Below are 57,082 nucleotides of genomic sequence, written 5' to 3' on the forward strand. Positions count from 1 at the left end.
CGGACGCGAGTCCCTCGGCATCCGGGGCGGGCGGGGCGAGGTCGACGGCGGCGGCCCGCGAGGCGCGCATCCACGCGCCGAACCAGTCCCGGTCCGCCTCGCCGGCGGCCGCCCGGACGGCATCGACCGCGATCGTCGCGCCGTTGAGGTTCAGGGGCTCTCCCGGTCCGCGCACCGCGAAGACCTCCACCTCGGGGCGCGACAGCACGACGACCGCCTCACGGCTGAGCGTCGGGTGCCCGAACACGACCGCGCGTTCGATGCGTCCGCCGAGTTGCGGGTCGCCGAGCAGACGGCGGTACCCGTGGACGAGGTTGCGCCCGAACCGGGAGCCGCTGACGATCTCGGCGATCAGCGGCCAGCCGCCGGCGTGGGCGAGCTCCTCGGCGGCGGCGCCGGCATCCGCCCCCGCGATGACGACCGTGCGCGGTCCGCGCTCGAGCACGTGCGGATCGACGTCGGAATCGGTGGGCAGATTCGACTCGCCGATGCCGCCGCCGCCCTGGTACAGCGCGCCGGAGGGCTCGATCTCCGGCACTGGCTCGCCGCCCGCCTCGTCGGGACCGGCGACCGGCGCGGGCAGCTCGACGGCGGGCATGCCGAGCCAGTCCGGCAGCGCGCCGGCGAGAGGATCGCGGTACGGCAGGTTGAGGTGCACCGGTCCGGCCTGACGGGTGCCGGCGCCGAGCGCCGCGGCGACGGCTTCCTCGGCGACCCGGCGGAGCATGGCGGACTGCTCGCCGGTGCCGTCGGGGTCGATCTCCTCGGGGACGGGCAGGTCCTCCTCCAGACGGATGCTGGGAGCGAACATTCCGGGCTGGCGGGTCGTCTGGTTCGCTCCGACGCCGCGCAGCTCCGGTGGCCGGTCGGCGGTCAGCAGCAGCAGGGGCACCCCGGCGTGGTGCGCCTCGAGCGCCGCCGGCAGCAGGTTCGCCGCCGCGGTCCCCGACGTGCAGATGACGGCCGCGGGCAGGCGCGACTCCCGGCCGAGGCCGAGCGCCGTGAAGCCGGCGACCCGCTCGTCGATGCGCACGTGCAGCGAGATCGCCCCGCGCGCCTCGAGCTGTGCCGCGACCAGCGCGAGCGCCTGCGAGCGCGACCCGGGGCTCACGACGACGTGCCGCACGCCCAGTTCGACGAGCCGGCCGAGGAGCGCCGCGGCGGCATCCGTCGCCGGCACGCGACCGGCGTGGTGGCCGGTCATCTCAGCCGACGCTGCCGCGGGGACCGGCGTCGCCGCGGGAGTCCTCGTCGCGGGGGCCGTCGGGCGAGGGGTCTTCGGCGTCGAGGGCGGCCAGCTCCGCCTCCAGCCGGCGGATGCGCTCATCCTGGTCGCTGATCGAGCCGATGCTCCCCAGGAAGTCGGGGTTGTCATCGGGCGCGCGGAACTGCGGCTGCTGGCGCGGGCGCCCACGGCCCACGACGAACCAGAGGATTCCGCCGAGCACGGGGATCAGCACCACGATCAGCAGCCACACCGGCTTGCTCACCCCGCGGTGGCGGGTGGGCGGCTGCAGGGCGCAGTCGACGATGCTGTACACCCAGAAGGCGATCAGCAACAGCGCCAGAGGCAGCAGTACGCGCACCACCCCTCCATCCTAAGCGGGCGCGCCGGTCACGGCCGCGGGGGTGGCCGGCGCGCGCGACGCGCGTAGGCTGGGACCATGCGTGTCCGCTCGGCCCTCCTCTACACCGTGCTGCGCCTGGCGGCGTTCCTGGTGCCGTTCGGGCTCATGATGCTGATCCCGATCCTGCGGGAGTACTACTGGCTGTCGGCGATCTTCGCCGCCCTCATCGGGCTCAGCCTGTCGCTGCTGTTCCTGCGGCGCCCGCTGGAGGACGCCACCGCCGGGCTCGCCGAGCGCCGCACACCTCGGCTCAGCGACGAGCAGGTCGAGGATGCTGCCATCGACGAGCCTCCGGCTCCCACCGCCTGATCCGGTCTGAGCCGGTTCAGCCGACGAACGCCCAGAACAGGAACCCGGCGAGCGCGAGCGAGGTCAGCGACGTCAGCCCGAGCGCGACCACGAGCTCGCGCGGCGCGCGGTAGGTCCACACGATGAGGATCGCGCACGCCGCGGGGATGAGGGCGAGCAGCGCCATCCACGCGAGCGGGTAGAACAGCGCCAGCACGGCGACGATCCCGAACGGCGCCAGCACGAACAGGGTGAACAGCACCTGGGTGGCGCGCTTTCCGATCCGGACGGTGAGCGTCCGCTTGCCGGCCAGGCGATCCTGGTCGATGTCGCGCAGGTTGTTCGCCAGCAGCACGGCGCAGGCCAGCAGCCCCGCGGCGACGCCGGCCAGCCACGCCTCGTCGGGGACGACGCCGGACTGCACGAACGCCGTGCCGAGCGTCGCGACGAGCCCGAAGAAGACGAAGACGAAGACCTCCCCGAGACCCGCGTAGCCGTACGGGCGCTTGCCGCCGGTGTAGAACCAGGCCGCGACGAGGCACGCGGCGCCGACCAGCAGCATCCACCAGTGCCCCGTGCGCACCACGATCGCCAGACCCGCCGCCGCGGCGATGCCGAAGAACACCAGCGCGACGATGAGCACGGTGCGCGGCTTCACCTTGCGGCTCGCGGTCAGGCGCGCGGGGCCGACGCGGTGGTCGTCGGTGCCGCGGATGCCGTCGCTGTAGTCGTTCGCGAAGTTCACGCCGATCTGGATCGCGACGGCGACGATCAGACAGCACAGCGCGACGACCCAGTGGAACGCGTGGTCGACGACGAGCGCCGCGCCGGTGCCGAGCACGACGGGCGAGACCGCGAGAGGCAGCGTGCGCAGCCGCGCGGCGCCGATCCAGTCCCCGAGGGTGGGCGGGGTCACGTGCGCGGGATCGCGCGAGACGTGCGCCTTCTGCGGGTTGCCGTGGGGGCGCTTGGTGACGGGAGACTTCTTCTTGCGGGTGCGGGCTGCCACGACCGGAATCCTCTCACGTGTCGCGCGACGTGTCCGATTCGGCACCGGCGAGCGCGCGGAGAGCGGCCCGGTCGGGCTTGCCGCTGGGAAGGAGGGGGATCTCCGGCACGTGCAGGATGCCGCGGGGCCGCGCGGGCGTGCCGGCCTCCGCCGCCACGGCGTCGCGGATCACGGGGAGGAGGGCGTCCCCGGCATCCGTCGCCACGACCACCACCGAAGCCTGGCCCCACCGGTCGTCCGGCACCGGCACGACGACGGCGGACTCCAGACCCGGGAGGGCGCGGACGATGCGCTCGACGCGGTCGAGGGAGACGTTGACGCCGCCCGAGACGATGACGTTGTCGATGCGGCCGCTGATGCGCAGCGCACCGTCGACGACGGCGCCGGTGTCGCCGGTGCGATACCAGCGGGTGCCGCCCGCGTCTCGGACGAACGCGGCAGCGGTGCGCTCCGGCTCACCGAGGTAGCCGTCGGCGAGCGTGGGGCCGGACAGCTGCACCTCCCCGTCGACGGTGCGGATGCCGACGCCGCGCAGCGGCACCCCGTCGTAGACGCAGCCGCCGGCTGTCTCGCTCGACCCGTAGGTGCGGACGATCCGCGCGCCCGCGGCGGCGGCGCGCTCCGCGAGTGCGGGCGGCAGCGCCTGACCGCCGACGAGGATCGCCGCGAAGCGCGCGAGGGCGCGCGCCGTCGCGGGGTCGGGATCGTCGAGCAGCGTCTGCAGCTGCGCCGGCACGAGCGAGGTGTAGATCGGCAGGCGGCGGCCGCCGTCGCTCGAGGCCATCGCCGAGGCCGCCGCGGTGAAGGCGTGCGCGGAGAACGATCCGGAGAGGATGGCGGGCTCATGTCCTGCGACCAGTGAGCGCACGAGCACCTGCACCCCGGCGATGTACCCGGCGGGCAGGGCGAGCAGCCAGGCGCCCTCGCCGATGCGCTCCGCGGTGGCCAGGGCGCTGGAGATGAGGGCGGACCGGCTGAGCGCGACGGACTTCGGAAACCCCGTCGAGCCCGACGTCGTGACGACGACCCCCGTACCCGCGGGCACCTCGGCCGGCACGTCCGCGCGCCCGCCGAGGGCGATCGCCGGCCCCGCGCCCAGGACCGCGGCGCGGAGACCCCGCAACACCGCGCGAGCGTCGGCCCCGTCGACGGGCTCGAGCCGCATCAGAAGTGGTAGGGGTAGGGCGACCAGTCCGGGTCGCGCTTCTGCAGGAACGCGTCGCGACCCTCGACGGCCTCGTCGGTGCCGTACGCCAGCCGCGTCGCCTCCCCGGCGAACACCTGCTGGCCGACCATCCCATCGTCGACCGCGTTGAAGGCGAACTTCAGCATCCGGATCGCCGTCGGCGACTTGCCGAGGATCGTCCTCGCCACAGCCACCGCCTCGCGCTCGAGCTCGGCGTGCGGCACGACCCGGTTCACCGCGCCCATCTCGTACGCGCGCTGTGCGGAGTACTCCTCCGCGAGGAAGAACACCTCGCGGGCGACCTTCTGCCCGACCTGGCGAGCCATGTACGCGGAGCCGTAACCGGCGTCGAAGCTGCCCACGTCGGCATCCGTCTGCTTGAAACGGCCGTGCTCGGCGGAGGCGATCGACAGGTCGCAGACGATGTGCAGCGAGTGCCCGCCGCCCGCCGCCCAGCCCGGGATGACGGCGATGACAACCTTCGGCATGAAGCGGATGAGCCGTTGCACCTCGAGGATGTGCAGACGCCCGGCGCGGGCGCTGTCGGGGGCGGTGGCGTCGTCGGCGGCGTACGTGTACCCGTCGCGCCCGCGGATGCGCTGGTCGCCGCCGGAGCAGAACGCCCAGCCGCCGTCCTTCGGGCTCGGACCGTTGCCGGTCAGGAGCACCACCCCGATCTTCGGGTCCTGCCGCGCGATGTCGAGGGCGCGGTAGAGCTCGTCGACGGTGTGCGGGCGGAAGGCGTTGCGCACCTCGGGCCGGTCGAATGCGATGCGGGCGATGCGCCCGTCGAGCGACACATGGGCCGTGATGTCGGTGTAGGCATTCGCACCGGGAGCGAGCGTCCACACGGACGGGTCGAACAACTCGGAGACGGTCTCGGGCGCGATGTCGGTCACGCCCCCAGCCTACGCGCGGGCGTCACACGGCTCCGGGCGGGAGGTGCCGCGCCCTACGCTGGACCGGTGACGTCGACTCCCCGCATTCTGACCCTACTCGCCGCCGGCGCCCTCGCGCTCGGGCTCGCCGCCTGCACCACGACGATCGCCGACCCGCCCGCCACGGGCCCGACCGGCGGCGCGAACGCGGCCCTCGTCACCAGTGGCGCCTGCACCGGTGACGACGGCGTGACGATCATCGTCGACGCGTCAGCCCTCGATGACGCCGAGCCGCAGGCGCAGTGTTACTTGACCGATGAGTCCGTGCCGGCCGCCGATGCCTTGACCGTCGCGCAGGTCGACGTCGAAGGCACCGACCAGTATGGGGATCAGGTCGTGTGCCGGGTGAACGGGCTGCCGTCGGCATCCAAGCCCGTCGGGTCGACCGAGGACCCGACCTACGTCGAGGAGTGCAAGACCATGCCCGCCGGCTTCGCCTACTGGTCGCTGTGGCTGAAGCCCGCGGGTGGGACCTGGGATTACGCGCAGGAGGGGCTGTCGACGCTGCAGGTCGAGCCGGGCGACAGCATCGAGCTGCTGTTCACCCTCGACGGCGCGCCGGCCGCACCCGCCGCCTGAGCAGGCGCCGGGGTGAGGTTCTGGGGGTGAGATTCCGGGCGTGAGATTCCGGACCGGACCCCTGCGCGCGGCCGCCGTGCTCGCGGCCGCCTTCATCGCGGTGCGCGTGCTGTACCGGGTGCTGTTCCACGGTGCCGACGGGACGGGGCCGGTGGTGCTGCCGCTGCCGGCGTGGCGACTGCCGCCGCCGTTCGCGCACGTCGTGATGTTCGGACCCGCGACGGTGGACGGACTGTGGGACGCCGTGATCAGCGCGCTGCCGATCGCGCTGACGATCCTCGCGTTCGGCGCGCTCAGTGCGCTGCTGGACATGCCGCGGCTCATCGCGCGCGGCGCACGGCGGGGACCGGTGCAGGGGCTCGCGCGTGCGGTCGCGATCGCGTGGGCGACGCTGCCGTCCCTGGCCGACGCGGTCCGTGCGGTGCGGTTCGCGCAGCGGCTGCGCGGTGAGCGGGGCGGCGTGCGGCTGCTCGCACCGGTGCTCGAGCACACCCTGGAACGGGCGACCGCGGTCGCGGCGGCGCTCGAGCTGCGCGGCTATGCCGGACGGGGCCTCGCGGGCGAGTGCCGGCATCCGGTCGCCCTGCGGGAGGCGACGATGGGGTTCGGGGCGACAGCCGCGACTGCGGTGGTGGCGGTGCCGCACCTCCACCTCAGCCCCGGGACCCTCACCCTGCTGACCGGCGCCACGGGGTCGGGGAAGACGACCCTGCTGCGCGCGCTCAGCGGACTGCACGCGCACGTCGACGGCGGGTGGACCGCCGGGTCGCTGCGCGTCGCGGGACACGAGCGCGGCGACGTGCCCCCGCGCGACCTGGCGCGATGCGTGGGCGTCGTGCTGCAGCATCCGCGTGCCGCGTTCGCGACCGGCCGCGTCGCGGACGAGATCGGCCTCGCGCTCGAACTCCGCGGCGTCGCGCGGGTGCTGATCGACGCGCGCGTGCGCGAGGTCGCCGACCGCGTCGGGATCACTCCGCTGCTCGAACGCGAGCTGCGGGGATTGTCGGCCGGCGAGGCGACCCTCGTCGCGATCGCGGCGGCGATCGCCGAGCAGCCGATCCTGCTGCTCGTGGATGAGCCGCTCGCCGACCTCGACGATGACGCGCGGGCGCGCATCGTCGCGCTGCTCGGCGCGCTCGCCCACCAGGCCGGCATCTGCGTCGTGGCCGCCGAGCATCGCGCCGACGAGTTCTCCGGCGTGGCCGACCGGTGGCTGACGGTGGCGGGCGGCGCTGTTGTCGAGACGGCGGCGGCGTCGCCAACTCCTTCGATCCGTTCGGCATTCGCCCAGATCGGGCCGGACGGGCACCGACGCAGCCCGGGCCGAAGGAGTTCGCCACAAGGCGCCCGGCCCCCCGCCCTCACCGTGACCGACCTCACGGTGCGCCACGGCGATCGGGTCGTGGTCGCTGGCGCCTCTCTCACCCTGCACCCGGGTGGGATCGTCGCGCTGCGGGGGCCTAACGGCGCGGGCAAGTCGAGTCTGCTGGTCGCGCTGGCGACCGACGCCGGAGGCGTCGCGCTCGTCCCCGACGACAGCGACGCGCTGTTCACGCGCGACAGCGTGCAGGCCGAGTGCCGCCGCGTGGACCGGCGTCACAAGCTCGCTCCCGGCACGACGGCGGCGCGCTTCGGCGCCCTGCTGAGCCTCGACGCCGCCGATCCCGCGCTCACGCGGCGGCTGCGCGCGCATCCGCGCGACCTGTCCGCCGGCGAGCGCCGCTGTCTCGCGATCGTCGTGCAGACCGCGGGCGCGCCGCGCGCACTGCTGCTCGATGAGCCGACGCGGGGTCTCGACCCGGACGCCTCGCGCCTCGTCGCGGACGCCATCGTGGCGCAGGCCGCCGGTGGCACCGCGGTGCTCTTCGCGACCCACGACGCCGCGTTCGCCGCCCTGGGCGACCGCACCCTGCGGATGCATGCCGGCGTGCTCGACCCCGCGGCTGCGCCTGCCCCCGCGCCTGCCCCCATAGCTTCGGAGATCTGCAGTTCTGCGGACCAATCCGCGGCGATCGTTCCGAAGAAGCGCCGATCTCCGCAGGAGGACGAGCCCGAGTCTGAACGCGAGCGCCATCCCGAGCTCGCGCCGAATCCTGCGCCGCGCGCGAGGGGTGTCCGCGGCTGGCGCACGCCGGCGCTCGTCGCGGCGAACCTCGCGGCGGCGGCCGCCTTCCTCTGGCCGCTGGTCGCCAGCGCCGTCCCGGCGCAGGCGCAGGCCGCGGTTCCGTACATCGCTCTGGCGCTCGCGCCCCTCGCGGTCGTGCTCGTGCTCGCTGCCCTCGATGCGAGCGTGCGCTCGGCGCACACTCTCGCGTTGCTCGCCGTCCTCGCGGCGATCGGTGCCGCCATCCGCATCGCGAGCACGGGGGTGGGGGGCGTCGAGGCGCTGTTCGTGCTGCTGATCCTGGCGGGGCGCGCGTTCGGACCTCGGTTCGGGCTGCTGTTGGGCGCGACATCCCTCGCCCTGTCGGCGCTGATGTGGGGCGGGGTCGGGCCGTGGCTGCCGTTCCAGATGTTCGCCTGCGGCTGGGTGGGCGCGGGGGCGGGCCTGCTCCCCCGGCGCGTCCGCGGCATCCCCGAGATCGTCATGCTCGCCGCCTACGGCATCGTCGCGTCGTACGCGTTCGGCCTCATCATGAACATGTGGTTCTGGCCGTTCGCGGTCGGCGCGGACACCGGCATCTCGTACGTGCCCGGCGGCTCTCTCGGCGAGAACCTGGGCAACTTCCTCGTGTACTCGCTGCTGACCTCCACGCTCAGCTGGGACACCCTCCGCGCCATCACGACGGTCGTCGGTCTCGCGCTCGTCGGGCGAGCGCTGCTGCGGTCGCTGCGCCGCGCGAAGCCCGTGGCGGCCCCGACCCCGTCACCCGCACCGCGGGCTGTGGCCGTCCCACATCACTGACGATCCCGATCGTGGGACAATGGAGTACGGCGACGTCCCACCCGAACGGATGCCGCCGGGAAGGCATACCGTGCAGATCAGGAATTCCTCGGACTGGCGCGACGCCCTCCCCTTCGAGCTGCCGATCCCCGCCGCGGAGGCCGTGCCCGGAGAGCCCACCCGGTGCGCCGGCTGCGGCCCCGACAGCGAACCCTGGCCGCGTGAGGCGCTCTGGGTCGTGAAGCACCGGCATCCGAACAACCCGGCGGGATTCGTGCGCTACTACTGCGCCGACCACAAGCCGACACCCAAGCTCGCGCCGCCCGTCTCGGCGCCCGAGCGCGCGCGCCGCGCCCGCGCTGCCGCACCAGCCCCACGGAAGGCCGCCGCCCCGTCGATCCCGGAGCGCGCAGCGGTCCTCTGCCCCGACTGCTTCGTCGAGGTCCCCGCAACGGGAGTCTGCGGGATGTGCGGGCAGCAGGTCGCCTGACCCGTCGCGCTGTCCCGGTACTCTGCCCGGATGACCGCACCGCGCCGGCTCAATGCCGCCGTGTGGTTCGCGATCGGCGCCGCGGGCGCCATCGTGGGCCTCCTCCCCTGGCTCGTGACCGGCGCCCGCCTGCCGCTGCAGAACCTCGGCGCGGGATCCGCCGGCGACATGGGTGGTGATGGGCGTCCGCAGCCCGAGAGCAGCGCGGCAGGGCCCGCTCAGACCGAGAAGTACTTCGCCTCGGGGTGGTGGAAGACGAACGCGTCCGTCGACTGCTCCGGGTGCAGCTGCAGCTCATCGCTGAGCTCGACACCCATTCGCTCGGGACGCAGCAGCTCGACGACCTTGCGGCGATCCTCCATGTCGGGGCACGCGGGGTAGCCGAGCGAGAACCGCGCCCCGCGGTACTCGAGCTTGAACAGACCGGCCGTGTCGGAGGGGTCCTCACCGGCGAAGCCGAGCTCGGACCGGATGCGGGCGTGCCAGAACTCGGCGAGCGCCTCGGTCAGCTGCATCACGAGCCCGTTGAGCTCGTAGTAGTCGCGGTAGCGGTTCTCGGCGAAGAGCGTCGCCGTCACGGCGTCGATCGCCGCGCCCGCGGTGACGAGCTGCACGGGCATCACGTCGACCTGGCCGGAATCCCGCGAGCGCACGAAATCGGCGAGATTCAGGTGCCGGTCGCGGCGCTGCCGCGGGAAGTGGAAGCGCAGGCGGTCGGCGCCGATCGCGCCGCCTGACCCCCCGTCCGGCGCGAGCAGCCCGGGCACGCCGAGCACACCGGTCGGGTCGTCGCCGTGATGGAGCACGACGATGTCGTCGCCCTCCGAGACCACCGGGAAGTACCCATACGCCACCGAAGCGTCCAGCATCCCCTCGGCGAGGATGCGGTCGAGCCAGTACCGCAGCCGCGGCCGGCCCTCCGTCTCGACGAGTTGCTCGTAACTCAGCCCGTCCTCGCCGCGGCCGGGCTTCAGCCCCCACTGCCCCATGAAGGTCGCGCGCTCATCGAGGAACGCGGCGTAGTCGGCGAGCGCGATCCCGCGGACGATCCTCGTCCCCCAGAACGGCGGCGCCGGAACGGGATTGTCGGATGCCACGTCGCTGCGCGCCGGCATCGCCTCGGGCTCTGTGAGCGTCAGGCGAGAGCCCGCCGCGTGGATGCGCTTCTTCAGCGGCGGCAGGCCCACGGCATTCCGCGCCTCGCCGCGCGCGATGCGGACGAGCGGCTCCATCAGGGCGAGACCCTCGAAGGCATCCTTCGCGTACCGTACCTCGCCGTCGAAGAGCTCCGCGAGGTCCTGCTCGACGTACGCGCGCGTCAGCGCCGCCCCGCCGAGGATCACGGGCCACCGGCCCGCCAGACCCCGTGCCTGCAGCTCCTGCAGGTTCTCCTTCATGACGACCGTCGACTTCACGAGCAGGCCACTCATGCCGATGACGTCGGCGCCATGCTCCTCGGCGGCCGCGATGATGTCGGCGATCGGCTGCTTGATGCCCAGGTTGATCACGGTGTAGCCGTTGTTCGTCAGGATGATGTCGACGAGGTTCTTGCCGATGTCGTGCACGTCGCCGCGGACCGTCGCGAGCACGATCGTGCCCTTGCCGGCCTCGTCGGTGCGCTCCATATGCGGCTCGAGGAGGGCGACGGCGGTCTTCATGACCTCGGCGGACTGCAGCACGAACGGCAGCTGCATCTGCCCCGACCCGAACCGCTCGCCGACGACCTTCATACCTTCGAGCAGGTGGTCGTTGATGATGGCGAGCGGGCTCGTGCCCCCGGCCCGCGCCAGGTCGAGGTCGGCCTCCAGACCCTTCAGCTCGCCGTCGATGATGCGGCGCTCGAGGCGCTCGCCCACCGGCAGTGCGGCCAGCTCGGCGGCGCGCTGATCCCGCAGCGCCGCCGTGTCGACGCCCGCGAACAGGTCGAGCATCGTCGCGAGCGGGTCGTAGGTGAGGTTGCCCTCGGCATCCCATTCGCGCCGGTCCCACACGAGGTCGAGCGCGACCTTCCGCTGGGCCTCGTCGAGGGATGCCAGGGGCACGATCTTCGCGGCGTCGATGATGCCGCTCGTGAGCCCCGCCTGCGTCGCCTCGTGCAGGAACACCGAGTTCAGCACCGACCGCGCCGCGGGGTTGAGCCCGAACGACACGTTCGACACGCCGAGGGTCGTGTTGATGCCGGGGTACTTCGCCGTCAGCTCCCGGATCGCCTCGATCGTCTCGATGCCGTCGCGCCGGGTCTCTTCCTGTCCCGTCGCGATCGGGAACGTGAGGCAGTCGACGATGATGTCCTCGACGCGCAGGCCCCAGTCGCCGACGAGCTCGTCGACGAGCCGCGACGCGATCCGCACCTTGTCGGCGGTCGTACGCGCCTGACCCTGCTCGTCGATCGTCAGGGCGATGACGGCGGTGCCGTGCTCCTTGACGAGCGGCATGATGCGACCGAAGCGGGATGCCGGGCCGTCGCCGTCCTCGTAGTTGACGGAGTTCACGACGGGCCGGCCGCCGATGAGCTCGAGGCCCGCCTGGATCACCGCGGGCTCGGTCGAGTCGATCACGAGCGGGAGCGTGGATGCCGAGGCGAAGCGGGAGACGACCTCGCGGATGTCGGCGACGCCGTCGCGACCCACGTAGTCGACGCACACGTCGAGCAGGTGCGCCCCGACGCGGATCTGGTTCCGCGCGATCTCGACGCAGTCGTCCCAGCGCCCCTCGAGCATCGCCTCGCGGAACGCCTTGGAGCCGTTCGCGTTCGTCCGCTCGCCGATCGCGAGGTAGCTCGCGTCCTGACGGAACGGGACGTGCTGGTAGAGGGATGCCACGCCGGGCTCATCGGTCGCCCCGCGAGCGAAGCGAGACGAAACGTCGTGAGCCGACCCGGAGTCGTCACCACGTTTCGTCTCGTCGCTGCGCTCCTCGCTCAACGACCGGTAGGCACCCAGCCGCTCGACCACGGCGGCGAGGTGCTCGGGGGTCGTACCGCAGCAGCCGCCGATGAGGCCCAGCCCGAACTCGCGGACGAACTGCTCGTGCGCGGTGGCGAGCTCGGCGGGCGTCAGCGGGTAGTGCGCACCGTCGGCGCCCAGCACCGGCAGGCCCGCGTTGGGCATGCACGCGATCGTGACGCTCGAGTGCTTCGACAGGTGCCGCAGGTGCTCGCTCATCTCGGCGGGGCCGGTCGCGCAGTTGAGTCCGATGGCATCCACGCCGAGGGGCTCGAGCGCCGTCAGCGCCGCGCCGATCTCCGAGCCCATGAGCATCGTGCCGGTCGTCTCGACGGTGACCTCGACGAAGATCGGCAGGCGGATGCCGCGGGCCACGATCGCCTGCTTGCAGCCGTTGATCGCGGCCTTCGTCTGCAGCAGGTCCTGGCTGGTCTCGACGAGGAAAGCGTCCGCTCCCCCGTCGATGAGGCCCTCGGCCTGCAGCGCGAACGTCTCCTTGAGGTGCGCGTACGTTGTGTGACCGAGCGAGGGGAGTTTGGTGCCCGGCCCCATCGAGCCGAGCACCCAGCGCATCCGGCCGTCTGCGGCTTCTGCCGCTTCGGCGCGCTCCCGCGCAATCCGGGCCCCCGACTCGGCGAGCTCGTGGATGCGGTCGTCGATGCCGTAGTCCGACAGGTTCGACCAGTTCGCCCCAAACGTGTTGGTCTCGACGGCATCCACCCCGACCGCGAAGTAGGCGTCGTGGATCGCCGCGACGACGTCGGGGCGCGTGACGTTGAGGATCTCGTTGCAGCCCTCGAGCCCGGCGAAGTCGGTCTCGATCTGCAGGTCGTGCCGCTGCAGCATCGTACCCATGGCCCCGTCGGCGATGACGACGCGGGATGCCAGGGCATCCAGCAGCGCCTGCGCCCGCTCGGTCCGCGGCACGCCGTCGATGTCGAGCGCGAAGCGGGGCGAGGTCACGGGCGCGGTCACCGGGTGATTCTCCCACGGGCGGCCCGGCGGGCCTTGAGGAACGCGTCGACGATGTCCCATACCGCAATCCCCGCGATCGCGAACCCGGTGAGGACCGAGATGATCCCGAACACCTTGTCGCCTTCGCCGTTCGGGATGACGAGGGTCCAGAACTCCGGGTTGAGCAGTCGCCCCTGCGACAGCAGCCACACCGCCGGCACCGCGATGACGATGTTCAGCACCGTGTTGAACGCGGCGAGCGCGAAGGTCCAGCGCCCCCGAAGGAACACGATGATCTGCAGCACGGCGTCGACGCCCATCGCGACGAGCAGCCCGCCCACCCACCAGGGCCACAGGGACGGCGACAGCAGCGACATCCACTGGCCGTTGAGGTACACCGCCCCGACGAGCTGGTCCCACAGCAGCGCGGCCGCCGCGATCGCGAGGAACACGACGCTCGCGATCATGTCGCTGAACCGCGCCCCGGTGTAGGGCGTGTCCGCGGGAAGGCGGTCGACAGTCCACGGCGCGAGGGGCGTGCGCGCCTCGTCGGAGCGTTCGACGAGAGCGAAGACGAGCGTCGTCCAGAAGGCGAGGTGCACCCCGACGGAGATAGCGCCGCCGATGGTGCCGCCGATGATCGCTCCGAAGGGCGCGCCCGACAGGGTCTGGCCGAGGGCGAGGCCGAACGCCGCGAGCGGCACGACGATCCACAGCAGCAGCACGAGCAGGCGCTTCCACTCCAGGAAGTAGCGCGGGCCGATGAGCGAGAGCGGGCGGTCGGCGTAGCCGGCGGCGAGCCGGTCCGGGTCGCCGAGCTCGGTGAGGACGGCGCGCTCGGCGGCATCCGCCGGTTCGCCGGCCTCGATCCTCGCGTCGAGCTGGTCGGCGATCGACGCGCGCAGCTCGTCGGCGACGTCGGCGCGCTGCTGCTCGGGGATGCTGCGGGTGACCGCGAGGACGTAGCGGTCGGTCAGGGTGGCGGTCATGTCAGTTCTCCTCGGACGGAACGGGAAGGGCGGCGATCGCGGCGGCGAGCGCGTCGAAATCGGTGGTGAGCGCCTCTGCCAGGCGGTGGCCGGCGGGCGACGTGCGGTAGAACTTGCGGGGCCGCGCCTCGTCGGTGTTCCACTCGCTGGTGAGGTGTCCCTGCTTCTCCAGTCGGCGCAGCAGGGGGTAGAGCGTGTTGGCATCGGTGTCGAATCCGCGCTGCTGCAGGTCCTCCAGCAGCCCGTACCCATAACCCGGCTCGGCGAGCAGCCGCAGGCAGGCCAATACGACGGTTCCGCGCCGCAGCTCCTGCAGGTGGGTCTCCCGCGCCTCATTCTCGGTCATGCTTCACACGATACTGTGCGTCACACACTATCGTCAAGGACACACCCACCATTCCGCCGGTGACAGCGGGCAGGATGGATGCCGTGAGCTTCCCCGCGCTGTCCGACCTGCGCGCCACGGCGCGTGTCGTCTCCCTCCCGCTCGTCACGCGCTTCCGCGGCATCGACGCCCGCGAGGCGCTTCTGCTGGAGGGACCGCAGGGCTGGACGGAGTTCTCCCCCTTCGTCGAGTACGACGACGCCGAGGCCGCGGCGTGGCTGACCGCCGCGATCGACTTCGGGTGGCATCCACAGCCCGCGCCGGTGCGGGACGCCGTCGCCGTCAACGCCACCGTGCCTGCGGTGGCGCCGGCATCCGTCCCCGCAGTCCTCGCCCGTTTCGACGGCTGCCGCACCGCGAAGGTCAAGGTCGCCGAGCGCGGCCAGACCCTCGCCGACGACGTCGCCCGCGTGCGCGCGGTCCGCGCCGCGATGGGGCCGGAGGGCCGCATCCGCCTGGACGCGAACGGCGGCTGGAACGTCGACGAGGCCGAGCACGCGGTGCACGCCCTCGCCGAGTTCGACCTGGAGTACCTCGAGCAGCCGTGCGCGAGCGTGCCGGAGCTCGCCGACCTGCGCGAGCGGATCGCGGATTGGGACATCCCGATCGCCGCGGATGAGAGCGTCCGCAAGGCATCCGACCCGCTGGCCGTCGCGCGCGCCGGCGCGGCCGATCTCATCGTCGTGAAGGCGCAGCCCCTCGGCGGCGTGCGACGCGCGCTCGAGATCGTCGCGGACGCGGGACTTCCGGCGGTCGTCTCCAGCGCGCTCGACACGAGCGTCGGGATCGCAATGGGCGTCGCCCTGGCCGCCGCGCTGCCGGACCTCGACTACGACTGTGGCCTCGGCACGGCGTCGCTCCTCGCCGCCGACGTCACGACGACACCGCTGCGCCCTGAGAACGGCGCGCTGCCGGTGCGCCGCGTCGAGCCGGATGCCACCCTGCTCGAGGCCCACGCGGCCTCACCCGAGCGCCGCGACTGGTGGCTCGCCCGCCTCGAGCGGTGTTACGCGCTGCTGTGATCAGGGCGCGTCGACCAGCACGCCGACGAGGCGCTCGATCCGCTCGTTCAGCAGCGCGGTGACCTCGCCCACGGGACGGCCCTCGAGGGTCGCGCGGGTGCAGGTGTCGTCCGAGACGTCGAGCAGCAGCTGCGCCGCCTCCTCGATCGGCAGCCGCAGCCGCAGCCCATAGGTGTCCACGACGTGCCGAATGATCTCCTCCACACGGGAGCGCATGACCTCCTGCCACGCGAGGTAGGCCGCGGCCAGGCGCGGATCGCGCAGCGCCTGCGTGCGGATCTCGCTGACCAGCTGCGGCTCCAGCCGCTCGCCGAGCGACACGCCCACGACCTGGCGCACGAGCGCCGACGGATCGGCGAGCGTGCCGGGCTCGAGCCCGCGCACGCGCCCGGCGACCTCCTCGAGCTTGGCGTCGGCGAGCTGTGTGATGAGGGCGAGGAACAGCTCGTCCTTCGACTCGAAGTTGGAGTAGAACGCCCCGCGCGTGAAGCCTGCGCGTTCACAGATCATCTCGACGGATGCCGCGTCCATCCCGACCTCGGCGAACACCTCGTGCGCGGCGTCGAGCAGGCGCGCGCGCGTCCGCGCCCGGCGTTCGCTGGCCGGAGGGGAACCGCCCGCGGGACGGGTCGACACATCGGTCACGACACCCCTCCCTTCCCGGTCAGTTTCACACCCACTCCCCAGGCTTGCGAGGAGCACGACTCCTAGGATACATCTATGTATCGGATACAGCGCTGTATCGAACACTCCCCGTCCTTCTGAACCGGAGCGCCTGTGTCCACTCTCCTGTACTCGCTCGGCCGATGGTCATACCGTCACTCGTGGCGCGTGCTCGTGTCGTGGCTGCTGCTGCTCGCGCTGGCCGGCGGGGGCGCCGCGCTCTTCATGAAGGGCACCGACAACTCCTTCTCCATCCCCGGCACCGAGGCGCAGGAGGGCATCGCGCTGCTCGACCGCACGTTCCCCCAGGCGAGCGGTACGAGCGCACAGCTGGTCGTCGTAGCTCCCGAGGGCGAGAGGGTGGATGCCGAGCCGGTCGCCTCGGTCATCGGCGACGCCGTGAGCGAACTCGGCGGACTCGAAGGCGTCATCGCCGTCACGAACCCCTTCGACGAGATGGTCTCGGGCATGGTCTCCGACGACGACCGCGCCGCCATCATCCGGCTCCAGTTCGACGGTCAGGCCACCGACGTCCCCGCCGACACCAAGACGGCCCTCGAGGGCATCGCGGCCGACGTCCGCGAAGCCATGCCCGCCGGATCGCAGGTCGCGATCGGCGGCGACCTGTTCTCCACGTCCGTGCCCGCACTGTCGATCACCGAAGCCGTCGGCATCCTCATCGCGCTGTTCGTGCTCATCGTGACGTTCCGCTCGATCGCCGTCGCGTGGTTCCCGCTGGCCACTGCCCTCATCGGCGTGGGTCTCGCGATCGCGCTCATCTACGTCTCCACCGCGTTCGCGTCGATCTCCTCCACGACGCCCATGCTCGCGATCATGCTGGGCCTGGCCGTCGGCATCGACTACGCCCTGTTCATCGTAGCCCGACATCAGGACCAGGTGCGTGCCGGGGTCGAACCAGAGGAGTCGGCCGCGCGCGCGACCGGAACGGCGGGGTCGGCGGTCGTGTTCGCGGGCATCACCGTGCTCATCGCGCTCATCGGTCTGGGTTTCGCCGGCATCCCCTTCCTCACCACGATGGGCATCGCGGCCGCCGTCGCCGTCGCCATCGCCGTCCTGGTCGCCGTGACGCTCACCCCCGCGCTGCTGGGCTTCGCGAAGGGGCGCGTCGCCGGCTGGCCGCGTCGTGCGCGACGCACCTCGGCGCGTCCGGCCCGCACCCGCCGCCCACGCCGCGGTTTCGCGGAGCGCTGGGTGACGGGCGTGACCCGGCATCCCGTCGTCACGACGCTGGCCGTCGTCGTGGGACTCGGGGTCGTCGCGATCCCCGCCGCGAGCCTGCATCTGGCCCTCCCCAACGCCGGAGTGCAGCCGCCCTCCAGCGAGGCGCGGCAGGCGTACGATCTCACCGCCGAGCACTTCGGACCCGGCGCCAACGGCCCGCTCATCGTCACCGGGACGATCGTCACCTCGACCGATCCTCTCGGCCTCATGGCCGACCTCAAGGACGAGATCGAGCAGATCCCCGGCGTGAAGGAGGTCGCCCTCGCCACTCCGAACGAGACCGCCGACACCGGGCTCATCCAGGTCGTGCCCGAGACCGCGCCGGACGACCCGGCGACCGCCGAGCTCGTCCGCGAGATCCGTGCGCACCACGACGAGTGGCAGGAGAAGTACGGCGTCGACCTCAAGGTCACCGGCTTCACCGCCGTCGGCATCGACATCTCCGATCGCCTGGGTGCCGCGCTGCTCCCCTTCGGCGTCTTCGTGGTCGGGCTGTCGCTGATCCTCCTGATGATCGTCTTCCGCTCGATCTGGGTGCCGATCAAGGCGGCCGTCGGCTACCTGCTGTCGATCCTCGCCTCCTTCGGCGTCGTGGCGGCCGTGTTCGAGTGGGGCTGGTTCGCCGACCTGCTGCACGTCACCCGCACCGGCCCCGTCATCAGCTTCATGCCGATCATCCTCATGGGCGTGCTGTTCGGGCTGGCGATGGACTACGAGGTGTTCCTGGTGTCGCGCATGCGCGAGGACTACGTCCACACCCGCCGTGCCCGCGGCGGCCGCGCAGACCGCCACACCGCGGTCGGTGCGGTGCGCAGCGGGTTCACGGCCTCGGCGCGGGTCGTCACCGCCGCCGCCGTCATCATGTTCGCCGTCTTCGCGGCCTTCGTCCCCGAAGGCGACAGCTCGATCAAGCCGATCGCGCTGGGGCTCGCCGTCGGCATCGCCGTGGACGCATTCCTCGTGCGCATGACGCTCGTGCCCGCCGTCATGGCTCTTCTCGGCGAGAAGGCGTGGTGGATGCCGCGGTGGCTCGACCGGATGCTGCCGCACTTCGACATCGAGGGCGAGGCCGTCGAGCGCGAACTGGCCCTCGCCGCATGGCCCGAGCCCGGATACGCCGGCCCGCTCGCCGCCGACGGCCTCGCCGTCACGGCCGACGGCGGCCGCGGCGTCGGCGACGTGGAGCTGTTCCGCGGCGCGTCGGTGCGCCTCGGCCACGGCGACACGCTGCTCGTCACGGCCGCCGACCCGCGGGCGGGGCGCGCGTTCGTGCTCACCGTCGCCGGCCGCATCGCCCCCAGTTCGGGCCGGTTGCGCGTCGCCGGACACCTCCTGCCGGGCCGCGCGGCCTGGGTGCGCGCGCACGTCGGCGTCGCCCTGCTCGACGGCGCCGCCGATCCGCTGCGGGAACTGCGCCGGGCGCTCGCCGGCGGCACGACGCTCGTCGCGATCGACGGGCTCGACACCCTCGCCGGCGCCGACCGCGACCAGGCGGCCGCGCTGTTGCGCGATGCTGCCGACGCCGCATCCGCCCGCGACGACCGCCCCACCCTCACGATCGTCGCGTCGGCACGGCGCGAGGGCGCTGCCCTCGAGCTGCTGAGCGACGCCCACCGCCCGAGCGTTGCTGCGCTCTCCCTCACGACCGGCGCCGCCGGAACCCAGACGCAGGTGATCTCCGCATGACTCTTCCCCTCGAACGCGCCCGCTCCCGCAAGCCGGTGACCTGGCTGACCCTGATCGGTGTGCTGCTGCTGCCCGTCGTGATCGGCGGCATCCTCATCGCGGCGCTGTACAACCCCGTCGAACGCCTCGACGGCATGACCGCCGCGATCGTCAACGACGATGAGCCGGTCACCGTGGGCGACCAGTACGTGCCGCTCGGGCGGCAGCTGACCGCCGGTCTCGTCGAGGGGTCGGACGACGTGGCGAGCAACCTCACCTGGACGATCTCGAACACGGCGGATGCCGCGGCCGGCCTCGCCGATGGCACGTACGACGCGGTCGTCACGATCCCGGCGAACTTCTCCGCCGCCGCGACCTCGACCGCCGGCGCCTCCGACGGCTCGGGCGGAACCCCCGAGAAGGCGACGATCGAGGTGTCGACCCCGCCCGACAGCCTCATCGTGGACGACGCCATCACCTCGCAGATCACGCAGGCCGCCGCCTCCCTCATGGGTCAGCAGCTGTCGAGCGTGTACCTGGAGAACGTCTTCCTCGGCTTCACGACGCTCGGCGACCAGCTCGGCACCGCCGCCGACGGCGCGCATCAGCTTGCTGACGGCGCGGCGACCGCCGGCACCGGCGCGACCTCGCTCGCCGACGGGGTGCGTCAGCTCGCCGACGGTGCCGGGCAGCTGTCGGGCGGACTGGGTCAGCTTTCGTCGGGAGCGTCGCAGTACGCCGCGGGTGTGCAGTCCTACGCCGCCGGGGCACACCGATCCGCCGACGGGTTGAACACGCTGTCGACGAACCTGAACCTCCTGGTCGAACCGAGCGCGCAGCTCGCTACGGGCCTGCAGGAGCTCGCGGCGCAGGCGCAGGGGATCAGCGTGTCGCAGGAGGTGATCGACGCCGCCAAGAACGTGTCTACCAACAGCGCGGCCCTGCAGGAGAGCGCCGAGGCGTCCGTGGCGCAGCTGCAGCGGCTCGCGGCGGACTGCGCGACGAACGGGTACCCGGCGGAGTTCTGCGCCGCCCTCACCGACGCGGCCCAGCGCGCCGAGGCCTCACTGCCGCAGGTGAAGGACCTGATCGGAAACTCCGGGAAGATCGCCGGGGGCCTGGAGCAGATCAACCAGCTCCCCGCCGCCACCGAGCAGCTCGCCGCCGGCGCGACGGGCATCTCGCAGGGCATCGCGGGGCTCGCCGGCGGACTGTCACAGGCCGCCGCGGGGTCGGCTTCGCTCGCGACGGGCGCCGATGGTCTCGCCGCCGGCGCGCAGCAGCTCGCCTCCGGCGCCGCGCAGTCGGCCTCGGGCGCATCGCAGCTGGCGACCGGGGCCTCGGGCGCGGCCGACGGCGCCGACCAGCTCGCGGGAGGGGTCGGTCAGCTGGCGAGCGGCACCGCCTCGCTTGCCGACGGGCTCAGCACCGCGGCATCCGCCCTGCCCTCGTACACCGACCAGCAGGCCACCGACCTGGCGTCGGTGGTGACGGATCCGGTGACGACCGACGGGACCGGGATCAACCTGTTCGGCGCGTCGGCGATCCCGCTGCTGGCGATGCTCGCGCTCTGGTTCGGTGGTCTCGCGTCGTTCATCGCGCTGCAGGCCGTGCCTCGCGATGCGCTCAGTTCGCGGCGCCCCTCGGTGCTGCTGGCGCTGCGCAACCTCGCGCCGGCGGCCGGAATCGGCGCCGCGCAGGGACTGCTCGTCGCCGTCGTGGTGCAGCTCGCCGCCGGATACGACGCGTCGGCATGGTGGAGCTTCGCCGGACTCGCTGTCGTCGCGGGCATCGCGTTCGCCGCCGTCAACCAGGCGCTCGTGGCGGTGTTCGGCGGCGCCGGGCGCTGGGTCGCGGCGCTGGTGGGCGTGCTCGCGGTGGCGACGGGAATCGTCTCCACCGTGCCGGGCGTGCTGACTGCGATCGCGACGCTCATGCCGACAACCCCCGCCTACACGGCGATGCTCGCGGCGCTGACCCCGGCATCCGGGATCGGAGCGGGCCTCGTCGGGATGCTGGTGTGGGCGGCCCTCGGCTTCATCGCAACCGTCGTCGTGGTGGCGCGCCGCCGCTCCGCCGGCGCGAAGGTGCTGCTCGCGGCATCCCCCGCCCTGGCCTGATCGCGCGAGCGCCGGGATCAGTTCAGGCCGCTGTAGACGTGCAGACCCTTGAAGAACATGTTGACGATCGTGAAGTTGAACATGACCGCGGCGAAGCCGACGATCGAAAGCCACGCCGAACGGGTGCCGCGCCAGCCGCGCGTCGCGCGCGCGTGGATGTATCCGGCGTAGAGCACCCAGATGACGAAGGTCCACACTTCCTTGGTGTCGAAGCCCCAGTAGCGACCCCACGCGTCGTTGGCCCAGATCGAGCCGGCGATGAGGGTGAAGGTCCAGAAGATGAACCCGATGATGGTGAACCGGTAGGCCAGCGACTCCAGCACGTCCGCCGACGGCAGCGTCCGCAGGAAGCGCAGGCCGCGACGCGTCGGAGCGGATGCCGACCCTGACCCCTCGGCGGCCGCCTTCGCGTCGATCGCCGCGATCGCGAGTCGTTCGCGGCGCGCCTGCATGAGCTGCAGCACCGAGAGGGCGAACGCGAGCGCGAACAGCGCCGTCGACAGCGACGCGACGAACACGTGGATGACGAGCCACACGCTCTTCAGCGGGTCGGACAGCGGCACCACTGCGGTGTAGAACCAGATGACCGTCCCGCCGAGCAGCACGACCACGAGACCCGTGATGAACGTGCCGAGGAAGCGCAGGTCGTACTTGAACAGCACGCCGAGGTAGACCGCGACGATGAGCATCGTGCCGGTGAGGGCGAACTCGTACATGTTCGACCACGGCACCCGCTCGGCGGCGATGCCGCGCAGGACGTCGCCGCCGACGTGGAAGAGGAATCCGAGCACGGTCAGCGACGTCCCGATCCGCGCCCACAGGTAGCGCGGTCGCGCGCTCAGCGGCGCCTCGAGCTCGGCCTTGGCGGCGGCTTCCTGCGCGCGCAGCTCATCGATCGAGCCGGGATCCGCCACTGCCGCGCCGGATGATGCGCCGGCGGCAGCCGTCGCTCCGACGAGGACACGCTGCCCGACCGCACCCCGGGCATCCTTCTGCTTGATCGCGAGGTCGGACCGGCGCCCGAGATCGATCGCGTACGCGACGAATGCGAGCGCGTAGATGGCGACCGCCGTCCAGACCAGCAGCCGGGAGAGTTCGTCGAGCGAGAGTCCGTCGGGCATGGTCCTCAGTCTACGCGGGCGCCTTCGGCGCGGTCGGGGGCGGATGCCGGGCCGTCGCCGCTCTCGGCGCCACGCGCCGCCCCGATGCCCTCGGCATCCAGCGCCGCCGTGTGCTCACGCACGAGGTCGGCGACGGCGACGGCGATCGCGGGATCCTCACCGCGGGCGAGGCCGGCGTACTCCAGCCGGAGGGTGCCGTCGGCGGACGTCGCCTTGACCCACATGCGGCGACGCGGCACGAACAGGGCAGCGAGCAGGCCGGCCAGGGCGATGATCGCGAAGGCGAGCACCCACGGGGCGCCGACGTCGCGGTGGATCGACAGCGACACGTAGCGCTTCACCGGCTCCGACGCGCCCGTGGTGCGCTCGTCCTCGAACGTGATCGTGCCGAGGCCGCCCGGCAGATCGACCGTCTCGCCGGGCTCGAGCTCGAGGGCGGGGGTGCCGCTGTCGGCACCGGCGAGCTGGGTCATGTCGGTGGGGTCGAGCGTGAACACCGAGCGCGGCGTGCCGTCGTCGATGCCGAGATCGCCGGCGTACACCCACAGCGTGAGCACCGGGTTCGCGAGGGACGGATAGGCCGACGTCAGGATGCCGGAGTGCGCGTCGACCGCGGTCGGGTAGAAGTAGCCGACCATCCCGACCTGGTCACTTAGTCCGTCGGGCACCTTGATGACGCCCTGCGAGGTCATGTTGGCGTCCTGCGGCAGGAACTCGACCGTGTCGCGGAAGGCGATGTCGCCGTCGGGGTTTCGCACCGTGATCGTCGGTGCGTAGCCGTTGCCCATCAGGTAGACGCGGTCACCGGCCATGTCGATCGGGTGGTTGACGCGGACGGTCTGCTGCTTCGGATCCTGCCCGGGCTCGCGGGTCGTGAGGTTCGCCGCGAAGTCGCCCGCCTGCCCCTGTCCCGCCTCGCCGACCGGCACGTACGAGACGTCGAAGCTGTCGAGGGTCAGCGAGTACGGCGGCATCGCGTCGGTGTCGACGAACCGGCCCGGATTGAAGGAGGTGTAGCCGAGGCCGAGCGAGTTGACGAAGCTGTCGCCCTGCACGAGGACGGTCTGCCCCGTGTAGGTGAGACCTCCGCCGACACCGACCGACAGAAGCACGCCCACGAGCGCCGCGTGGAACACGAGGTTCCCCGTCTCGCGCGCGTAGCCGCGCTCGGCCGACACCGACGTCACCGCGCCACGGCGGCCGGATGCCGGGGTGTCGTAGCGCTCGACGCGGTAGCCCGCCTTGCGCAGCTGCGCCTGGGCGAGCTCGACGGCGCGGACGGCGGCAGCGTCGGCATCCGTCCCCTCCGGGAGCGTGCGGACCGTCTCGGCGTGGTCGTCCAGGCGCGACAGCCGCACCGGGGTGCGCGGCGGCCGCGCGCGCAGCGCCTTGTAATGGTGCTTCGTCCGCGGGATGACGCAGCCGATGAGCGAGATGAACAGCAGGATGTAGATCGCGGAGAACCACACCGACGAGTACACGTCGAACAGCTGCAGCTTGTCGTAGATCTCGTACAGGTCGGGGTTCTTCGACTGGAACTCGATGACGCCGTTGGGGTCGGCGGTGCGCTGCGGCACGATCGAGCCGGGGATCGCGGCGATCGCGAGCAGCAGCAGCAGCACGAGCGCCGTGCGCATGCTGGTCAGCTGTCGCCAGCCCCACCGCAGCCAGCCGACGACGCCGAGCTTCGGCTGGGCGATGTCGTCGGCGCGCTCCGGCGCGTCGGCGTGATCAGCGGGCCGGAGCGGCTCCGTCAGGTCAGAGCGGGAGTTGGACACTGCCGATCACCCCCGTCAGCTGCGACATGAGCGTGCTCCATACCCCGGTGACCATCAGGACGCCGAGCGCGACGAGCAGCACGCCGCCGATGATGTTCACGACGCGGATATGCCGTCGCAGGAATGCGACCGAGCGCGTCGCCCAGCCGAATCCGACGGCGAGCAGCACGAAGGGGAAGCCGAGGCCCAGCGAGTAGGCGACGGCGAGCAGCACGGCCCGCACCGGATCGGCCTGCGTCGCCGAGATGGAGAGGATCGCGGCGTACGTCGGGCCGATGCACGGCGCCCATCCGATGCCCATCGCGATGCCGAGGAGCGGCGCCCCCACGAGTCCCAGCCCGGTGCGCACCTGCGGCTTCATCGTGCGCTGGGCGAACCCGAACATCCCGAGGAAGACGAGGCCCATGACGATGACGACAACACCGAGCACCCGGGTGAGCAGATCGCCGTACTGGATGAAGAAGCGACCGAGGGTGCCCGCCAGCACCCCCATCGCCACGAACACGACGGTGAACCCGGCGATGAACAGCAGCACGCCCGCGAGCAGCCGGCCGCGGGCGCCCGTGGCGCGTGAACGCGACCCCGTCGGGACCGCACCGCCGAGGAAGCCGAGATAGCCCGGGACGAGCGGCAGCACGCACGGCGACAGGAAGGAGACGAGCCCGGCGAGCATCGCGATGGGGATAGCGAGCCACAGCGCGCCGTCGAAGACGACGGATCCGGGGTTCACGCGGGCACCGCCGCGCTCACGTCGTCTCCGCCAGCACGTCGTTCACGATCGTCTTGAGGATCGAGCCGCTCTCGACCTGGCCGATGAAGCGCGCGGCGACCCGGCCCTGCGCATCGAGCACGAGAGTGATCGGCACCGACTGCAGCGGTGTCCACGACGCGAAGGCGAGCTTGAGGTCGGCATCCTCCTTCGCGAGCAGCGAGGGATAGCTGATGCCGTACTTCTCCTCGAACGCGGTCGCCGTCTCGGGGCCGTCATAGATGTTGACGCCGAGGAACTGCGCCCCCGCGGGCTCGACCTCCTGGAACGTCGACTCCAGCGTCGGCGCCTCGGCACGGCAGGGACCGCACCCGGCGTACCAGAAGTTCAGCACGAGCACGTCGCCGGCGTAGTCGGTGCTCGTCACGGTCGACCCGTCGACGGCCGTCCCGGTGAACGCGACGGCGTCGCCGCGGTCGGCGGGGGCGATCTCCTGCACGGTGCCGTCACCGGAGATGTAGCCCTTGTCGCCGCCCTGCTGGTACTGCTCGACCAGTCCGTCGTTGCCGCCGGTGCACGCCGTCAGAAGCAGTGCGGCGAGCGCGACGGCGGAGGCCGCGGTTCTGCGCCCGGTCATACCGCCCCCACATCCACGGCGCCGGCGAGGGATGCCGGCTCGGCGTACGACACCTCGCGCCAGCGGTCGCCTTCGCGCTCGAAGCTCGTCACGCTCGACAGCGCGCAGCGCCGGCGGCGCGGGTCGTGCCGCAGCGGCTCGCCCTGGACGGCGAGGTGGGTGATCCAGATGGGCAGCTGGTGCGAGACGATGACGACATCGCCGGATGCCGCGGCATCCCATGCCTCGCGCATCGCGGCGTCCATGCGGTCGACGATCTGCGTGTACGGCTCGCCCCAGCTCGGCAGGGCGGGCGTGCGCAGATAGTGCCAGTTGCCCGGGTTCATCAGGGCGCGGCGCATGCGCTTGCCCTCGAACACGTTCGTCGGCTCGATGACGCGCTCGTCGAGCGTCGGCTCGAGGCCGAAGGCGGCCGTGAACGGTTCCGCCGACTCGCGCGTTCGCTGCAGCGGCGAGGCGTACAGCGCCGTCACAGGGCGACCGAGGCGCTTCACGTGATCGGCCGCCTGCTGCGCCATCGCGCGGCCGTCGTCGCTGAGCCGAAAGTTCGGCAGCCGCCCGTAGAGCACGCGCTGGGGGTTGTAGACCTCCCCGTGGCGCACGAGGTGGAGGCGTTCGACGGGCACCCGCCAAGTCTACGGGGGCCGCGTCTGTGGCTGGGCTGGGAGCGGGCGGAGGCCTACTCCGCCGGTACCTTCGCGGCTCGGCGCTGCGCCCAGAGCCCCCGCACGCGGGCGAGGACGAACCACACGACGGCGGCGATCGCCGCGGCGATGACGACGTACTGCAGGATGTCGGTGTACTGCTCGATGACCGGCCACGCCTCGCCGAGGAAGAACCCGCAGAGCACGAACACGGTGTTCCACACGAGCGAGCCCGCCGCGGAGAGCAGCCCGAATCGCCAGAGGGGCATCCGGGTGACGCCGGCGGGGATGGAGATGAGCGAGCGGAAGATCGGGATCATCCGGCCGAGGAAGACGGCCTTGCCCCCGTGGCGGGAGAACCAGGCGACCGTCTTGTCGATGTCCTCGGGGTGCAACAGGGGGACGCGCGCCGCGATCGACCGGAGCCGATCGAGCCCCAGCCACGCGCCGAGTCCGTACAGCAGGAAGGCACCCACGACGGCACCGGCGGTCGTCCAGGCGATCGCCTCCGCGATCGTGAAGGCGCCGCGCGAGGCCGCGAGACCCGCCGTCGGCAGGATGACCTCGCTCGGCAGCGGGGGGAAGAGGTTCTCGAGCGCGATCGCGATGCCCGCGCCCGCCGGGCCGATGAGCTCCATGAGACCCACCGTCCAGTCGGCGAGGGCGCTCAGCCACGATTCGTCGTGGGAGCCGTCGGCGGCCTGGGCGAAGGGGCTCGGGGCGGGAGTGGCGAGGGCGAACGCGATCGTCATGACACCGACGGTAGGCCGCCGAGGTTGCCGGTTCCTGTGGATCCGCCCGGGTCGCCGCGCCGTCGCCCGCACGTAGACTGGACCCTCGTGAGTGAACGCACCCTCGTCAGCCAGCTGCAGTCCCGCGAAGACGGCCCCGTCTCGGTCTCCGGATGGGTCGAAACCGTCCGCGATCAGAAGAAGGTGCAGTTCGTCATCCTGCGCGATGAGACCGGCGCGGTACAGCTCGTGAACCCGGCCACCCGCCCTGACCCCGAGGCCAGCGGCCAGGACGCCGATGCGCTCGCGCTGACCGCGCTCATCTCGGAGCTGTCGACCGGCACGTTCCTCACCGTGACGGGCGAGCTCAAGCACGACGAGCGCGTCAAGCTCGGCGGCGTCGAGATCAAGATCCGGTCGCTCGACATCGCGGCATCCGCCCTGCCCGAGACGCCCATCGCCGCCGACAGCGGCCTCGACAAGCGCATGGACTGGCGCTTCATCGACCTGCGTCAGCGCCGCAACGCGCTCATCTTCCGCATCTCGACGACGCTCGAGCACGCGATGCGCACCTACTGGGTGGAGCGCGACTACATCGAGCTGCACACCCCGAAGCTCATGGACAGCCCCGCCGAGGGCAACGCCGAGCTGTTCGCCCTGGAGTACTTCGGCGACCAGACCGCCTACCTCGCGCAGAGCCCGCAGCACTACAAGCAGATGGCGCAGGCCGCCGGCTTCGGCAAGATCTTCGAGATCGGCGACGTGTTCCGCGCCGACCCGAGCTTCACCAGCCGCCACGCGACGGAGTTCACCTCGGTGGATGCCGAGATCAGCTGGATCGACTCCTACGAGGACGTCGCCGCGATGCAGGAGGAGCTCATCGCGACCGCGTTCGCCGCGGTCAAGGAGAAGCACGGCGCCGAGATCGAGGAGCTGTTCGGGCAGACCGTCGAGGTCCCGACCCTCCCGTTCCCGCGCATCCCGCTCGCCGAAGCCCGCGAGATCGTGAAGGCGCGGGGCTACGAGATCCCCCGCACCGACGGCGACCTCGACCCCGAGGGCGAGCGCCAGGTCTCCGCGCACGTGAAGGAGACGTACGGCAGCGATTTCGTCTTCGTGACCGACTACCACCCCGAGATCCGGCCGTTCTACCACATGCGCAACGCCGAGACCGGGCTCACCGCGTCGTACGACCTGCTCTACCGCGGCACCGAGATCACGACCGGCGCGCAGCGCGAGCACCGCATCGACGTGCTGGAGGCGCAGGCGCTCGAGAAGGGGCTGTCGCTCGAGGGTCTCGCGCACTACCTCGACTTCTTCCGCTACGGCGTGCCGCCGCATGGCGGGTTCGGCATGGGTCTTGCGCGCGTGCTGATGCTGATGCTCGGTCAGGACTCGATCCGCGAGGTCACCTTCCTGTTCCGCGGGCCGACGCGCCTCGCCCCGTAAGCGAAGGGTCCGCTCCGGCGGGCCCTTCGTCGTCTTTGCCTCTCCTTTGCCGATCGTTCATCTGCGACGCACGAACGGTCCATCCTCCGCCCCTAACGTCCTCTCGTCCCCGTTGCACGAACGCTCCCGCGCGCGTGCACCACCCGAGAGGAATACCCGTATGTCCCGTCTTGCGCTGCGCCGGATCGCTCCGGCCGTCGCTCTGCTCACCGCCTCGGCCATCGCCCTGGCCGCCTGCTCGTCGTCCTCGGATGCCACCGACGGCGCCTCCGACTCTGCGTCGGACGCCGCCACCGCCACGAGCGTCGCCGACTTCGGCACGTTCGCCGACCTCGAGGCCGCCGCCAAGGCCGAAGGCAAGCTCAACGTCATCGCGCTGCCGCGCGACTGGGCGAACTACGGCGAGATCATCGACGCCTTCAAGAAGAAGTACCCCGAGATCGAGGTCACCGAGCAGTCCCCCGACGTCTCGAGCGCCGAGGAGATCCAGGCAGCCACGACGAACGCAGGTCTCGACACCGCCCCCGACGTGTTCGACCTCGGCCTCACCGTGGCCCTGCAGAACACCGACAAGTTCGCCGCCTACAAGGTGCAGACGTTCGACGAGATCCCCGACGCACTCAAGGAGCCCACGGGCCTGTTCGTCGGCGACTACGGCGGGTACATGTCGGTCGGCTACGACTCGAGCCGCTTCCCCGAGCCCGCCGAGATCACCGACCTGCTGGGTGAGGACTACAAGGGCTCGGTCGCGATCAACGGCGACCCGACGCAGGCCGGCGCCGCCTTCGCGGCCGTGGGTCTGGCCACCGTCCAGAACGGCGGCACGCTCGACGACTTCCAGCCCGGCATCGACTTCTTCAGCGAGCTGCAGAAGGCGGGCAACCTGCTGAAGGTCGACGTGACCACCGGCACGATCGCATCGGGCGAGACCCCCGTCGTCTTCGACTGGGACTACCTGAACGCGACGCACTCCGCCGACAACGCCAACTGGAAGGTCAAGGTCTTCTCGGGCACCGGCTACGCGGGCTACTACAACCAGGCGATCAACAAGGATGCCCCGCACCCGGCCGCCGCGCGCCTGTGGCAGGAGTTCCTCTACAGCGACGACGTGCAGAACCTCTGGCTCGCCGGCGGCGCCCGCCCCGTGCGCATGGAGGCCATGACGAAGGCCGGCACGATCGACGAGACCGCCGCGGCGAAGCTCCCCGCAGCCCCCTCCGACACGGTCGTTCCGACCGAGGCTCAGAGCAAGGCCGCCGGCACGCTCCTCGGCGAGAAGTGGGCCTCGGCCGTCCAGTGACATCCGCGACCGTCGCACCCGCTGCGACGAGCACAGGCCCCGGGTCGGAGCACCACGCTCCGGCCCGGGGCCGGTCCCGTCGCAGCGCACCGTCCCTCACGTGGCTGGGGCTTGTCCCCTTCGCCGCGTACCTCCTCCTCTTCCTGGCCCTGCCGACCGTCCTCGCGATCGGCACCGGCTTCTTCGAGAAGAACGGCACGTTCACCTGGGCGAACATCTCCGCCCTCGTCGACCCCGTCGTCCTCACCGCGTTCTGGAACAGCACGTGGCTGTCGCTGCTCACCGCTGCCATCGGCGCGATCCTCGGTGCGCTCGTCTGCTACGCCGCGATGGGCCTTCCCCCGCAGAGCGCCCTACGCAGCGCACTGGATGCCGCGACAGGCGTCCTCGCCCAGTTCGGCGGCGTCATGCTCGCATTCGTCTTCATCGCCACGATCGGCGTGCAGGGTGTCATGACCCTGCTTCTCAAGGATTCTTTCGGCGTCGACCTGCAGCCGGGGACCTGGCTCTACTCGGTGCCGGGCCTCATCCTCCCCTACATCTACTTCCAGGTGCCACTCATGGTCATCACATTCCTCCCCGCCCTGTCGGCGTTGAAGTCGCAGTGGTCGGAGGCGAACCTCACGCTCGGCGGCACGCGGGCGAGCTTCTGGCTGCGCATCGGCCTGCCGGTGCTCGCGCCGTCGTTCCTCGCGAGCTTCCTGCTGCTGTTCGCGAACGCGTTCTCGTCGTACGCGACGGCCGCCGCCCTGGCGAGCCAGGGCTCGCAGATCGTGCCGCTGCAGATCCGCGCGGCGCTCACGAGCGAGACCGTGCTCGGGCGGGAGAACCTCGCGGGCGCCCTCGCGCTCGGCATGATCGTCGTCGTCGGCGTCGTCATGGCCATCTACGCCCTCGTCCAGCGGCGCGCCGCGCGGTGGCAGTCGTGAGTGGGCCCGGTATCGCGCCCTCGCGGGTGACACGCACCGTGATCGGCATCGTGATCGGCATCCTGTTCGCGATCCCGCTGCTGTCGACGTTCCTGTTCACCCTGCGCGACCGCGAGAGCGGCGGGCTGTCGTTCGCCAACTGGGTGCGCGTGTTCGACCCCTCCAACACCCAGGTGCTCACGCCCATCTGGACAGGACTCGGCAACTCGCTCGTCCTTGCCGTCGTCACGGTCGTGATCGTGCTCGTGCTCCTGCTTCCGACGATGATCCTCATCGAGCTGCGCTTCCCGAACCTCGCACGCGTTTTCGAGTTCGCGGTGCTGCTGCCGATCTCGATCCCCGCGATCGTGCTCGTCGTCGGTCTCGCGCCGCTCTACCTGCAGATCGGGCGCATGTTCGGCACGGGAACGTGGACCCTCGCCTTCGCGTACGGCATCACCGTGCTGCCGTTCGCCTACCGGTCGATCAAGGCGGCGATGGATGCCGTGGACCTCCGCACGCTCGCCGAGGCGGCCCGCTCGCTCGGCGCGGGCTGGCTCGCCGTCGTCATCCGGGCGCTCGTGCCGAACCTCCGACAGGGGCTCCTCGCGGCATCCCTCATCTCCGTCGCCGTCGTCCTCGGCGAGTTCACGATCGCGTCGCTGCTGAACCGTCAGGTGTTCCAGACCGCGCTCGTGGTGGCGCAGAAGATCGACCCGTACGCGTCGGCGATCTTCACGCTGCTCTCGCTCCTGTTCGTCTTCCTCCTGCTCCTCCTCGTCGGTCGCGCGGCCTCCTCGTCTTCACGGGGACGCCGCCGCGCCGGAAAGGCCTCGTCATGACCACCGCCGACTCCCCCGCGCGCGCCCTGCCGCGCACCTCCGAGAACCTGCTCCTGCACGAGACCGGCGAAGGCACGACGGTGCAGCTGGCCGGTATCGTGAAGGAGTTCGGCGCGACGCGCGTCCTGCACGGCGTCGACCTCGACATCGCCCCCGGCGAGTTCGTGTCGCTGCTCGGACCGTCCGGCTGCGGCAAGACGACGCTCCTGCGGATCCTCGCGGGGCTCGAGGACTCCACCGACGGCACCGTCTCCTTCGACGGGAAGGATGTCTCGCGGGTGCCGACCAACAAGCGCGACATCGGCATGGTGTTCCAGTCGTACTCGCTGTTCCCGCATCTCCGGGTACTCGACAACACCGCATTCGGGCTCCGCCGGCGCGGTATCGGCGCCCGCGAAGCGGCGAAGCGCGCGCAGGATGCGCTCGAGCTGGTCGGGCTCGGACATCTCGCCGACCGGTTCCCGCATCAGCTCTCCGGCGGTCAGCAGCAGCGCGTCGCCCTCGCCCGCGCCCTCGTCACGGAGCCCCGCGTGCTGCTCCTCGACGAGCCGCTGTCGGCGCTGGATGCCAAGGTGCGCGTGCAGCTGCGCGACGAGATCCGCCGCATCCAGCTGCGCCTGGGCATCACGACCGTCTTCGTCACGCACGACCAGGAGGAGGCGCTCGCCGTCTCCGACCGCATCGCCGTCATGAACGCGGGCCGCATCGAGCAGATCGGCACGCCGGGCGAGCTGTACGAGCGCCCCTCCTCTCCCGAGGTCGCGGCGTTCGTCGGGCTCTCAAGCGTCGTGCCTGCGGTCTCCGACGGCGCCGTCGCCCGCGTGTGGGGCCTCGAGCTGCCGCTGCTGCGCCCTGTGGATGCCGGTGCGGTGGAGATCTTCGTCCGCCCCGAGAATGTGCGGCTCGTCACGACCGCCGTGCCCGGCATCGACGCCACCGTGCAGGAGTCGACCTTCCTCGGCAGCTTCCGCCGCACGCTCGTGCGCACCTCGGACGGTGCGATGATCACGCTGCAGCACCCCGTCGGCGAAGCGGTCACCTACGACGATGTCGTGCGCGTGTCGATCGACCCCGTTCCGGTGCTCGCCCGCGTCGCGTCCTGACGACATCCTTCGAGGTCTGGGTGCGACCCGCTCAGACCTCGAAGTCGACGGCGACGCGGTCGGAGACGACCGAACGGATGTAGCCTGCCACGGCCTGGTGGTCGGGGTGCGTCTGATAGGCGTCCAGGCCGGCACGATCGGCGAAGTCCGCGACGAGGGCGACGTCCCAGTTGCCGCCCCCGACGACGTCGGGCCCGATCGACAGGTCGACGATAGACGGCACGACCTCCCGCAGCGCCCCGAGATCGGCCGAGACCTTCGCGGCCTGCGCGGCGCGCTCGGCGGGGTCTTCGGTGCGCAGCTTCCAAGCGACGACGTGGCGGATCATGCGGTGTCCTTTCCGGAGGGGGTGCGCGTCGCGGCATCCTGCGTCGCGGCATCCAGTGCTGTGCGCAGCCGCGCCGCGTCGAGGCGCCAGTGCGCGTGCAGCCGGTCGTCGATGAGCACGACCGGGATCTTCTCCCACCACGTGTCGTACAGTGACGGGTCGTCGAGGATCGAGACCTCCTCGACCGAGACGGCGTCCTCATCGTAGTCGGCGACGACGATGTCGACGATCTCGCGCGCGACGTCACAGAGGTGACAGTCGGGCTTCGAGATGATCGTCAGGGTGGCCACGGCATCCATCCTCCCCCATACACGAAGCGCCCGTCCATGAGGACAGGCGCTCGGTGTACGTGCCGCGAAGAAGGCTTACTTCTTGTTGCGGCGCTGGTGGCGAGTCTTGCGAAGCAGCTTGCGGTGCTTCTTCTTCGCCATGCGCTTGCGGCGCTTCTTGATGACAGAACCCACGGAAAACCTCACTATGTCAGGGGTCTGGACGCGGATCGCCACGTCCGGGATCGGGCACCTCGAAAAATGCCCTCGGAACAGTCTAGCCGACGTCGGCGATGGGCCGTTGCAGGGCGTCGGTGACGGCGGTCTCGGGCACGCGGTAGCTGCGCCCGAAGCGCACGGCGGGAAGCTCTCCCGCGTGCACCAGGCGGTACACCGTCATCTTCGACACGCGCATGAGCTCCGCCACCTCGGCGACGGTGAGAAAGCGCACGTCAGACAGGTCCGCCATCAGACTCCCCCAGATCCAGTAAAGCTGTGGACCAACAGTAGAGCGTCGGTGCGACGCCTGTAAACCTCTGTGACCGCTGTGACGAGCCGAGCTCAGCGCCCGGGGATGCGCTTGAACGCGCTGTCCCAGGCGTGCTTGGCGGATGCCGCGGCCCGCCCGACGAGATCCGCGGCCGCGACGGCGGACTCGGGCAGGGTCGTCGCGGGGTCGGCGTCACCGATCAGTCCGTCGTCGAAGAACGGCACCAGCCAGTCGTCGATGATGTCCAGCGGCGCCGGCGAGAGCGAGTAGAACCGGTGCTGGCCCTCTTCGCGGACCGTCACGAGCTCGGCCTCGCGCAGCACCTTGAGGTGCTTGGAGACGGTCGGCTGGCTCACCCCGAGCTCGGTGACGATGTGCGAGACGCTCGTGCCCCGCTCCCCGGCGGAGGCGCGCTCGCGCAGCAGCTGCAGGATGTCCCGACGGGTACCGTCGGCGATCACGTCGAAGATGTCCGCCATTCCCTTAGGTTAGCCCGCGCCGCGCCCGGAGTACCATGACAACGGCGCGGCGACGACCGGGCGCCGATCGCCGGACCGGCGCGGACGCAGAAAACCAGGCACGGACGCAGGAAAAAGGGGGGCTTCATGACGGGCGACACCGTCGGCGCCCGTGCGTGGCGCAGCCTGCAGAGCCTGATGGGACAGTCCTGGGATCGCCTGCGCGACCTGACGACCGCCTCCCCCTCCCGCTTCGCGGTGGGCGTCTTCCTCACGCTGATCCTGCTGTTCACCGCCCTGTTCATGCTTCCCGCGGCCGCCGCAGACGGGCAGTCCACTGCATTCGCCGACGCGCTGTTCACGGCGGTCTCGACGATCTGCGTCACGGGACTGTCGACCGTCGACATGGGGACGCACTGGAGCCCGTTCGGGCACGTGCTCGTCTACATCGGCGTCAACGTCGGCGCGCTCGGTGTGCTGACCCTGGCATCCATCCTCGGCCTCGTCATCTCCAAGCGGCTGGGCCTGCGCGCGAAGCTCATCGCCGCTGGCGACACCAATCCGCTGCGCGCCCACGGCGGCCCCGTCAACGAGGGGCAGACCGTCCGTCTCGGCGAGGTCGGCCAACTGCTCGCGACGGTCGCGCTGTCGACCCTCGTCATCGAGGCGGGGCTCGCGATCCTGCTGTACCCGTCGCTGCTGCTGAGCGGGATCGACCCGATCAGCGCGCTGTGGGACGCGCCCTACTACGCGGCGATGTCGTTCACCAACACCGGCTTCGCCCCCAACGCCGGCGGCCTCGAGCCCTTCGCGCAGAACTACGTCGTGCTGACGCTGCTCATGGCCGGCGTCTTCCTCGGGTCGATCGGCTTCCCGGTGATCTTCACCCTGTGGCGGCACCACTTCCACGTGCGCCGCTGGTCGCTGCACGCGAAGCTCACCGTCATCACGACGGTCGTCCTCTTCTTCGCCGGCGCGGGCGTGTTCCTGCTGCTGGAGTACGACAACCCCGAGACCTTCGGCGGGATGGATGCCTGGGACACCACGTTCCAGGCCTTCTTCCTGTCGGCGATGACCCGCTCCGGCGGCTTCTCCGTCGTGGACATGAGCGAGCTGCACGGCTCGTCGCTCGTGGTCGGCTCGATGCTCATGTTCGTCGGCGGCGGCTCGGCGTCCACGGCGGGCGGCATCAAGGTGACGACGCTCGCCGTCCTCGCGCTCGCGGTCTGGTCGGAGGCGAAGGGCCGGCCGAGCGTGGAGGCGTTCGGCCGCCGCATCCCGAGCGACGTGCAGCGCGTCGCCCTGTCGGTCGTGGCGTGGGGCGCGACCATCGTGGCGCTGTCGACCATCACGATCACGCAGATCACCCAGCAGCCGGTCGAGTACGTGCTTTTCGACGTCATCTCGGGCTTCGCGACCGTGGGTCTGTCGACCGGGGTCACGCAGCAGCTGCCGGACTCCGCCGTCTACGTCATGGCCCTGACGATGTTCATGGGGCGCGTTGGTACAGTGACACTCGCCGCGGCCGTGGCCGCGACATCCCGTTCTCAGCACTACTCGCTGCCCGTGGAAAGGCCCATCGTTGGTTGAGCAGATCCGGAGCGACGCTCCCGTCCTGGTGATCGGCCTCGGCCGGTTCGGCGCCGCGTGCGCCGGCGAGCTCGACCGGCTCGACCGCGAGGTGCTCGCGATCGACGACAACCTCGAGCTCGTGCAGAAGTGGTCGGAGCGGGTCACCCACACCGTGCAGGCCGACGCGCGCAACATCGAGGCGCTCAAGCAGATCGGCGCGCAGGACTTCCAGGTGGCCGTCGTCGCCGTGGGCTCCTCGATCGAGGCGTCGGTGCTCATCACCGCGAACCTCGTGGATTTGAAGGTCCCGCAGATCTGGGCGAAGGCCGTGTCGCAGAGCCACGGCAAGATCCTCGCCCGCGTCGGCGCGAACCACGTCATCTATCCCGAGCGCGAGGCTGGCGAGCGCGTCGCGCACCTCGTGTCGGGCCGGATGCTGGACTTCATCCGCTTCGACGACGACTTCGTGCTCGCCAAGATGTACCCGCCGAAGTTCATCCGCGGCATCGGCCTCAACGAGTCGGGCGTGCGCTCCAAGTACAACGTCACCGTTGTGGGCGTGAAGAGCCCGGGCAAGCCGTTCCGCTACGCCGAGGCGAACACCGTCGTCACCAACCACGACCTCATCATCGTCTCGGGCACGAACTCCGACATCGAGCGGTTCGCGTCGCTCGACCGCTGACCTCCCGCGAGAAACCACCCGCGGGAGGTCAGCGGTGGGTGTCAGGCGCCGGGCGTCAGGCGCCGGCGGCGAGCTCGCGGGAGCGCGCGAGCGCGGCATCCGTCGCCTCGGCGAAGATGCCGGCGAGGTTCGCGCCCTGGAGCACGGCGATCGCCCGTTCGGTCGTGCCCTTCGGGCTCGTCACCCGACGGCGGAGTTCGGCCGGGTCTTCCCGGGTCGCGTCCAGCAGCGCGGCGGCGCCGATGAAGGTCTGCTCGGCCATGAGGCGCGCATCCGCGTCGGAGAAGCCCTTGCCGCGCGCGGCCTCGGTGAGGTCCTCGATCAGCAGGAAGACGTACGCCGGGCCCGACCCCGAGATCGTGCCGAGCGCGTCGATCTGATCTTCGGCCAGTTCGATCACCACGCCGCACGTCTCGAAGAGTTCCCGCACGAGGGCGACGTCGGCGGCGGATGCCGCGGGACCGGCAGCAATCCCCGTGACGGCCTTGCCGACCACGGCCGGCGTGTTCGGCATCGACCGGACGACGGCGACGTCGTCCCCGACGATCGACGCGAACGTCGCGAGGGTGACGCCGGCGGCGAGGCTCACGACGATCACACCGGGGCGGAGGACCGGGGCGATCTCGCGCAGCAGGTCGGGAACCATCACGGGCTTCACGCCGATGAGGACGATGTCGGCGCCCGCCGCGGCGGTCGTGTTGGCGGCCGGATCCTGCTCGAGCGCCAGGCTCGTCACGCCGGCCAGTCCTTCGAGGTCTGCGGCCTTGGCCGCCGTCCGGTTGGTGACGACGATCCGCGGCGCACGGCCAGAGCGGACGAGCCCCTGGAGAATGGCGCCACCCATCGAACCGGCACCGAGAATCGCGATCGAGGGGAGGTCATCAGCCATGCCCTCAATCCTATGGACGATCTGCCGCGCAGGGTCGGAGGGAATCCCCTGGGACGCACCCGGCGCACGCCTACCCGCGCATCGTAGGATGCCGTCATGACCCTCCTGGACGGCATCACCTCCCGCCTCGTCGACACCGACCGGCTGACGGTCGGCATCCTGGAGCGCGTCGGCGACAACCCGGCGACCGCGCCCGAGCAGACGGTCGTCCTCATCCACGGGAACGTGTCGTCGAGCCTGTTCTGGCAGGAGCTCATGCAGGATCTGCCGAGCGATCTGCGCGTGATCGCGATCGACCTGCGCGGCTTCGGTGAGACCGAGAGCCTCCCCGTCGACGCGACGCGTGGCGTCCGCGACTTCAGCGACGACGTCCACGCGACGCTCACCGCGCTCGGCATCGAGACGGCTCATCTCGTCGGCTGGTCGATGGGCGGCGGCGTCGTGATGCAGTACGCGCTGGATCACCCCGTCCTCTCGCTCACGCTGCAGGCGCCGGTGTCGCCCTACGGCTTCGGCGGCACCCGCCGCGACGGATCGCGCCTGACCGACGACGACGCCGGCTGCGGAGGCGGCGGCGCCAACCCGGACTTCGTACAGCGCCTCACCGACGGCGACATGACCGACGAGTCGCCGACCTCACCGCGCAGCGTCTTCCGCTCAGGCTACGTCGCCGACGGGTACACCAGCGAGCACGAGGACATCTGGGTGGAGTCGATGAACACGACGTCCACGGCCACGGGGAACTACCCCGGCGACGGCGTCGACAGCCCGAACTGGCCGGGATTCGCGGCGGGCACGATCGGCGTCCTCAACACGATGGCGCCCCGCTACTTCAACACCTCGGGGATCGTGGACCTGCCCGTCAAGCCGCCGATCCTGTGGATCCACGGCACGGCCGACGCCATCGTCTCGGACGCCTCGTTCTTCGACCTCAACCACCTCGGCGCGATCGGGGTGATGCCGGCGTGGCCGGGGCCGGAGGTCGCTCCCGCGCAGGAGATGGTGTCGCAGACCCGCGACGTCCTCGAGGCGTACCGCGCGGCGGGCGGCGAGGTGACCGAGGTCGTGCTGGAGGGCGTGGGCCATTCGCCGCATCTGGAGCGCCCCGCGGAGTTCCGCCGCGCACTGCTCGAGGTGATCGGCTACATCGGGCGTCCCGCCGATCCGGCGCCGCCGACCGAGGCGATCATCCTCAGCTCCTCGGACTGAGCACCCGGCGACCTCGGCGCGCAACCAGCGACCTCGACGCGGAACCAGCGACCTCGACGCGGAACCGGCGACCTCGGGGCGGTCAGCGGCGGGCGTCGAAGAACGTGCGCAGCAGGGCCTGCGCTTCGGCCTCGCGCACCCCGGCGACGACCTCCGCCCGCACCGGCAGCCGCCGATCGCGCAGCACGTCGTACACCGATCCCGCCGCGCCCGCCTTCTCGTCCCAGGCGCCGAAGACCACGCGCCCGACCCGCGCCTGCAGGATCGCGCCGGCGCACATGAGGCAGGGCTCGAGGGTCACCACGAGCGTGCAGCCCTCGAGATTCCATGAGCCGAGGGATGCCGCGGCCGCCCGCAGGGCGACGATCTCGGCGTGTGCGGTGGGATCGGCCGTCGCTTCGCGCAGATTGCGTCCTTCGCCGCGCGGGGTGCCCGCGGCATCCGTCACCACGGCCCCCACCGGGATCTCACCCGCCGCTGCCGCCGCGGCGGCGAGCTCGAGCGCACGTCCCATCGCGGCGTCGTCACGAGCCGGAGCGGGAAGGGGCACGCGCCCAGCGTAGGCTGAACGCCATGCGCGTGCACGTTGCCGACCACCCTCTCATCACCCACAAGCTCACGGTGCTGCGCGACAAGCGCACGCCCTCGCCGGTGTTCCGCCAGCTCACGGAGGAGCTCATCACGCTCCTCGCCTATGAGGCGACTCGCAACGTGCGCGTCGAGGACATCGAGATCGAGACCCCCGTGACGACGACGGTGGGGGTGCGGATCGGCGAGCCCCGGCCGCTCGTCGTGCCGATCCTGCGGGCGGGCCTCGGCATGCTCGACGGCATGGTCAAGCTCCTGCCGACCGCCGAGGTGGGCTTCCTCGGCATGGCGCGCAACGAGGAGACCCTGCAGCCGTACACGTACGCGGAGCGCCTGCCCGAGGACCTCAGCGACCGGCAGTGCTTCGTGCTCGACCCGATGCTCGCCACCGGCGGGTCGCTCGGTGCGGCGATCGACTTCCTGTTCGCGCGCGGCGCGCAGGACGTCACCGCGATCTGCATCCTGGGCGCACCCGAGGGCCTCGCGAAGATCGAGGAGCAGGTCGGTGATCGCGACGTGACCCTCGTGCTGGGCGCCCTGGACGAGCGCCTCAACGAGAGGGGCTACATCGTGCCCGGTCTCGGCGACGCGGGCGACCGCCTCTACGGCACGGTCTGAGCGCCCGCACCGGCGACCGCGCCGGTGACGTCGGTCACAGCCAGCGGCGGCGCTTGAAGAGCACGTACAGCAGCGTCGGGAAGGCGATCATCACCGTGAGCGCGACGGGGTAGCCGTACTCCCAGTGCAGTTCCGGCATGACGTCGAAGTTCATGCCGTACACGGTGCCGATGAGCGTCGGCGCGAAGATGATCGCCGCCCACGACGAGATCTTCTTCACCTGCTCGTTCTGCTCCAGGTTGACTTCGGTCTGGCGCCGCGCGACGAGGGCGGAGTGCACGGTCAGCGCCTTGTCGAGCACCATGCGGAAACCGTCGATGCGCTCGGTGACCCGGATGGCGCGGTCGCGCACGTCTCGGAGCTTTCGCTGCAGCTCGATGTCGACGTGGTAGGCCTCCTGCCCCCGCTGCAGCCACTCGATGATCGAGACGAGCGGGTACGTCGCGCGCGAGAAGCGGACGAGCTCGCCGGAAAGCTCGTAGATGCGGCGCGACAGCGCGTCATCGTCCGCGTCGCCGAACAGGTCGTCCTCGATCTCGTCGATGTCGTTCTCGATGCCGGCGACGACCGGCTCGTACTCGGCGACCACGCGGTCGAACACGGCGTACAGCACCGCCTCCGACCCGAGCGAGAGCAGTTCTGGCTGCGCCTCCAGCCGGCGGCGCACGGCGCTGAGGTCGGGCGACTCGGCGTGGCGGATCGTGATGAGGAAGTCGGGACCGGCGAACAGGTGCAGCTCGCCGATGTCGAGCCGCTCGTGCTCGTCGTCGTACCGGGCGGGGCGGAGCACGATGAACAGCGTGTCGCCGTACCGCTCGACCTTGGAACGCTGGTGGCCTCCGGTCGCGTCTTCGATGGCGAGCGGATGCAGATCGAACTCGGTCGCGACCGAGGCGAGCTCTTTGTCGGACGGGCGGTAGAGCCCGATCCACGCGAAGCCCTGGTGCGCTTCCTGGAGCGCGTAGGCCTCGTCCAGCGTGACAGGGGTGGCGACGCGGATGCCGTCGACGTAGACGGCGTTGTCGATGAGGGTCATGAGGGGGTCTCCTTGCCGGGCGGGCGCGCCGGGGCGCGCGTCATCGGCGCCCCGGATCGGGACGCGCGAGGATGCCGCGGAGCAGCCGGCTCTCAGCGTGCGAGGACGCGAGCGGGATGCACCGCGGCGCGTCTACTGTCGTCTGCCATGGTGTCTCACCGCCTCGGGTCGGGGCCCGCTCATCGGGGGGCTCGGCGAGTATAGCCCTCGCACGTGAACCGTGCGCTCAGGAACCCTCAGGAACCCTCAGGAACCGGAGCGCCGCCCGGTCTCCTGCTCCCAGAACTCCAGCTGCTGCGTGAGCGCCTTGGCGAGCTCGAACACCTGCTGCGGCGGGATCCGCACCCGCTGCACCACGCGCCCGGGGACGATGGTGACGGGGTTGCCGTCGGCATCCGCCCCTGCCTGCGGCGGACGCGCGAGCGAGACGAAGTCCATGACGAACACGTCGGACGTGTGCCAGACGTTCGCGAAGTCGGCGTAGTTGCCCGGCACGACGTCGGGGGGAACCTCGATCTCGAACTGGCGCGGAACCTCATCGGTCATGACTTCCCCCTGTCCGTGGCCGCGGCGTGCGGGCTGTGGCGAGTCTACGGCCGATCCGCGCCGACGAGCCGGGCGAAGGCGCTGAGCCTCGCGACGCCGTCCGGCGTGCGGGGCAGGTCGTCGAGCAGTCCGGTTCCGTACACGATGTATGCGGTGTGCTCCGCCCGGGAGACAGCGACGTTGAGGCGGTTCTGCAGCAGCAGGAACTCCAGTCCCCGCGGCGCGTCGCGTCCGCTGGACGCGGCCAGCGACACGATCGCGACCGCCGCCTCCTGCCCCTGGAACTTGTCGACCGTGCCGACCGGCACGGCGCCGAACCCGGCTGCGACGAGCGCCTCCTCGACGAGCACCTGCTGCGCGTTGTACGGGGTCACCACGATGAGGTCGGTGGGGGCGAGCGGGCGTGGCGCCGCATCCTCCCCCGCCGTCCACGACCGCCCGACGAGGTCGCGGACGATCCCGACGACCGCGGCGGCCTCTTCGGCGGACTGGGTCGCGTTGCCGGTGTGACCGAACGGCACCGGGACGACCCCCGGCGTGACGCCGGCGAGGTGCCGCGCCGAGGTGCTCGGGTGCGCCGCGAGCCGGCCCTCGTACGACAGCTCCGACACGGGAGCGGCGACTTCGGGCCTCATGCGCCGGGTCTGCGCGAGGAAGTACCCGCGGTCGTCGGCGATGACCGCGGCCCCGTCCATGACCCAGCCGAGCGCGGAGGTGTCGACCGGCTCGGGGTGGGTGCCCTGACTCACCTGCGGCAGCTGCTGCGGGTCGCCCAGCAGCAGCAGCCGCTGCGCGGCCACCGACACGGCGATCGTCGAGGCGAGCGAGAACTGGCCGGCTTCGTCGATGACGAGCAGGTCGAGACTGCCGCGCGGGACCCGCCCGGCATGGCTGAGGTCCCACGCCGTCCCGCCGATGACGAACCCCTCCGGATGCTCGTCGGCGAACGCCGCGTAGCCGTCCTTCGCGATGGGGGTGAAGCACTCCGCGCCGGTGGGTGTGCCCTTCGTCGCCTTCGCGACCTGCGCCTTCGGAACGCCGGCGACGACGATGCGGTCGAGCATGTGCTCCACCACGGCGTGCGATTGGGCGACGACCCCGACCCGGTAGCCGCGCTCGGCCACCAGACGCGCGATGACGTGCGATCCCACGTAGGTCTTGCCGGTGCCCGGCGGCCCCTGGACGGCGAGGTAGCTGCGGTCCAGCTCGTGGACGGCACGCACGATGTTCTCGACGTCGTCGGCGCCGCCCCGCGGCAGTACGCCGCTCGCGGTGCGTGGCGACCGCCGCAGCAGCAGATCGGTGGCGGCGTCGTGCGGGAAGGAACCGGACGCCGTCGGCGCGACCTCGATCAGCGTGTCCGCCCACTGGTCGATGGCCGCCTGCTGACTGCCCGCCTGCGGCGGCGCGGGCGGCGTCAGGGCGATGGGCAGATCCTGCCAGGTGAAGCCCTGGATCGCGTTCTCCTCCACGACGACGCCGTCATCGAGCACGTCGACGACGCGGACGGTGCGGGCGGCGTGGATCCACCGCGGACTCGTGTCGATGGGGAACGGCGCCGGCAGCTCGTAGACGACGAACGTCGACGAGTCGGCGGTGAGCTTGGTGCCCGGCGCGAGGTCGCCCCGCAGCTCGACGACACGGCGCTGCACGCGCGCACCCTCGGGGATGTGCCAGTCGGTGAGCACGCGGCAGCGGTCATGGTCGAAGACGACGACGTCGCGGGTGTCCTCCCAGATCGACACCGGCTCCCGCAGGCGCAGGAAATGCGTCGCCCAGAAGGTCTTCGCCTCGCGCGGGTAGTAGTCGATCGCCGCGGCCCCCAGCCGGAGCGCGGTGACCGCGCGCTCGTCGAGATCGGCGGCGGATGCCGCGGCGTCCGCGAGGCGAGTGAGCGCCTCCGCCCGGGGCGACGGCTCGTAGGGACGCTCCGCTGCATCGATGTCGGCCGACGGCCGGAGGTTCGCCTCGCGCGCCCGCTCGACGAGCCAGTCGCGCAGGCGTCGGGTCGAGACGCAGTCGTAGCGGTTGTAGTCGGCGAGGTCGTCGAGGATCGTCTGCGCCTCGGCATCCTCCCCGGCATCGCTGAGCGCGCGGGACTCGACGTACTTCACGATCGAGTCGTCGCCGCGCTGCACGTCGCTCGTGCGCACCTCGTCGCCCATGTACAGCGGTTCGAGCTTCTTGATGGAGTACGACCGGGATCCCACGCGCAGCGCCCGCCGCACGATCGGGTACAGGTCGACGAACACGCCCTCCCGCAGCAGCGTGTCCACCTCGGCTTCGCGCACGCCGTACCGCGCGGCCATCGCCAGCAGATGCGTCGGCTCGTACGGCGCGTAGTGATAGATGTGCATGCCCGGGTGTTGCCGCCGACGCAGCGCCACGACGTCGAGGAAGTCCTCGAGCGCCTGCTTCTCCTGTGCGAAGTCGTGCGCCCACAGCGCGGAGTACTGCTCGGCGTCGTCCACCCAGCCGAACAGGTAGTCGATGCCCCATTGCGGTGCCCCGCCGGCGGCGGGGGTCTCGGTGTAGAGGGGATCGCCCTCGAAGTCGAAGAACAGGTCGCCATGGTCGGGGCGCGGCAGCGCACCGATCGCCTGCGGGAGCACGACCTCGTACGTCGGCACCGCGTGCCCCTCGGCCGGCGCGGGCTGCACGCCGCCCGCGGGGCTCGTCAGCTGCAGCCGCGCCTGGGTGCGGAGCCCGGTGAAGGTATCCACCGACATGCGCTCCGGCGCCTCTCGCGCCTCGGCGAGGTCATCGATGGTCCGGATGCCGGCCAGTCGCAGCCGGTCGCGCTGCACTGGCCGCATGCCGGCGACGAGCAGCAGGTCTCGGTGCAGGGTGACCTCGGCGTCGCACGTCGCGCAGCGGCCGCACGTGACGACGCGCAGCGCTCCGCGCTCATCGCCCCACGCGATCGGCGCGCCGCCGGCACCCGCGGCGAGGTCGCGGTCGGCGATGAGGGCGCGGAGCCGCTCACGGCGCAACCGGAACACCGGCATGAGGTCGCGCACTGCGTGGACCGAGGTGCTGCCGTCACCCAGCAGCAGCTCGACGCGGTCGCGGTGCGGCACGCCGAGCCGATCGAGCTGATCGACGTATGCCGCCAGCTGCATGAGCGCCGTGACCCGCGCGTGCCGTGCGAGCTTGGTGTCCTGCACGACCCACGGTTCCGGCGCACCCGCCGCCGCGTCGCGCACGAGGAAGTCGGCGAAGCCGACGAACTCATCGGTGGCGAACACCGCCTGGTAGACGACGTCCACGGCGGGATCGGCGAGGGCGGCGGTGGTCGCGGCGACCGCCGCGGCGACGGCCTCGGCATCCGACGACCGGGTCTCGGGAAGCTCCACGACGCGACCCTCCCCCGGAAAAGCGGTGCGATACGCCTCGAGCTGGCGCAGCTCGTGCTGCGTGCCGAGACGGCCGGCGCGGGCGAGCGTCGCGTCTTCGGGCTCGACGACCGCCGGCACGCGTCCGAGCTTGGCGTCGATGGCGCGCAGCCACGCGAACTCGCATTCCGCCGCCGCCTTCAGGTCGCTCGCGCTCCAGACGATCCGCGCCGGCCCGGCCGCGCCTGCTTCGATGTATCGCATGTCACCCTTCCGCGATCGACACTAGCCGCGGGCGCCGACACGGTGCCGCGCCGCCCGCACCCTGACGAGCGCGCGTACCTGACAGACTGGAGCCGTGAGCGAGGACCTGCCGTTCGAGAGTCTGTACCGTCACGGTTTCGCGCGCGTCGCGGCGTGCACGATCCCCGTCGCGATCGCCGACCCCGCCCGCAACGCCGACGCCGTCCTGGCCGCTGCTCGCGAGGCTCACGAGGCGGGGGCCGCCGTGGCCCTCTTTCCTGAGCTGTGCCTGACGGGGTACGCGATCGACGACCTCGTGATGCAGGATGCCGTGCTCGACGCCGTCCTCGCCGCGCTCGCGGGCCTCACCGCGGCATCCGCCGACCTCCGCCCCCTCCTCGTCGTGGGCGCGCCGCTGCGCCTGGGGGCCCGGCTGTACAACTGCGCCGTCGTGATCCACCGCGGGCGCATGCTCGGGATCGCCCCGAAGAGCTATCTGCCGACCTACCGCGAGTTCTACGAGGCCCGCTGGTACGCCGCCGGGGCCGAGGCGCCCGACTCCGTGACGCTCGCCGGTGAGGAGGTGCCGGTCGGCACCGACCTGCTCTTCGAGGCGACCGACGTCGCCGGGCTCGTCGTGCACGCCGAGGTGTGCGAGGACATGTGGGTGCCGGTGCCGCCGTCGTCGCGGGCGGCGCTGGCCGGAGCGACGGTGCTCTTGAACCTCTCCGGCAGCCCGATCACGGTCGCCCGCGCCGACGACCGCCACCTGCTCGCGAAGTCGCAGTCCTTCCGCTGCCTCGCCGCCTACGCGTACGCCGCCGCCGGACAGGGCGAGTCGACGAACGACGTGTCGTGGGACGGCCAGACCATGATCTACGAGGCCGGGAACCTCCTCGCCGAGACCGAGCGCTTCCCCGACGGGCCGCGCACGGCGTACGCCGACGTCGACCTCGACCGGCTCCGCCAGGAGCGTCTGCGTCAGGGCACGTTCGACGACAACCGCGTGCAGAGCTGGCCGAACGGCCGCCGCATCGCGTTCGAGGTGCAGCCGCCGGCGTCCGACCTCGGCCTGCGGCGCCCGCTCGACCGGTTCCCGTTCGTCCCCGACGACGCCGCCCGGCTCGATCAGGACTGCTACGAGGCGTTCAACATCCAGGTGTCGGGCCTCGAGCAGCGCATGCGCGCGATCGGGTCGCCGAAGCCGGTCATCGGCGTCAGCGGCGGCCTCGACTCGACGCACGCCCTCCTCGTCGTCGCGCGCGCGATGGACCGGATGGGCCGCCCGCGCAGCGACATCCTCGCGTACACGATGCCCGGCTTCGCGACGAGCGACCACACGCGCTCCAACGCGATCGCGCTCGCCGAGGCGATCGGCGCGTCGATCGAGACGATCGACATCCGCCCGATGGCGACCGAGATCCTGAAGGGCATCGGGCATCCTTTCGCCGGCGGCGAGCCGGTGTACGACGTGACCTTCGAGAACGTGCAGGCGGGTGCGCGCACCGACTTCCTGTTCCGCCTCGCGAACCAGAACGGCGGCTTCGTCGTCGGGACCTCCGACCTCTCCGAGCTCGCGCTCGGCTGGGCGACGTACGGCGTCGGCGACCAGATGAGCCACTACGCCGTCAACGCGGGCGTTCCGAAGACACTCATCCAGCACCTCATCCGCTGGGTCATCGCGCACTCCGCGTCCGATGAGTCGGGCACCGACCTGACGGATGCCGCGAAGACGGTGCTGCAGTCGGTGCTCGACACCGAGATCAGCCCCGAGCTCGTGCCGGCGGGGCAGGACGGCAAGGTGCAGTCGACCGAGGACACCATCGGCCCCTACGCGCTGCACGACTTCGCGCTGTTCCACGTGCTGCGCTTCGGGTTCCGCCCGTCGAAGATCGTGTTCCTCGCGGAGCACGCGTGGCGGGATGCGGATGCCGGCGCCTGGCCGCCCGGGTTCCCGGCATCCGACCGCTACACGTACGACCGTGAGGAGATCGTGCGCTGGCTGCGGGCGTTCCTCACGCGCTTCTTCGGCTTCGCGCAGTTCAAGCGCACCGCGATCCCGAACGGGCCAAAGGTGCTGCCGGCGGGCTCGCTGTCCCCGCGCGGCGACTGGCGCGCGCCCAGCGACGGCAACGCCGCGGTGTGGCTCGCCGAGCTCGACACGGCGCTGCCGGATCTCGCCGGCTGACGGGCCGGATCAGGCGGCGGGCAGCGTCCCCACCGCGATCGTGATGACCCAGCTGTCGCGCGACGCGTCGACGAGCGTGTACTTCATCTTGCGATCGGGGATCCAGCCGCGGTGGCGCCCCGCATCCAGCCGGACGAGCTCGGGCGAGACGCGCACACCCCGGCCGTCGGCCTCGAGCACGGCCTGCACCCGTACCCAGTGCTGCAGCAGGTCGGGGATGTTGCTCTCGTCGAACAGGCGCGAATGCTTCTGCATCTGCCGGATGTCGGCGGGCTCGGGGGTCATGTCGCGGATGTCGATGCCCAGCGGCAGACCCGGGTCGCAGATCGCGACGACCGTGGCGGCGCGGTAGCTGGCGGTCACGATCGCGATCGGCAGTTCCTCGCCGTCCTTGGAGGCGATGAGGCGCGTGTGATAGCCGAAGCCGCGGGGCGCTTCGCGCTCGATCCGCACGTCTTTGACCTCGCAGTGCAGGCGTGCCGCGATGAGCTCCTTCGCGATGATCCGGCGGCGGTCGTGCACCGTCGTGCCCGGGTCCCATCCCAGGCGCGCGTCGACGCCGGCCGGGGTATCGAGCAGAACCGTCTGCAGTGTCATGTCGCTCCTTCACCGTCTCGGCGGCATCGGGGATGCCGTTGCCTCACATCTTGTCCCAGATCGCGCCGACGCGGGCACCGGACGATCGTGTCAAACCCGCGCCCGCTCATGATCGGTAGTCTCGATGTACCGCCGACGCATCCGCCGAGGGCGACGCCGCGGCACGATCGATGCCCCCGACAGACGAGAGATGGCCATGTCGACCACCCCGCCCATCGACCCCGCCGACCGCCCGACCCCCGCGGACGACCAGCCCACCCAGGCGTACCCGCCCGCGGATCAGCAGCCCACCGAGGCGTACCCGCCCGCACCGCAAGCCCCGTACGGACAGGCGCCGCAGGCGCCCTACGGGCAGGCACCCTACGGACAGGCGCCCTACGGGCAGGCGCCGGGGTATGCGCCCGCTCCGGCCGGCCCCGACACGCGGAGCAAGGGCGTCGCGTGGACCGCCCTCAGCCTCGCCATCGTCGGCATCGTGCTCAGCCTCATCGGACTCATCCCCGTCGCATGGGTGGGCCTGATCGCCGTGATCATCGGCGGCCTCGTCCTGCTCGCCGCGTTCGTCTTCGCGATCGTGGGCCTGGCGGGCAAGCGCAACGGCGGCAAGCCCCTCAGCATCACGGCTCTGGTGCTGTCGGTCGTCGGTGCGACCATCGGCGCGTTCGCCCTGATCTGGGCCATCGTCGTCACGGGACTGACGGCGGCGGGAACGAGCCTCGACTCGGGCTCGACGGGCGTCGTGCCGGCGCCGACCCCGACCTCCGAGATCTCCGGCGGCGCGGAGGACGGTGCGACCGACGACGGTGCCACCGACGACGCCGCGACGGCGGACGAGGCGGCGTTCCTCGCGGAGGTCCGGCCGAAGGTCAACGACATCATGGCGCAGATCGACCCGAGCGCCACGCCGGAGGTCGTCGCGCAGGCGCTTCCCGATGAGACCCTCGTCATGATCGGACAGGCCCTGCTGGTCAGCGGCGAGGCCGGCATCGACCAGATCGTCGACCAGACCTTCACCGGCAGCGGCGCGTCCGACGAGGACATCGAGAAGCTGCGCTCGCTGTACCAGGAGATCCTCGCGTCGGCGGAGGCGCACCTGCAGTAGGGGCGGGCAGGGGCGCCGGCCCGGAAACGCGGGCGGGCCGGACTACCGGCGCACCGCGGCATCCTGTCGGATGACGCTCGGGCCCTCCGGCGTCGCTTCGACGAGGACCTGGGCCGGCACCTGCTCCTTCATCGCCTCGACGTGGCTGATCACCCCGACGGTGCGGCCGCCGGCGCGCAGCTCGTCGAGCGTGCGCATCGCCAGTTCGAGCGTCTCGGGGTCGAGTGAGCCGAACCCCTCGTCGACGAAGAGGGTGTCAAGGCGGATGCCGCCGGCGCGCGCGGTCACCACTTCACCGAGACCGAGGGCCAGCGCAAGCGACGCGAGGAACGTCTCGCCTCCCGACAGCGACTGCGGCGGACGCAGTCGGCCGGTGTGCGCGTCGAGCACGTCGATGCCGAGCCCGGACGCACGGCCCCGCGCCGCGCGCGCGTCGGAGTGGTGCAGGGTGTAGCGCCCCGACGACATCTCCGCGAGGCGGATGTTGGCGGCGGCCACGATCTCCTCGAGCTCCGCGGCGAGCACGAACGTCTCCAGGTCCATCTTCATCGTGTTCGGCGCCCGGCCGGCCACCGTATCGGCCAGTCGTGTGACGATCGCGGCGGCCTCGGCGGCCTCGGCGACGTCGGCGTAGGCGGCATCGGTCTGCGCGAGCAGTCCGCGCAGCCGCGCGGCGGTGCCCACCGCATCGCGGTGTGCAGCAATGGCGGCGGAGCGGGCCGCGTCGGCGTCGGCGAGGGCCGTGGCGGATGCCGCGAGCTGCGCCTCATCGACGTCATCGCCGGCGGTGTCGAGCTCGAGATCGAGCAGGCGCTGCTTCGCGGCGGTGAGGGCGGCGCGGTGTTCGGCGATCGTCGCGTCGAGGGTCGCGAGCGCCGACTCCTCCAGGAGTGCCGCGACAGCGTCGTCGGCCGACGTGAACGGCGACGCGGCGAGCAGCGCCTGCAGATCGGCGCGGGCGGCATCGCGGGAACGGGTCCGTTCCGCGAGGGCGGCGTCGGCGTCGACGAGCGCGCGGGCGGCGTCGCGCTGCACCGTGGTCGCGGCCAGACGAACGGCGACGGAGTCGTACCCACCGCGCGCCTCGGCGACCATCGCCTCCAGTCGGGCGGCATCGGCCGCGACGGCGGCGTGCTGCTCCCCGGCCCGCAGGGCGCGCTCGGCGAGCGCGGCCCGCTCGGTCTCCGCGGCAGCCGTCAGCTCGTCCAGCTCGGCGCGTCGGTCGCGCAGCGCCGCGGCGGCCGCGGCCGCCTCCTCGGCGGCTCGCAGCTGCGCCTCCGCCGCCGCCACCGCTGCCGCTGCCGCGTCGGGCGCGATGCCTCCGGAACGCTCTCGGACGGTGGCGTGACGCTGTCGCGCCTCGTGCGCGACGCCGGCGGCCTGCTTCTCGGCGGCGGCGGCGACATCGCGGGCCCGTTCGGCCTCGGCGAGGTCGTCGTCGGTGACCGGGTCTCCGGCGCGGTGCGCGGGTCGCGGATGCTCGGTGGACCCGCAGACGGCGCACGGCTCCCCCGCGACCAGTCCGGCGGCGAGCTCACCGGCGTAGCCGGCGAGGCGCTGCCGCAGGAGCTCCCCGACCCGGGCGCCAGCTGCCCCCGCCACTGCGACCGCGTCGGCGTACGCCGATTCCGCGGCGGCGACCTCGGTCGCCAGTGTCGCCGCCTCGCGGGCGGCGTCGCGCACGTCGACGGCCCCGGCCAGGGTGGCGCGGACATCCGCGACGCGGCTCGCGGCGTGATCGGCTGCGGCCAGCTGTTCATCGATCGCCGCGCGCTCGTCGGGGATCAGCGCGAGCTGTTGATCGATCGCGGTCAGCAGTTCGCCGACGGCGCTCCGCTCGCGCTCCAGGTCGCGGACCGCCGCCGCCGCGCGCCCCAGGTCCGCTTCGTGCGCGAGGGCGGCCTCCCAGCGGGCGAGCTCGCCCGTCAGCGCATCGAGGGTGGCGCGCACGTCTCCCCCGGGGTCACCGCCGGCGTCGCGCCAGGCGGCAGCCGCCGACGCGGCCGCAGCGACCGCGTCGGCGTGCGCGCGCTCGGCGCGCTCCGCCGTCTCCAGCGGCGTACGCAGCGTCGCCGCGGCGCGTGCGCGCTCGAGGCGTGCCCGGTCGGCGGCGATCAGGGGCTCGCGCTCCTGCAGCTCGGTCAGGCGGGCGCGCGCAGCGGCGCGGTCGCGCCCGCGCTGGGCGCGGTGCACGAGCTCAGCATGCGCGGCGGCCGCGGCGGCGTGGGCGGCATCGGCCCGGTCTTGCGCGGTGGCGGCCTGTTCGACGCGGTACTCGGCCCGCTGCAGGGAGTGATCGGCGGCGGCGCGGCGATCCGCGAGGTCCACCGGACGCTCCTCGCCGTCGGCGCGGCCGTCCGCGAGCCCGCCCTCGTCGATGAGGCGCTCCGCTTCGCCGAGCAGGGTCCGCGCGCGGGCGTCGACCGCCGACAGCTCACGCTGCGCGTCGCGCCGTCGCTGCTCGAGGTCGTCGCGGTACTGCTCGAAGCGCTTCGTGCCGAACAGCGTCCGCAAGAGCGTCTGCCGCTCCTCGCCGGGCGCCAGCAGGAAACGCGAGAACTTGTTCTGCGCCAGCAGGATCACCTGCTGGAACTGCTGCGCATTCACCCCCAGCACGTCGCCGAGCACCTCGCCGACCGTGCGGGGCTTCGCCGCCCGCCCGACCCAGGTGCCGTCGACGAGCTCCTCGAGCTCCGCGCGCGCGATCTCGGTCGTCACTCCCCCGCCGCGCTTGGCCGGTCGGTCGTACTCCGGAGCGCGCGTCACCCGCCAGCGGGTCTGGCGGACCGTGAACTCCAGCCGCACCTCGGTCGGGTCGGTGAGGAAGCTGTGGTCGCTGCGCAACCGCTTCTCCCCGCCCTCGTACCGGGGGACGGTGCCGTACAGCGCGAAGCTCACGCCGTCGAGGATGCTGGACTTGCCCGCTCCGGTGCGCCCCGAGATGAGGAACAGCCCGTCATCGTCGAACGCGTCGAAGTCGACGACCTGCGTCTGCCGGAAGGGGCCGAACCCGGTCAGCTCGAGCCGGTGCAGCTTCACGCCAGTGCCTCCGCGCGCACCCGTTCGTCGAGCACGTCGCGCAGCAGCTCACGCTCGGCGTCGGTGGTCCCCTGGCCGTCGCGGACATGGCTGAGGAACGCGTCGACGAGTTCCGCGTCGCTGCGCGCCGCGCGCACGCGCTGGGCGTAGCTGCGAACGTCGCCGGCGGCGAGGACCTCCGGCACGTGGACGACCTTGGCGCAGTGCGGAAACCTCTCCTGCAGGCGGCGCAGGGGGTCGCGAGCGGGCAGAGCGTCGGTGTACTCGACGCACACCCACGCGTCCTCGGCGTCGGCGTGGGCGGCGCCCGTCAGCAGGTCCTCGAAGGGCCCGCGCAGCGTCACGAGGCGGCGGGGCACCGGCAGGGCGAGCCAGGTCGCGTCGGCGACCCCCTCGGCATCCAGGTCGATCAGCCACGAGCCGCGCGGCTTGTCGCCCTCGCCGAAGCTGTAGTGCAGCGGCGCGCCGGCGTACCGCACCCGCGGGGCGAGCTGCTGCCGGCCGTGGATGTGCCCGAGCGCGACGTAGTCCACGCCCTCGAACACCGACAGCGGCACGACGTCGAGGCCGCCCTGCTGGATGTCGCGTTCCAGGTGCGGCGTCGGCTCGACCCCGGCCGCGAAGCAGTGCGCGATCGCCACGGAGCGCCCGCCGCGGACGGCGAGGTCGCCGCGCACGATGTCCATCGCCCGTCCCAGCACCTCGGCCTGGGACCGGACGCCCGGCCACTGCGCGCGCAGCAGCGCCGGTTCGAGGAACGGGATGCCGTAGAACTGCACCGGTCCGAACGCGTCGCTGACCGTGACGGGATCGCCGATGCGGGACGGATCGGTGAGGACGTGGATGCCGTCGCGGAGCAGTCCTGCCTGAAACCCCAGCCGCGCCGCGGAGTCGTGGTTGCCGCTCGTGACGATGACCTGCGCACCGGTGTCGGCGAGGGCGCGCAGGGTGTCGCTGAGGAGTGTGTAGCAGGCCGCCGCGGGGGTGGCGGAGTCGAACACGTCGCCCGCGACGACGACGACGTCGACCTCGTTCTCGCGGACCTGCGCCGTCAGGGTCTCGAGCACACCGCGCAGCGCATCGAGCGTGGCGTGACCGTGGAAGGTCCGCCCGATGTGCCAGTCGGAGGTGTGCAGGATGCGCATGCTCCCACGCTAAATCGGACCCCCGACATCGCCCGGCAGACCCGCGGCGGACGGCGTGAGACCGGCCAGCTCAGCTCCGCTGCGCGCGCCGCCGGGCGCCGAGGTCGATGACGCCGATCAGCAGCGCCAGGGCGACGAAGATGCCGACGGCCACCATGCCGTACGCGTACGCGTCGTGGTAGACCTCGAGCCCGTGGTGGTCGGCGTCGCTCTCGCGGTAGATCGTGGAGTAGAACAGCGACAGGCCGACCGCCGTCCCGACGGCGGTGCCGATCCGCTGGCCGAGCTGACCCACCGATCCCGCGAGACCGCCCGAGCGTGTGGGGATGTCGGCGAGGGTCAGGGTCTGATTCGGCGCGACGACGAGGCCCGCCCCGGCACCGGCGATCGCCATGACACCCGCCATCGCGTACGCCACGGCATCCGCCGGCACGGTGTACGCGACGATCGCGAGCGCGACGATGCTGACGAGCACGATGACGAGACCGCCGACGACGAGGGGACGCCCGAGGCGCCCCACGAGGTTGCCGCCGATCCACGCCGATCCGGCGCTGACGACGGCGAAGCCGATCGAGACCATGCCCGCGTACACCGGCTCGAGGCCCACGCCCGCCTGCAGGAACAGCGTCGTCAGCAGGAACATCGCCGGAATCGCGGTGAAGTAGGTCGTCACGACGAGCGTGCCGTTGCGGAACGACGAGATGGAGAACAGCCGGAAGGGCACGAGCGGGGACCGGCCGGATGCCGCGTACCGCCGTTCCCACCACGTGAACGCCGTCGCGGACACGACGAAGAGCACGAGGGTCCACCAGCGGCGCGGATCGTCGTCGGGCGAGCCCGTCGTGAACAGGAACGGCCACATCAGGGTGATGATCGTGAGCGCGAGGAGCGTCAGGCCGACGGGGTCGAGCTGAAGCTTCCCGGGGGTGGGACGCCGGGTGCGCGGCAGCAGCCCCACGACGCCGGCGATGACGATGAGGCACAGCGGCACGTTCATCCAGAAGATCCAGCGCCAGCCGTCCTGAGCGCCGCCGACGGCGATCATGAGCCCGCCGAGAGTGGGGCCGATCGCCGTCGCGATGCCGATCGTCGCACCGAACAGGCCGAAAGCCTGGCCGCGCTCCTTGCCGACGAAGATCTGCTGGATCGTCCCCAGGACCTGCGGCATCTGGATGCCGGCGGCGAGCCCCTGCACGAGGCGACCCGCGATGAGGATCTCGACCGTCGGCGCGAGGGCGCACACGACGCTCATCGCGAGGAAGAGGGTGAGCCCGACGAGGAACAGCGTCTTGCGGGAGCGCTGATCGCCGAGGCGGCCGAACGGGACGAGCGCGAGGCCGAACATGAGGACGTAGCCCGACACGACGATCTGCAGCTGCGTGGAGCCGGCGCCGAACGCCGACTCGATCGAGGGCAGGGCGACATTGACCTTGCTGAGGTCGAGGATCGTGAGGGCTGCGACGGAGACGCACACCCAGAACGCGCGCCAGCGCTGGGCGTGATCGAGCGGAATGCTGGCGGTCTGCGGCGAGGTCATCGGCTCCAGGCTATGCGCGTCGGCACCGCGATGCGTCCGCCCCGCGGCGACTCATGAGGCCGCGCGCTCCGCTCGCTTGGCCGCCTCGAAGGCGCGCAGCGCCTCGTACCGGTCGGCGGAGCGCTCGCGCGCCTTCGCCTCCTCGTCTCGGTTCTTCGGCGCGGCACATGCCCTCACCGTACGCTCAGCGTGCGACGCCGACCAGGCTCTAGCCTCGATCCATGCCCACCGACGACAGCCCCCTCCAGGCCGCCGCCGACACGGCATCCGACGTCGTCGAGCAGGCGACGGATGCCGTGGACCGCGCGATCGACGAGATCACCGGCGTGCCCTCCGACGACGGCCGCATCGAGGAGTTCTCCCACGACGGCGCGACGCTCATCGCCGAGGAGCGCGGCGACCGAGCCGCGACGCGCACCTTCGTCCTGGTGCACGGCATCGGCATGGGGCGCAAGGTGTTCGCCGACCTGGTGCAGCACCTCGATGGCGACGCGCTCGTCGTCGCGGTGGACCTGCCCGGCTACGGCGATGCGCCGGAGCCGGAGCGCACGCCGGCGATGGAACGCCTCGCCGACCTCGTCGCGGCGTACGTCCGCCACCTCGGCCGTGGTCCCGTGATCCTCCTCGGCCATTCGATGGGGACGCAGGTCGTCACCGAGGTCGCCGTCCGCCACCCCGATGCCGTCGAGCGGATCGTGCTCGTCGCCCCCACCGTCGACCGGCATCACCGCCACCCGCTGACGCAGCTGTGGCGGCTCGGGCGGGACCTGCTCGGTGAGAGCGTCAAGGTGCTGCTGCTCGGCGGCCGGGAATACCTGCGCGCGGGGCCGCACCTGCGCCGCAAGATGCACGCGATGCTCGTACACCGGCCGGAAGACGCCTATCCGCGCATCGCCGTTCCGACGCTCGTCGTGCGGGGCGAGCTCGACGTCGTCGTGCCACAGCCGTGGTTCGACGAGGTCGTCGCGGCCATCCCCGATGCCACCTCGTTCGTCGTCGAGGGGCACCACCACGAGACCCTCATCCGCACCGCCGAGCCCACCGTCGCCGAGCTGCGCCGCTGGCTGGACCGGTGACGGCGGCGGGCGACCCGGTCGCTCAGGATTCGGACTGGGCGTCGGTCTGCAGGTCTGGGTCCATACCCGCCTGGATCTCGGCGCTCTCGACGAACTGATCCGGCACGGTGACGGCACCGGCGCCGGATGCCGCGGCATCCGCCTGCGCATCCTCCGGCGTATAGCGGATGCCGCCCTCGACGGCCGATTCCGAGGAACCGTCCGTCGCCTCCGCGTCGGCGGCCTCCGCGTCGGTGGTCTCCGCGTCGGTGGTCTCCGCGTCGGCGGCGTCGCCGCTCTCCCAGCCGCCGGACGGCTCGGCGTTCACGACGCCCTCGGGAAGGTCGTTGCCCATGATGCGCTCCTCACTGTCGTGGAACCACTCTCGTGGGTCGATCGCGGGGCGCGCAGGGGGTTGACCCGACCGCGAGACGCGGGTAGCCCGCGCGGTCTCAGCCGGCGCGACGCTGTGCGAGAAGCCCGGCGTGCTCGGGATGCGCGGCGAACCAGTCGGCGACGTACCAGCAGACGGGGCTGACGACGCGGTCGCCGCGCGCCGCGACATCCGCCACCGCCCGCGCCACCAGCTCGCCCGCGTACCCGTGCCCGCGGAAGGTGGGGATCGTGTACGCCCGCGTCATCGCGAGGGTCTGCCCGTCGTCGCGGTAGTCGAGCACGCTCACGAGGTCATCGCCGCGGTGGAGCGTGTAGCGCGACTGGTCCTTCTCATCCGTGAACGTGAAAGCGGTCATTCCTCCACGGTACGCCCGGTCGGGCCCGTCGGGTCCGTGTGACCGGTGCGCGGCAGCGACGCGAGCCACGCGTCGACCTCGCGCTGGCCGCGCCACCACCCGACGCATCACGACCCGGCGGGGATGGTCGATCCACACGATCGCGTCGGCGCCGCCGGGCGTGCCGGGTGAGAGCAGATCCCCCAGACGCGGCGCGGGGGCGGGTTCAAGCATCCGTCGATTCTCGCGGGAACGCGCGGGCTGAGCAATCTGTCATATTCCGTCATGCGGGCGCCGCGGCATCCGTGCGGTTTGACACATCGCGACGCGGTTCGTCATAATCAGGCGCATGACTGACATCGCACGCACTCTGTCCGCCCGGGAGGCGAACGGAACTGCCGGCATCATGATGCCGCGCGTTGTCATGTGTTGCCGAATGTGTCGCTGACACGGTAAACCCCGCCGGGTGCACCCGCCGCTGCCGACCTGAGTCTTCAGGAACGCGCCGTCGCACCCCCGAGCATCCCGAACCGCCCACGACGCACGTTCCGGATCGCTCGCACATCGGCTCTGGGAACCATTTCCCGCCGGCCATCGCAACACACTCGAACCCGTCGAGGCATCAGCTCCGGGTTCCTCCCAAAGGACACGTCACCATGTCGAACGCCGCTCTTCTCGCCCAGCCCACCGCCGTCCGCCACCTCCACGCCGTCGAGACGCCCGCCCCCGTCACCCCGGCTCCGACCACCGGCAGCATCCGGGTCGGCACCGCGCCGCGCGGTTTCGCGCTGTACGTCGGCATCGACGAGGCCAAAGCCGCCGCCGACGGCGTCTCGCTGTCGACGCTGGTCGAGGCGCTGCGCCACACGCTCGGCGAGCTCGCCCCACACGCCGAGACCTACGCGACCGTCGCGCTGGCGCCCGTCGGCGCCGGCGGCCGTGACGTCGACGTCGTCCGCCTCGCCCTGCACGAGCCGAGCGCCGTCGCACGCACGAAGAACGAGCAGTCCGAAGAGGACCACGTCCCCGGCGGCGTCACCATCGACATCTCCCGCCGCCGCGTGCACATCGACGGCGAGTCGGCGGCCCTCACGTTCAAGGAGTTCGAGCTGCTGCAGTACCTCGTGCTCCGCGAGGGCCGCACGATCGAGCGGACCGAGCTGGTCTCGTCGCTGTGGAGCCACGCCGACGCCGATGAGGCGCCGGGCGAGCGCAC

52 protein-coding genes (2 of these 52 cut by a window edge) are annotated in these 57,082 nt (G+C 71.7%); 20 read left to right on the plus strand and 32 right to left on the minus strand.

From position 1 onward, the window contains the following. Positions 1–1,204: the 5' portion of a 2-succinyl-5-enolpyruvyl-6-hydroxy-3-cyclohexene-1-carboxylic-acid synthase gene (gene menD / locus ACPYN4_RS08400; protein ID WP_424446103.1), read on the minus strand. It extends 602 nt beyond the left edge of the window; the window shows 1,204 of its 1,806 coding nt (coding positions 1–1,204); the start codon lies at positions 1,202–1,204; its stop codon lies off the left edge, out of view. Between the two features lies 1 nt (position 1,205). Then, positions 1,206–1,589, minus strand: coding sequence for a PLD nuclease N-terminal domain-containing protein (locus ACPYN4_RS08405; RefSeq protein WP_239280076.1), 384 nt, complete (start codon positions 1,587–1,589; stop codon positions 1,206–1,208). Between the two features lie 75 nt (positions 1,590–1,664). On the opposite strand from ACPYN4_RS08405, the gene ACPYN4_RS08410 reads away from it, so the two are divergent. After that, entirely contained in the window at positions 1,665–1,937 is a 273-nt protein-coding gene (locus ACPYN4_RS08410; RefSeq protein ID WP_076689563.1) for a DUF4229 domain-containing protein, read from the plus strand. Positions 1,938–1,953: 16 nt separating this feature from the next. Here ACPYN4_RS08410 and ACPYN4_RS08415 read toward each other — a convergent pair whose 3' ends face one another. The 3 genes from ACPYN4_RS08415 to ACPYN4_RS08425 are packed head-to-tail and all read right to left on the minus strand — an operon-like array spanning position 1,954 to position 5,001. Next, positions 1,954–2,925: a 1,4-dihydroxy-2-naphthoate polyprenyltransferase gene (locus ACPYN4_RS08415; protein WP_239280078.1), complete on the minus strand. Its 972-nt coding sequence runs from the start codon at positions 2,923–2,925 to the stop codon at positions 1,954–1,956. 13 nt (positions 2,926–2,938) lie between these two features. Further along, the gene (locus tag ACPYN4_RS08420; RefSeq protein WP_424446104.1) at positions 2,939–4,090 is read right to left on the minus strand and encodes an AMP-binding protein; all 1,152 of its coding nucleotides are present in this window, start codon (positions 4,088–4,090) and stop codon (positions 2,939–2,941) included. Further along, complete coding sequence (locus tag ACPYN4_RS08425; protein ID WP_281651840.1) at positions 4,090–5,001, minus strand: 1,4-dihydroxy-2-naphthoyl-CoA synthase; 912 nt, start codon at positions 4,999–5,001, stop codon at positions 4,090–4,092. The genes ACPYN4_RS08420 and ACPYN4_RS08425 overlap by 1 nt, the downstream gene beginning before the upstream one ends. 75 nt (positions 5,002–5,076) lie before the next feature. On the opposite strand from ACPYN4_RS08425, the gene ACPYN4_RS08430 reads away from it, so the two are divergent. From ACPYN4_RS08430 to ACPYN4_RS08440, 3 genes are read left to right on the plus strand one after another with little or no spacing between them, the layout of a single operon-like run. Continuing rightward, positions 5,077–5,628 (plus strand): hypothetical protein, encoded by a 552-nt coding sequence (locus ACPYN4_RS08430; protein WP_315551070.1) that lies wholly within the window; start codon positions 5,077–5,079, stop codon positions 5,626–5,628. Positions 5,629–5,668: 40 nt separating this feature from the next. Beyond that, positions 5,669–8,533 (plus strand): ATP-binding cassette domain-containing protein, encoded by a 2,865-nt coding sequence (locus tag ACPYN4_RS08435; protein ID WP_424446105.1) that lies wholly within the window; start codon positions 5,669–5,671, stop codon positions 8,531–8,533. A gap of 19 nt (positions 8,534–8,552) precedes the next feature. Next, positions 8,553–9,002 carry a glucose-6-phosphate dehydrogenase gene (locus ACPYN4_RS08440; RefSeq protein ID WP_315551076.1) on the plus strand — a complete coding sequence of 150 codons (450 nt, stop codon included), beginning with the start codon at positions 8,553–8,555 and terminating at the stop codon, positions 9,000–9,002. A gap of 218 nt (positions 9,003–9,220) precedes the next feature. Here ACPYN4_RS08440 and metH read toward each other — a convergent pair whose 3' ends face one another. From metH to ACPYN4_RS08455, 3 genes are read right to left on the minus strand one after another with little or no spacing between them, the layout of a single operon-like run. After that, complete coding sequence (metH, locus tag ACPYN4_RS08445) at positions 9,221–12,922, minus strand: methionine synthase (protein ID WP_424446106.1); 3,702 nt, start codon at positions 12,920–12,922, stop codon at positions 9,221–9,223. Beyond that, positions 12,919–13,890: a permease prefix domain 1-containing protein gene (locus tag ACPYN4_RS08450; protein ID WP_424446107.1), complete on the minus strand. Its 972-nt coding sequence runs from the start codon at positions 13,888–13,890 to the stop codon at positions 12,919–12,921. The genes metH and ACPYN4_RS08450 overlap by 4 nt, the downstream gene beginning before the upstream one ends. Before the next feature lies 1 nt (position 13,891). After that, entirely contained in the window at positions 13,892–14,236 is a 345-nt protein-coding gene (locus ACPYN4_RS08455; protein WP_076689541.1) for a PadR family transcriptional regulator, read from the minus strand. 74 nt (positions 14,237–14,310) lie between these two features. Here ACPYN4_RS08455 and ACPYN4_RS08460 point away from each other — a divergent pair, with 74 nt between their 5' ends. Next, positions 14,311–15,297 carry an o-succinylbenzoate synthase gene (locus ACPYN4_RS08460; RefSeq protein WP_424446186.1) on the plus strand — a complete coding sequence of 329 codons (987 nt, stop codon included), beginning with the start codon at positions 14,311–14,313 and terminating at the stop codon, positions 15,295–15,297. Here ACPYN4_RS08460 and ACPYN4_RS08465 read toward each other — a convergent pair whose 3' ends face one another. Then, the gene (locus tag ACPYN4_RS08465) at positions 15,298–15,942 is read right to left on the minus strand and encodes a TetR/AcrR family transcriptional regulator (RefSeq protein WP_424446109.1); all 645 of its coding nucleotides are present in this window, start codon (positions 15,940–15,942) and stop codon (positions 15,298–15,300) included. A gap of 132 nt (positions 15,943–16,074) precedes the next feature. On the opposite strand from ACPYN4_RS08465, the gene ACPYN4_RS08470 reads away from it, so the two are divergent. Next, a complete protein-coding gene (locus ACPYN4_RS08470; protein ID WP_424446110.1) occupies positions 16,075–18,888 on the plus strand; it encodes an MMPL family transporter in 2,814 nt (937 codons plus the stop codon). Further along, positions 18,885–20,987, plus strand: a complete 2,103-nt coding sequence (locus ACPYN4_RS08475; protein ID WP_424446111.1) for a YhgE/Pip family protein — start codon at positions 18,885–18,887, stop codon at positions 20,985–20,987. Before ACPYN4_RS08470 ends, ACPYN4_RS08475 begins: the two co-directional genes overlap by 4 nt. A 17-nt stretch (positions 20,988–21,004) precedes the next feature. Here ACPYN4_RS08475 and ccsB read toward each other — a convergent pair whose 3' ends face one another. From ccsB to ACPYN4_RS08505, 6 genes are read right to left on the minus strand one after another with little or no spacing between them, the layout of a single operon-like run. Further along, on the minus strand, positions 21,005–22,108 hold the full coding sequence (ccsB, locus tag ACPYN4_RS08480; protein WP_424446112.1) for a c-type cytochrome biogenesis protein CcsB: 1,104 nt from the start codon (positions 22,106–22,108) through the stop codon (positions 21,005–21,007). A gap of 5 nt (positions 22,109–22,113) precedes the next feature. Further along, positions 22,114–23,886: a cytochrome c biogenesis protein ResB gene (resB, locus tag ACPYN4_RS08485; protein WP_424446113.1), complete on the minus strand. Its 1,773-nt coding sequence runs from the start codon at positions 23,884–23,886 to the stop codon at positions 22,114–22,116. Continuing rightward, positions 23,867–24,616 carry a cytochrome c biogenesis CcdA family protein gene (locus ACPYN4_RS08490; protein ID WP_076689529.1) on the minus strand — a complete coding sequence of 250 codons (750 nt, stop codon included), beginning with the start codon at positions 24,614–24,616 and terminating at the stop codon, positions 23,867–23,869. Before ACPYN4_RS08490 ends, resB begins: the two co-directional genes overlap by 20 nt. A 16-nt stretch (positions 24,617–24,632) precedes the next feature. Next, positions 24,633–25,232, minus strand: coding sequence for a TlpA family protein disulfide reductase (locus tag ACPYN4_RS08495; RefSeq protein ID WP_076689527.1), 600 nt, complete (start codon positions 25,230–25,232; stop codon positions 24,633–24,635). Beyond that, complete coding sequence (locus tag ACPYN4_RS08500; RefSeq protein ID WP_424446114.1) at positions 25,229–25,858, minus strand: histidine phosphatase family protein; 630 nt, start codon at positions 25,856–25,858, stop codon at positions 25,229–25,231. The genes ACPYN4_RS08495 and ACPYN4_RS08500 overlap by 4 nt, the downstream gene beginning before the upstream one ends. A 53-nt stretch (positions 25,859–25,911) precedes the next feature. Then, the gene (locus tag ACPYN4_RS08505; protein WP_239280093.1) at positions 25,912–26,628 is read right to left on the minus strand and encodes a DedA family protein; all 717 of its coding nucleotides are present in this window, start codon (positions 26,626–26,628) and stop codon (positions 25,912–25,914) included. An 87-nt stretch (positions 26,629–26,715) separates the two neighbouring features. Between ACPYN4_RS08505 and aspS the strand changes: the two genes are divergently transcribed. From aspS to ACPYN4_RS08530, 5 genes are all read left to right on the plus strand, one after another. Further along, a complete protein-coding gene (gene aspS, locus ACPYN4_RS08510; RefSeq protein ID WP_239280095.1) occupies positions 26,716–28,056 on the plus strand; it encodes an aspartate--tRNA(Asn) ligase in 1,341 nt (446 codons plus the stop codon). A gap of 160 nt (positions 28,057–28,216) precedes the next feature. Further along, positions 28,217–29,356, plus strand: coding sequence for an ABC transporter substrate-binding protein (locus ACPYN4_RS08515; protein ID WP_239280097.1), 1,140 nt, complete (start codon positions 28,217–28,219; stop codon positions 29,354–29,356). Further along, positions 29,353–30,285, plus strand: coding sequence for an ABC transporter permease (locus ACPYN4_RS08520; protein WP_239280099.1), 933 nt, complete (start codon positions 29,353–29,355; stop codon positions 30,283–30,285). The genes ACPYN4_RS08515 and ACPYN4_RS08520 overlap by 4 nt, the downstream gene beginning before the upstream one ends. Further along, positions 30,282–31,106 (plus strand): ABC transporter permease, encoded by an 825-nt coding sequence (locus ACPYN4_RS08525; protein WP_424446115.1) that lies wholly within the window; start codon positions 30,282–30,284, stop codon positions 31,104–31,106. The genes ACPYN4_RS08520 and ACPYN4_RS08525 overlap by 4 nt, the downstream gene beginning before the upstream one ends. After that, positions 31,103–32,209: an ABC transporter ATP-binding protein gene (locus tag ACPYN4_RS08530; protein WP_424446116.1), complete on the plus strand. Its 1,107-nt coding sequence runs from the start codon at positions 31,103–31,105 to the stop codon at positions 32,207–32,209. The genes ACPYN4_RS08525 and ACPYN4_RS08530 overlap by 4 nt, the downstream gene beginning before the upstream one ends. A 31-nt stretch (positions 32,210–32,240) precedes the next feature. On the opposite strand, the gene ACPYN4_RS08535 is transcribed toward ACPYN4_RS08530, so the two are convergent. The 5 genes from ACPYN4_RS08535 to ACPYN4_RS08555 form a co-directional block, all read right to left on the minus strand. After that, positions 32,241–32,537, minus strand: coding sequence for a Dabb family protein (locus ACPYN4_RS08535; RefSeq protein WP_076689513.1), 297 nt, complete (start codon positions 32,535–32,537; stop codon positions 32,241–32,243). Then, a complete protein-coding gene (locus ACPYN4_RS08540; RefSeq protein WP_281651810.1) occupies positions 32,534–32,827 on the minus strand; it encodes a glutaredoxin family protein in 294 nt (97 codons plus the stop codon). Before ACPYN4_RS08540 ends, ACPYN4_RS08535 begins: the two co-directional genes overlap by 4 nt. A 75-nt stretch (positions 32,828–32,902) precedes the next feature. Then, the gene (locus ACPYN4_RS08545) at positions 32,903–33,001 is read right to left on the minus strand and encodes a 30S ribosomal protein bS22 (protein WP_003792170.1); all 99 of its coding nucleotides are present in this window, start codon (positions 32,999–33,001) and stop codon (positions 32,903–32,905) included. An 82-nt stretch (positions 33,002–33,083) separates the two neighbouring features. Continuing rightward, the gene (locus tag ACPYN4_RS08550; protein WP_076689509.1) at positions 33,084–33,275 is read right to left on the minus strand and encodes a helix-turn-helix domain-containing protein; all 192 of its coding nucleotides are present in this window, start codon (positions 33,273–33,275) and stop codon (positions 33,084–33,086) included. A 92-nt stretch (positions 33,276–33,367) separates the two neighbouring features. Beyond that, the gene (locus ACPYN4_RS08555) at positions 33,368–33,775 is read right to left on the minus strand and encodes an ArsR/SmtB family transcription factor (protein ID WP_239280104.1); all 408 of its coding nucleotides are present in this window, start codon (positions 33,773–33,775) and stop codon (positions 33,368–33,370) included. A 126-nt stretch (positions 33,776–33,901) separates the two neighbouring features. Here ACPYN4_RS08555 and ACPYN4_RS08560 point away from each other — a divergent pair, with 126 nt between their 5' ends. Together ACPYN4_RS08560 and ACPYN4_RS08565 are read left to right on the plus strand one after the other, a co-directional pair. Next, complete coding sequence (locus ACPYN4_RS08560) at positions 33,902–35,344, plus strand: TrkH family potassium uptake protein (RefSeq protein WP_424446117.1); 1,443 nt, start codon at positions 33,902–33,904, stop codon at positions 35,342–35,344. Further along, the gene (locus ACPYN4_RS08565; protein WP_287271588.1) at positions 35,337–36,008 is read left to right on the plus strand and encodes a potassium channel family protein; all 672 of its coding nucleotides are present in this window, start codon (positions 35,337–35,339) and stop codon (positions 36,006–36,008) included. Before ACPYN4_RS08560 ends, ACPYN4_RS08565 begins: the two co-directional genes overlap by 8 nt. 55 nt (positions 36,009–36,063) lie before the next feature. Here ACPYN4_RS08565 and proC read toward each other — a convergent pair whose 3' ends face one another. Then, on the minus strand, positions 36,064–36,897 hold the full coding sequence (proC, locus tag ACPYN4_RS08570; RefSeq protein ID WP_287271587.1) for a pyrroline-5-carboxylate reductase: 834 nt from the start codon (positions 36,895–36,897) through the stop codon (positions 36,064–36,066). A 96-nt stretch (positions 36,898–36,993) separates the two neighbouring features. On the opposite strand from proC, the gene ACPYN4_RS08575 reads away from it, so the two are divergent. Beyond that, positions 36,994–38,106, plus strand: a complete 1,113-nt coding sequence (locus ACPYN4_RS08575; RefSeq protein ID WP_424446119.1) for an alpha/beta fold hydrolase — start codon at positions 36,994–36,996, stop codon at positions 38,104–38,106. Positions 38,107–38,188: 82 nt separating this feature from the next. Here the strand turns inward: ACPYN4_RS08575 and ACPYN4_RS08580 are convergent, their stop codons facing one another. Then, the gene (locus tag ACPYN4_RS08580) at positions 38,189–38,620 is read right to left on the minus strand and encodes a nucleoside deaminase (protein WP_076689497.1); all 432 of its coding nucleotides are present in this window, start codon (positions 38,618–38,620) and stop codon (positions 38,189–38,191) included. A gap of 59 nt (positions 38,621–38,679) precedes the next feature. On the opposite strand from ACPYN4_RS08580, the gene upp reads away from it, so the two are divergent. Then, positions 38,680–39,312 (plus strand): uracil phosphoribosyltransferase, encoded by a 633-nt coding sequence (gene upp, locus ACPYN4_RS08585; protein WP_287271586.1) that lies wholly within the window; start codon positions 38,680–38,682, stop codon positions 39,310–39,312. Positions 39,313–39,346: 34 nt separating this feature from the next. Here upp and corA read toward each other — a convergent pair whose 3' ends face one another. From corA to ACPYN4_RS08600, 3 genes are all read right to left on the minus strand, one after another. After that, positions 39,347–40,348, minus strand: coding sequence for a magnesium/cobalt transporter CorA (gene corA / locus ACPYN4_RS08590; RefSeq protein WP_424446120.1), 1,002 nt, complete (start codon positions 40,346–40,348; stop codon positions 39,347–39,349). A gap of 246 nt (positions 40,349–40,594) precedes the next feature. After that, positions 40,595–40,894, minus strand: a complete 300-nt coding sequence (locus tag ACPYN4_RS08595; protein ID WP_076689493.1) for a DUF3467 domain-containing protein — start codon at positions 40,892–40,894, stop codon at positions 40,595–40,597. Between the two features lie 44 nt (positions 40,895–40,938). Continuing rightward, entirely contained in the window at positions 40,939–44,493 is a 3,555-nt protein-coding gene (locus ACPYN4_RS08600) for a TM0106 family RecB-like putative nuclease (protein ID WP_424446121.1), read from the minus strand. 94 nt (positions 44,494–44,587) lie between these two features. Between ACPYN4_RS08600 and ACPYN4_RS08605 the strand changes: the two genes are divergently transcribed. Then, on the plus strand, positions 44,588–46,660 hold the full coding sequence (locus ACPYN4_RS08605) for an NAD(+) synthase (protein ID WP_287271584.1): 2,073 nt from the start codon (positions 44,588–44,590) through the stop codon (positions 46,658–46,660). Positions 46,661–46,669: 9 nt separating this feature from the next. Here ACPYN4_RS08605 and ACPYN4_RS08610 read toward each other — a convergent pair whose 3' ends face one another. Further along, positions 46,670–47,257 (minus strand): hypothetical protein, encoded by a 588-nt coding sequence (locus tag ACPYN4_RS08610; protein WP_424446122.1) that lies wholly within the window; start codon positions 47,255–47,257, stop codon positions 46,670–46,672. A gap of 196 nt (positions 47,258–47,453) precedes the next feature. On the opposite strand from ACPYN4_RS08610, the gene ACPYN4_RS08615 reads away from it, so the two are divergent. Then, positions 47,454–48,359 (plus strand): hypothetical protein, encoded by a 906-nt coding sequence (locus ACPYN4_RS08615; protein ID WP_424446123.1) that lies wholly within the window; start codon positions 47,454–47,456, stop codon positions 48,357–48,359. Positions 48,360–48,401: 42 nt separating this feature from the next. Here ACPYN4_RS08615 and ACPYN4_RS08620 read toward each other — a convergent pair whose 3' ends face one another. From ACPYN4_RS08620 to ACPYN4_RS08635, 4 genes are all read right to left on the minus strand, one after another. Next, positions 48,402–51,398, minus strand: coding sequence for an AAA family ATPase (locus tag ACPYN4_RS08620; RefSeq protein WP_424446124.1), 2,997 nt, complete (start codon positions 51,396–51,398; stop codon positions 48,402–48,404). Next, complete coding sequence (locus ACPYN4_RS08625) at positions 51,395–52,543, minus strand: exonuclease SbcCD subunit D (protein WP_424446125.1); 1,149 nt, start codon at positions 52,541–52,543, stop codon at positions 51,395–51,397. The genes ACPYN4_RS08620 and ACPYN4_RS08625 overlap by 4 nt, the downstream gene beginning before the upstream one ends. A 70-nt stretch (positions 52,544–52,613) precedes the next feature. Next, positions 52,614–54,080, minus strand: coding sequence for an MFS transporter (locus tag ACPYN4_RS08630; RefSeq protein ID WP_424446126.1), 1,467 nt, complete (start codon positions 54,078–54,080; stop codon positions 52,614–52,616). A gap of 51 nt (positions 54,081–54,131) precedes the next feature. Further along, a complete protein-coding gene (locus ACPYN4_RS08635) occupies positions 54,132–54,257 on the minus strand; it encodes a hypothetical protein (RefSeq protein WP_424446127.1) in 126 nt (41 codons plus the stop codon). A gap of 44 nt (positions 54,258–54,301) precedes the next feature. Here ACPYN4_RS08635 and ACPYN4_RS08640 point away from each other — a divergent pair, with 44 nt between their 5' ends. Continuing rightward, the gene (locus tag ACPYN4_RS08640; protein WP_424446128.1) at positions 54,302–55,156 is read left to right on the plus strand and encodes an alpha/beta fold hydrolase; all 855 of its coding nucleotides are present in this window, start codon (positions 54,302–54,304) and stop codon (positions 55,154–55,156) included. 22 nt (positions 55,157–55,178) lie between these two features. On the opposite strand, the gene ACPYN4_RS08645 is transcribed toward ACPYN4_RS08640, so the two are convergent. Both ACPYN4_RS08645 and ACPYN4_RS08650 read right to left on the minus strand, forming a co-directional pair. Then, on the minus strand, positions 55,179–55,490 hold the full coding sequence (locus ACPYN4_RS08645; RefSeq protein ID WP_424446129.1) for a hypothetical protein: 312 nt from the start codon (positions 55,488–55,490) through the stop codon (positions 55,179–55,181). A 97-nt stretch (positions 55,491–55,587) separates the two neighbouring features. Beyond that, a complete protein-coding gene (locus tag ACPYN4_RS08650; protein WP_424446130.1) occupies positions 55,588–55,887 on the minus strand; it encodes a GNAT family N-acetyltransferase in 300 nt (99 codons plus the stop codon). 635 nt (positions 55,888–56,522) lie between these two features. Between ACPYN4_RS08650 and ACPYN4_RS08655 the strand changes: the two genes are divergently transcribed. Further along, positions 56,523–57,082 carry the 5' portion of a winged helix-turn-helix domain-containing protein gene (locus tag ACPYN4_RS08655; RefSeq protein WP_424446131.1) on the plus strand. Its footprint extends 151 nt past the window's final position, so only the first 560 of its 711 coding nucleotides appear in the window; its start codon is at positions 56,523–56,525; its stop codon lies off the right edge, out of view.

The sequence above is a fragment of the Microbacterium sp. CH-015 genome (genome assembly GCF_049707015.1).
Lineage (GTDB): Bacteria > Actinomycetota > Actinomycetes > Actinomycetales > Microbacteriaceae > Microbacterium > Microbacterium aurum.

Coding starts and splice junctions, on each gene's coding strand:
- ACPYN4_RS08420 (WP_424446104.1), bottom strand. CDS start 4,090: ATGCGGCTCGAGCCCGTCGACGGGGCCGACGCTCGCGCGGTGTTGCGG.
- ACPYN4_RS08630 (WP_424446126.1), bottom strand. CDS start 54,080: ATGACCTCGCCGCAGACCGCCAGCATTCCGCTCGATCACGCCCAGCGC.
- proC (WP_287271587.1), bottom strand. CDS start 36,897: ATGGCTGATGACCTCCCCTCGATCGCGATTCTCGGTGCCGGTTCGATG.
- ACPYN4_RS08505 (WP_239280093.1), bottom strand. CDS start 26,628: ATGACGATCGCGTTCGCCCTCGCCACTCCCGCCCCGAGCCCCTTCGCC.
- ACPYN4_RS08600 (WP_424446121.1), bottom strand. CDS start 44,493: ATGCGATACATCGAAGCAGGCGCGGCCGGGCCGGCGCGGATCGTCTGG.
- ACPYN4_RS08450 (WP_424446107.1), bottom strand. CDS start 13,890: ATGACCGCCACCCTGACCGACCGCTACGTCCTCGCGGTCACCCGCAGC.
- ACPYN4_RS08610 (WP_424446122.1), bottom strand. CDS start 47,257: ATGACACTGCAGACGGTTCTGCTCGATACCCCGGCCGGCGTCGACGCG.
- ACPYN4_RS08550 (WP_076689509.1), bottom strand. CDS start 33,275: ATGGCGGACCTGTCTGACGTGCGCTTTCTCACCGTCGCCGAGGTGGCG.
- ACPYN4_RS08645 (WP_424446129.1), bottom strand. CDS start 55,490: ATGGGCAACGACCTTCCCGAGGGCGTCGTGAACGCCGAGCCGTCCGGC.
- ACPYN4_RS08575 (WP_424446119.1), top strand. CDS start 36,994: ATGACCCTCCTGGACGGCATCACCTCCCGCCTCGTCGACACCGACCGG.
- ACPYN4_RS08640 (WP_424446128.1), top strand. CDS start 54,302: ATGCCCACCGACGACAGCCCCCTCCAGGCCGCCGCCGACACGGCATCC.
- ACPYN4_RS08595 (WP_076689493.1), bottom strand. CDS start 40,894: ATGACCGATGAGGTTCCGCGCCAGTTCGAGATCGAGGTTCCCCCCGAC.
- ACPYN4_RS08535 (WP_076689513.1), bottom strand. CDS start 32,537: ATGATCCGCCACGTCGTCGCTTGGAAGCTGCGCACCGAAGACCCCGCC.
- ACPYN4_RS08495 (WP_076689527.1), bottom strand. CDS start 25,232: ATGACCGGGCGCAGAACCGCGGCCTCCGCCGTCGCGCTCGCCGCACTG.
- ACPYN4_RS08625 (WP_424446125.1), bottom strand. CDS start 52,543: ATGCGCATCCTGCACACCTCCGACTGGCACATCGGGCGGACCTTCCAC.
- corA (WP_424446120.1), bottom strand. CDS start 40,348: ATGACCCTCATCGACAACGCCGTCTACGTCGACGGCATCCGCGTCGCC.
- ACPYN4_RS08440 (WP_315551076.1), top strand. CDS start 8,553: ATGGAGTACGGCGACGTCCCACCCGAACGGATGCCGCCGGGAAGGCAT.
- ACPYN4_RS08650 (WP_424446130.1), bottom strand. CDS start 55,887: ATGACCGCTTTCACGTTCACGGATGAGAAGGACCAGTCGCGCTACACG.
- ACPYN4_RS08560 (WP_424446117.1), top strand. CDS start 33,902: ATGACGGGCGACACCGTCGGCGCCCGTGCGTGGCGCAGCCTGCAGAGC.
- ACPYN4_RS08530 (WP_424446116.1), top strand. CDS start 31,103: ATGACCACCGCCGACTCCCCCGCGCGCGCCCTGCCGCGCACCTCCGAG.
- ACPYN4_RS08475 (WP_424446111.1), top strand. CDS start 18,885: ATGACTCTTCCCCTCGAACGCGCCCGCTCCCGCAAGCCGGTGACCTGG.
- ACPYN4_RS08460 (WP_424446186.1), top strand. CDS start 14,311: ATGGATGCCGTGAGCTTCCCCGCGCTGTCCGACCTGCGCGCCACGGCG.
- ACPYN4_RS08580 (WP_076689497.1), bottom strand. CDS start 38,620: ATGGGACGTGCGCTCGAGCTCGCCGCCGCGGCGGCAGCGGCGGGTGAG.
- ACPYN4_RS08615 (WP_424446123.1), top strand. CDS start 47,454: ATGTCGACCACCCCGCCCATCGACCCCGCCGACCGCCCGACCCCCGCG.
- ACPYN4_RS08410 (WP_076689563.1), top strand. CDS start 1,665: ATGCGTGTCCGCTCGGCCCTCCTCTACACCGTGCTGCGCCTGGCGGCG.
- ACPYN4_RS08455 (WP_076689541.1), bottom strand. CDS start 14,236: ATGACCGAGAATGAGGCGCGGGAGACCCACCTGCAGGAGCTGCGGCGC.
- ccsB (WP_424446112.1), bottom strand. CDS start 22,108: ATGCCCGACGGACTCTCGCTCGACGAACTCTCCCGGCTGCTGGTCTGG.
- ACPYN4_RS08515 (WP_239280097.1), top strand. CDS start 28,217: ATGTCCCGTCTTGCGCTGCGCCGGATCGCTCCGGCCGTCGCTCTGCTC.
- ACPYN4_RS08555 (WP_239280104.1), bottom strand. CDS start 33,775: ATGGCGGACATCTTCGACGTGATCGCCGACGGTACCCGTCGGGACATC.
- upp (WP_287271586.1), top strand. CDS start 38,680: ATGCGCGTGCACGTTGCCGACCACCCTCTCATCACCCACAAGCTCACG.